The sequence below is a fragment of the Streptomyces sp. NPDC037401 genome (genome assembly GCF_055602345.1).
Genome location: NZ_JBVJWO010000018.1, coordinates 57,672 through 113,573, shown reverse-complemented (window position 1 = coordinate 113,573; position 55,902 = coordinate 57,672). Strand labels below are relative to the sequence as shown.

General features: G+C 69.4%; 53 protein-coding genes and 6 pseudogenes (1 of these 59 cut by a window edge). 34 read left to right on the top strand and 25 right to left on the bottom strand.

Annotation, left to right across the window (positions count from 1 at the left end; genetic code table 11):
- Positions 1–77 precede the first annotated feature (77 nt).
- The 3 genes and pseudogenes from ACZ7H1_RS21115 to ACZ7H1_RS21105 form a co-directional block, all read right to left on the bottom strand.
- Positions 78–618, bottom strand: a pseudogene (locus tag ACZ7H1_RS21115) (iron-containing redox enzyme family protein); the annotation flags it as partial.
- A gap of 440 nt (positions 619–1,058) precedes the next feature.
- A complete protein-coding gene (locus ACZ7H1_RS21110) occupies positions 1,059–2,105 on the bottom strand; it encodes a YihY/virulence factor BrkB family protein (protein WP_470788614.1) in 1,047 nt (348 codons plus the stop codon).
- A gap of 92 nt (positions 2,106–2,197) precedes the next feature.
- Entirely contained in the window at positions 2,198–3,214 is a 1,017-nt protein-coding gene (locus tag ACZ7H1_RS21105) for a magnesium and cobalt transport protein CorA (protein WP_470788613.1), read from the bottom strand.
- Positions 3,215–3,764: 550 nt separating this feature from the next.
- Between ACZ7H1_RS21105 and ACZ7H1_RS21100 the strand changes: the two genes are divergently transcribed.
- Entirely contained in the window at positions 3,765–4,283 is a 519-nt protein-coding gene (locus tag ACZ7H1_RS21100; RefSeq protein WP_327732548.1) for a pyridoxamine 5'-phosphate oxidase family protein, read from the top strand.
- 30 nt (positions 4,284–4,313) lie between these two features.
- Here ACZ7H1_RS21100 and ACZ7H1_RS21095 read toward each other — a convergent pair.
- The 6 genes and pseudogenes from ACZ7H1_RS21095 to ACZ7H1_RS21070 all read right to left on the bottom strand — a co-directional run.
- Positions 4,314–4,706: pseudogene (locus ACZ7H1_RS21095) on the bottom strand (ATP-binding protein); the annotation flags it as partial.
- Positions 4,707–4,711: 5 nt separating this feature from the next.
- Positions 4,712–5,218, bottom strand: coding sequence for a hypothetical protein (locus ACZ7H1_RS21090; protein WP_470788612.1), 507 nt, complete (start codon positions 5,216–5,218; stop codon positions 4,712–4,714).
- Entirely contained in the window at positions 5,197–5,526 is a 330-nt protein-coding gene (locus tag ACZ7H1_RS21085) for a Mu transposase domain-containing protein (protein WP_470788611.1), read from the bottom strand. The genes ACZ7H1_RS21090 and ACZ7H1_RS21085 overlap by 22 nt, the downstream gene beginning before the upstream one ends.
- A gap of 33 nt (positions 5,527–5,559) precedes the next feature.
- Entirely contained in the window at positions 5,560–6,234 is a 675-nt protein-coding gene (gene istA / locus ACZ7H1_RS21080) for an IS21 family transposase (protein WP_470788610.1), read from the bottom strand.
- A 169-nt stretch (positions 6,235–6,403) separates the two neighbouring features.
- On the bottom strand, positions 6,404–7,000 hold the full coding sequence (locus tag ACZ7H1_RS21075) for a DinB family protein (protein ID WP_470788608.1): 597 nt from the start codon (positions 6,998–7,000) through the stop codon (positions 6,404–6,406).
- 253 nt (positions 7,001–7,253) lie between these two features.
- The gene (locus tag ACZ7H1_RS21070) at positions 7,254–7,442 is read right to left on the bottom strand and encodes a hypothetical protein (RefSeq protein WP_470788607.1); all 189 of its coding nucleotides are present in this window, start codon (positions 7,440–7,442) and stop codon (positions 7,254–7,256) included.
- Between the two features lie 92 nt (positions 7,443–7,534).
- On the opposite strand from ACZ7H1_RS21070, the gene ACZ7H1_RS21065 reads away from it, so the two are divergent.
- Together ACZ7H1_RS21065 and ACZ7H1_RS21060 are read left to right on the top strand one after the other, a co-directional pair.
- On the top strand, positions 7,535–7,819 hold the full coding sequence (locus ACZ7H1_RS21065; protein ID WP_470788606.1) for an early set domain-containing protein: 285 nt from the start codon (positions 7,535–7,537) through the stop codon (positions 7,817–7,819).
- A gap of 126 nt (positions 7,820–7,945) precedes the next feature.
- A complete protein-coding gene (locus tag ACZ7H1_RS21060) occupies positions 7,946–8,521 on the top strand; it encodes a dihydrofolate reductase family protein (RefSeq protein WP_470788605.1) in 576 nt (191 codons plus the stop codon).
- Between the two features lie 328 nt (positions 8,522–8,849).
- Here ACZ7H1_RS21060 and ACZ7H1_RS21055 read toward each other — a convergent pair whose 3' ends face one another.
- The 3 genes from ACZ7H1_RS21055 to ACZ7H1_RS21045 form a co-directional block, all read right to left on the bottom strand.
- Complete coding sequence (locus tag ACZ7H1_RS21055; protein ID WP_470788603.1) at positions 8,850–9,293, bottom strand: DUF2267 domain-containing protein; 444 nt, start codon at positions 9,291–9,293, stop codon at positions 8,850–8,852.
- A 56-nt stretch (positions 9,294–9,349) separates the two neighbouring features.
- Positions 9,350–9,745: a DUF2267 domain-containing protein gene (locus tag ACZ7H1_RS21050; protein WP_470788602.1), complete on the bottom strand. Its 396-nt coding sequence runs from the start codon at positions 9,743–9,745 to the stop codon at positions 9,350–9,352.
- Between the two features lie 100 nt (positions 9,746–9,845).
- On the bottom strand, positions 9,846–10,280 hold the full coding sequence (locus ACZ7H1_RS21045; RefSeq protein ID WP_470788601.1) for an Hsp20/alpha crystallin family protein: 435 nt from the start codon (positions 10,278–10,280) through the stop codon (positions 9,846–9,848).
- Between the two features lie 130 nt (positions 10,281–10,410).
- On the opposite strand from ACZ7H1_RS21045, the gene ACZ7H1_RS21040 reads away from it, so the two are divergent.
- The 3 genes from ACZ7H1_RS21040 to ACZ7H1_RS21030 all read left to right on the top strand — a co-directional run bounded on the left by ACZ7H1_RS21040 (position 10,411) and on the right by ACZ7H1_RS21030 (position 12,327).
- Entirely contained in the window at positions 10,411–11,079 is a 669-nt protein-coding gene (locus ACZ7H1_RS21040; RefSeq protein ID WP_470788599.1) for an HSP18 transcriptional regulator, read from the top strand.
- A gap of 58 nt (positions 11,080–11,137) precedes the next feature.
- Positions 11,138–11,485 carry an STAS domain-containing protein gene (locus tag ACZ7H1_RS21035; RefSeq protein WP_470788597.1) on the top strand — a complete coding sequence of 116 codons (348 nt, stop codon included), beginning with the start codon at positions 11,138–11,140 and terminating at the stop codon, positions 11,483–11,485.
- 305 nt (positions 11,486–11,790) lie between these two features.
- The gene (locus tag ACZ7H1_RS21030) at positions 11,791–12,327 is read left to right on the top strand and encodes a cysteine hydrolase family protein (protein WP_470788596.1); all 537 of its coding nucleotides are present in this window, start codon (positions 11,791–11,793) and stop codon (positions 12,325–12,327) included.
- Between the two features lie 274 nt (positions 12,328–12,601).
- Here the strand turns inward: ACZ7H1_RS21030 and ACZ7H1_RS21025 are convergent, their stop codons facing one another.
- The 3 genes from ACZ7H1_RS21025 to ACZ7H1_RS21015 form a co-directional block, all read right to left on the bottom strand.
- Positions 12,602–12,772: a hypothetical protein gene (locus ACZ7H1_RS21025; RefSeq protein WP_470788595.1), complete on the bottom strand. Its 171-nt coding sequence runs from the start codon at positions 12,770–12,772 to the stop codon at positions 12,602–12,604.
- 103 nt (positions 12,773–12,875) lie between these two features.
- On the bottom strand, positions 12,876–13,268 hold the full coding sequence (locus ACZ7H1_RS21020) for a hypothetical protein (protein ID WP_470788594.1): 393 nt from the start codon (positions 13,266–13,268) through the stop codon (positions 12,876–12,878).
- Between the two features lie 1,167 nt (positions 13,269–14,435).
- The gene (locus ACZ7H1_RS21015) at positions 14,436–14,711 is read right to left on the bottom strand and encodes an isoamylase early set domain-containing protein (RefSeq protein ID WP_470788593.1); all 276 of its coding nucleotides are present in this window, start codon (positions 14,709–14,711) and stop codon (positions 14,436–14,438) included.
- A gap of 335 nt (positions 14,712–15,046) precedes the next feature.
- Here ACZ7H1_RS21015 and ACZ7H1_RS21010 point away from each other — a divergent pair, with 335 nt between their 5' ends.
- Complete coding sequence (locus ACZ7H1_RS21010) at positions 15,047–15,178, top strand: hypothetical protein (protein ID WP_470788591.1); 132 nt, start codon at positions 15,047–15,049, stop codon at positions 15,176–15,178.
- Between the two features lie 9 nt (positions 15,179–15,187).
- On the opposite strand, the gene ACZ7H1_RS21005 is transcribed toward ACZ7H1_RS21010, so the two are convergent.
- The 3 genes from ACZ7H1_RS21005 to ACZ7H1_RS20995 all read right to left on the bottom strand — a co-directional run bounded on the left by ACZ7H1_RS21005 (position 15,188) and on the right by ACZ7H1_RS20995 (position 17,850).
- Positions 15,188–15,877, bottom strand: a complete 690-nt coding sequence (locus ACZ7H1_RS21005) for a hypothetical protein (protein ID WP_470788590.1) — start codon at positions 15,875–15,877, stop codon at positions 15,188–15,190.
- Positions 15,878–16,321: 444 nt separating this feature from the next.
- Complete coding sequence (locus ACZ7H1_RS21000) at positions 16,322–16,813, bottom strand: hypothetical protein (RefSeq protein WP_470788588.1); 492 nt, start codon at positions 16,811–16,813, stop codon at positions 16,322–16,324.
- Positions 16,814–16,986: 173 nt separating this feature from the next.
- Entirely contained in the window at positions 16,987–17,850 is an 864-nt protein-coding gene (locus tag ACZ7H1_RS20995) for a hypothetical protein (protein ID WP_470788586.1), read from the bottom strand.
- Between the two features lie 405 nt (positions 17,851–18,255).
- Between ACZ7H1_RS20995 and ACZ7H1_RS20990 the strand changes: the two genes are divergently transcribed.
- Entirely contained in the window at positions 18,256–18,996 is a 741-nt protein-coding gene (locus ACZ7H1_RS20990; RefSeq protein WP_470788584.1) for a class I SAM-dependent methyltransferase, read from the top strand.
- A 190-nt stretch (positions 18,997–19,186) separates the two neighbouring features.
- Entirely contained in the window at positions 19,187–19,660 is a 474-nt protein-coding gene (locus ACZ7H1_RS20985; RefSeq protein ID WP_470788582.1) for a hypothetical protein, read from the top strand.
- On the opposite strand, the gene ACZ7H1_RS20980 is transcribed toward ACZ7H1_RS20985, so the two are convergent.
- Entirely contained in the window at positions 19,648–21,048 is a 1,401-nt protein-coding gene (locus ACZ7H1_RS20980; protein ID WP_470788580.1) for an MATE family efflux transporter, read from the bottom strand. The genes ACZ7H1_RS20985 and ACZ7H1_RS20980 overlap by 13 nt on opposite strands.
- A 114-nt stretch (positions 21,049–21,162) precedes the next feature.
- On the opposite strand from ACZ7H1_RS20980, the gene ACZ7H1_RS20975 reads away from it, so the two are divergent.
- The 7 genes and pseudogenes from ACZ7H1_RS20975 to ACZ7H1_RS20945 all read left to right on the top strand — a co-directional run.
- Complete coding sequence (locus tag ACZ7H1_RS20975; RefSeq protein WP_470788579.1) at positions 21,163–21,693, top strand: PadR family transcriptional regulator; 531 nt, start codon at positions 21,163–21,165, stop codon at positions 21,691–21,693.
- A 1,359-nt stretch (positions 21,694–23,052) separates the two neighbouring features.
- Positions 23,053–24,201, top strand: a complete 1,149-nt coding sequence (locus ACZ7H1_RS20970) for a bifunctional DNA primase/polymerase (protein WP_470788577.1) — start codon at positions 23,053–23,055, stop codon at positions 24,199–24,201.
- Positions 24,198–25,727, top strand: coding sequence for a DNA primase family protein (locus tag ACZ7H1_RS20965; protein WP_470788575.1), 1,530 nt, complete (start codon positions 24,198–24,200; stop codon positions 25,725–25,727). The genes ACZ7H1_RS20970 and ACZ7H1_RS20965 overlap by 4 nt, the downstream gene beginning before the upstream one ends.
- On the top strand, positions 25,724–26,125 hold the full coding sequence (locus ACZ7H1_RS20960) for a DUF6009 family protein (protein ID WP_470788573.1): 402 nt from the start codon (positions 25,724–25,726) through the stop codon (positions 26,123–26,125). The genes ACZ7H1_RS20965 and ACZ7H1_RS20960 overlap by 4 nt, the downstream gene beginning before the upstream one ends.
- 41 nt (positions 26,126–26,166) lie before the next feature.
- Positions 26,167–26,673 carry a DUF4265 domain-containing protein gene (locus ACZ7H1_RS20955; RefSeq protein WP_470788571.1) on the top strand — a complete coding sequence of 169 codons (507 nt, stop codon included), beginning with the start codon at positions 26,167–26,169 and terminating at the stop codon, positions 26,671–26,673.
- Positions 26,674–26,902: 229 nt separating this feature from the next.
- Entirely contained in the window at positions 26,903–28,048 is a 1,146-nt protein-coding gene (locus tag ACZ7H1_RS20950; RefSeq protein WP_470788569.1) for a serine hydrolase domain-containing protein, read from the top strand.
- Between the two features lie 42 nt (positions 28,049–28,090).
- Positions 28,091–28,418, top strand: a pseudogene (locus ACZ7H1_RS20945) (hypothetical protein); the annotation flags it as partial.
- 1,299 nt (positions 28,419–29,717) lie between these two features.
- On the opposite strand, the gene ACZ7H1_RS20940 reads toward ACZ7H1_RS20945, so the two are convergent.
- Positions 29,718–30,182: an SMI1/KNR4 family protein gene (locus tag ACZ7H1_RS20940; protein ID WP_470788568.1), complete on the bottom strand. Its 465-nt coding sequence runs from the start codon at positions 30,180–30,182 to the stop codon at positions 29,718–29,720.
- Positions 30,183–31,025: 843 nt separating this feature from the next.
- On the opposite strand from ACZ7H1_RS20940, the gene ACZ7H1_RS20935 reads away from it, so the two are divergent.
- The 3 genes from ACZ7H1_RS20935 (at position 31,026) to ACZ7H1_RS20925 (ending at position 34,022) form a co-directional block, all read left to right on the top strand.
- The gene (locus ACZ7H1_RS20935) at positions 31,026–31,196 is read left to right on the top strand and encodes a hypothetical protein (protein ID WP_470788566.1); all 171 of its coding nucleotides are present in this window, start codon (positions 31,026–31,028) and stop codon (positions 31,194–31,196) included.
- Positions 31,197–32,160: 964 nt separating this feature from the next.
- The gene (locus ACZ7H1_RS20930) at positions 32,161–32,892 is read left to right on the top strand and encodes a nucleotide-binding protein (protein WP_470788564.1); all 732 of its coding nucleotides are present in this window, start codon (positions 32,161–32,163) and stop codon (positions 32,890–32,892) included.
- Positions 32,889–34,022 (top strand): ParB/RepB/Spo0J family partition protein, encoded by a 1,134-nt coding sequence (locus tag ACZ7H1_RS20925; RefSeq protein WP_470788563.1) that lies wholly within the window; start codon positions 32,889–32,891, stop codon positions 34,020–34,022. Before ACZ7H1_RS20930 ends, ACZ7H1_RS20925 begins: the two co-directional genes overlap by 4 nt.
- A 168-nt stretch (positions 34,023–34,190) precedes the next feature.
- Here the strand turns inward: ACZ7H1_RS20925 and ACZ7H1_RS20920 are convergent, their stop codons facing one another.
- A complete protein-coding gene (locus ACZ7H1_RS20920; RefSeq protein WP_470788561.1) occupies positions 34,191–35,021 on the bottom strand; it encodes a tetratricopeptide repeat protein in 831 nt (276 codons plus the stop codon).
- 439 nt (positions 35,022–35,460) lie between these two features.
- On the opposite strand from ACZ7H1_RS20920, the gene ACZ7H1_RS20915 reads away from it, so the two are divergent.
- The 3 genes from ACZ7H1_RS20915 to ACZ7H1_RS20905 all read left to right on the top strand — a co-directional run bounded on the left by ACZ7H1_RS20915 (position 35,461) and on the right by ACZ7H1_RS20905 (position 39,238).
- Entirely contained in the window at positions 35,461–35,946 is a 486-nt protein-coding gene (locus ACZ7H1_RS20915) for a hypothetical protein (RefSeq protein ID WP_470788559.1), read from the top strand.
- Positions 35,947–36,116: 170 nt separating this feature from the next.
- Positions 36,117–38,858 (top strand): CHAT domain-containing protein, encoded by a 2,742-nt coding sequence (locus tag ACZ7H1_RS20910; protein ID WP_470788557.1) that lies wholly within the window; start codon positions 36,117–36,119, stop codon positions 38,856–38,858.
- Positions 38,859–38,875: 17 nt separating this feature from the next.
- Positions 38,876–39,238, top strand: coding sequence for a hypothetical protein (locus tag ACZ7H1_RS20905; protein WP_470788555.1), 363 nt, complete (start codon positions 38,876–38,878; stop codon positions 39,236–39,238).
- 50 nt (positions 39,239–39,288) lie between these two features.
- Here ACZ7H1_RS20905 and ACZ7H1_RS20900 read toward each other — a convergent pair.
- Positions 39,289–39,629: pseudogene (locus tag ACZ7H1_RS20900) on the bottom strand (MBL fold metallo-hydrolase); the annotation flags it as partial.
- Positions 39,630–39,734: 105 nt separating this feature from the next.
- Here ACZ7H1_RS20900 and ACZ7H1_RS20895 point away from each other — a divergent pair.
- On the top strand, positions 39,735–40,259 hold the full coding sequence (locus ACZ7H1_RS20895; protein WP_470788553.1) for a hypothetical protein: 525 nt from the start codon (positions 39,735–39,737) through the stop codon (positions 40,257–40,259).
- Positions 40,260–40,328: 69 nt separating this feature from the next.
- Here ACZ7H1_RS20895 and ACZ7H1_RS20890 read toward each other — a convergent pair whose 3' ends face one another.
- On the bottom strand, positions 40,329–40,916 hold the full coding sequence (locus ACZ7H1_RS20890) for an Imm21 family immunity protein (protein ID WP_470788551.1): 588 nt from the start codon (positions 40,914–40,916) through the stop codon (positions 40,329–40,331).
- 169 nt (positions 40,917–41,085) lie between these two features.
- Between ACZ7H1_RS20890 and ACZ7H1_RS20885 the strand changes: the two genes are divergently transcribed.
- Complete coding sequence (locus ACZ7H1_RS20885; RefSeq protein WP_470788550.1) at positions 41,086–44,688, top strand: hypothetical protein; 3,603 nt, start codon at positions 41,086–41,088, stop codon at positions 44,686–44,688.
- Between the two features lie 162 nt (positions 44,689–44,850).
- A complete protein-coding gene (locus ACZ7H1_RS20880; RefSeq protein WP_470788548.1) occupies positions 44,851–45,615 on the top strand; it encodes a class I SAM-dependent methyltransferase in 765 nt (254 codons plus the stop codon).
- 10 nt (positions 45,616–45,625) lie between these two features.
- Here ACZ7H1_RS20880 and ACZ7H1_RS20875 read toward each other — a convergent pair whose 3' ends face one another.
- Positions 45,626–46,180: an AAA family ATPase gene (locus tag ACZ7H1_RS20875; protein ID WP_470788546.1), complete on the bottom strand. Its 555-nt coding sequence runs from the start codon at positions 46,178–46,180 to the stop codon at positions 45,626–45,628.
- Between the two features lie 22 nt (positions 46,181–46,202).
- On the opposite strand from ACZ7H1_RS20875, the pseudogene ACZ7H1_RS20870 reads away from it, so the two are divergent.
- From ACZ7H1_RS20870 to ACZ7H1_RS20845, 6 genes and pseudogenes are all read left to right on the top strand, one after another.
- Positions 46,203–46,406: pseudogene (locus ACZ7H1_RS20870) on the top strand (dienelactone hydrolase family protein); the annotation flags it as partial.
- A gap of 82 nt (positions 46,407–46,488) precedes the next feature.
- Positions 46,489–46,578: pseudogene (locus ACZ7H1_RS20865) on the top strand (HAD family hydrolase); the annotation flags it as partial.
- A gap of 364 nt (positions 46,579–46,942) precedes the next feature.
- Positions 46,943–47,443, top strand: coding sequence for a hypothetical protein (locus ACZ7H1_RS20860; protein ID WP_470788544.1), 501 nt, complete (start codon positions 46,943–46,945; stop codon positions 47,441–47,443).
- Positions 47,444–47,503: 60 nt separating this feature from the next.
- Positions 47,504–49,147, top strand: coding sequence for a S1 family peptidase (locus tag ACZ7H1_RS20855; RefSeq protein ID WP_470788543.1), 1,644 nt, complete (start codon positions 47,504–47,506; stop codon positions 49,145–49,147).
- Positions 49,148–49,318: 171 nt separating this feature from the next.
- Positions 49,319–53,287: a polymorphic toxin-type HINT domain-containing protein gene (locus ACZ7H1_RS20850; RefSeq protein ID WP_470788542.1), complete on the top strand. Its 3,969-nt coding sequence runs from the start codon at positions 49,319–49,321 to the stop codon at positions 53,285–53,287.
- Positions 53,288–53,299: 12 nt separating this feature from the next.
- A complete protein-coding gene (locus tag ACZ7H1_RS20845; protein ID WP_470788540.1) occupies positions 53,300–53,614 on the top strand; it encodes a hypothetical protein in 315 nt (104 codons plus the stop codon).
- 486 nt (positions 53,615–54,100) lie between these two features.
- Here the strand turns inward: ACZ7H1_RS20845 and ACZ7H1_RS20840 are convergent, their stop codons facing one another.
- Positions 54,101–54,658 carry a Uma2 family endonuclease gene (locus tag ACZ7H1_RS20840; protein WP_470788539.1) on the bottom strand — a complete coding sequence of 186 codons (558 nt, stop codon included), beginning with the start codon at positions 54,656–54,658 and terminating at the stop codon, positions 54,101–54,103.
- A 359-nt stretch (positions 54,659–55,017) separates the two neighbouring features.
- On the opposite strand from ACZ7H1_RS20840, the gene ACZ7H1_RS20835 reads away from it, so the two are divergent.
- The 3 genes in view from ACZ7H1_RS20835 to ACZ7H1_RS20825 are tightly spaced (at most 29 nt apart) and all read left to right on the top strand, a layout consistent with a single transcriptional unit that may run on beyond the window.
- On the top strand, positions 55,018–55,221 hold the full coding sequence (locus tag ACZ7H1_RS20835; RefSeq protein WP_470788538.1) for a type II toxin-antitoxin system prevent-host-death family antitoxin: 204 nt from the start codon (positions 55,018–55,020) through the stop codon (positions 55,219–55,221).
- A gap of 29 nt (positions 55,222–55,250) precedes the next feature.
- Entirely contained in the window at positions 55,251–55,613 is a 363-nt protein-coding gene (locus ACZ7H1_RS20830) for a DUF6247 family protein (protein WP_470788537.1), read from the top strand.
- Positions 55,610–55,902, top strand: the 5' portion of a protein-coding gene (locus tag ACZ7H1_RS20825; RefSeq protein WP_470788535.1) for a hypothetical protein. It continues 31 nt past the right edge of the window; the window shows 293 of its 324 coding nt (coding positions 1–293); the start codon lies at positions 55,610–55,612; its stop codon lies beyond the right edge, outside the window. The genes ACZ7H1_RS20830 and ACZ7H1_RS20825 overlap by 4 nt, the downstream gene beginning before the upstream one ends.

The window sequence follows — 55,902 nt, the reverse complement described above, 5'->3', positions numbered from 1 at the left end:
TTCTCGATACATCTGCGGGATTCTCATCCAGCTTGCGGTACCGCAGGTCAAAGCCCTTCTGCGGGCGCGGAAACCTACATGAGGTTCACGGTCGCGAGCAGGGGCGCCGGTGCGCGGTCCAGGTACCGGCCGTACGTGAGATCCAGCCCGAGGTCGGTCATGAGGTCGGCGAAGAGCTGCGCGTGGATGCGGTCGGCGTGGCCGGCTCCGAACCCGTCGCGCTCGATGGAGACCATGGCGGCCTTGGCCCGTCCGGTGAGCCGGGGAATGACCCGGGAATGCGGGTCCGCCTCGTGGGGTGGTACAGGGAGCGAAGGGCCGCGTACTCGCGCAACTGCCGGAGAGGTCCACGGGCTCGACGAGGAGCGGGGCGAAGGCCTCCTCGACCGTTCGGGGTGCGTCGGGCAGCTCGGTGCGCAAGGCGTGCAGGAAGCAGGTCTCCAGCGACAGGCGCAGCCGCAGCAGGTCCGGGTCCCATTCCCGCTCGTCGCCCACGCCGTCGAAGCCGCGGTAGTGCAGCTCGTACATCAGGTAGAGGGCGAACTGGAGTTCCTCACCCCACGGATCGGCCTTCAGCACGGAACCGAGGGCGTACGCGGGCGCGCCGCCGGACTGCAGGGCCTCGGCCACGGCCGCGGCGGGGCGCGCGCCACCTCGGAAGCCGGGTAGGGGTCGTGGTCAGTCGGACTCGGCACGGATGATCACCGACTCTTCCCACTCCTCGGCTTCTGCCGCCAGACCGGCAGCCGGGGCAAGGACAACGCCGTAGTGGGCACCGCGTACCTCCGGGTTCGATGCGGCCCGCGGAGCGGACCGCGACAATTGACCGACACCCCGCGACTGCCCTCGGCGAAGCGGCCCATCCGAATTCTTGTCGATCTTCAGAGGAACAGACGAATATCGGACCTGGCTCCCCGATTGCAACGTGCTGCCACTTCCTTCCACCTCCGGTCCGGCAATGGTTCTCCCTGCCCTGACACCGGCAGGCAGCGATGCATGAGCAGAGCGGCCGGGATGGCCCAGCGGTTCGCTTCTGCCGGACGAGCGGGCCTACGCGATCACCGCTCCATGCGGCGGCGGTCCTGGTCGCTCCAGGCGCGGGTTTCGCGGGGACGGACATAGGGTTCCGCATCCTCGGGCATCCCTCCGGCGATCGCCCGCTGGCGGGCCAGCTCCGCATCGAACTCGAGCCCAAGGAGAATCGCGAGATTGGTGATCCACAGCCAGACCAGGAAGACGATCACACCGGCGACCGTGCCGTACGTCTTGTTGTAGGAAGCGAAGTTCGCGACGTAGAACGCGAAGCCGGCCGAGGCGACCATCCAGATCCCAAGGGCCAGGAGGCTGCCCGGTGTCACCCACCGGAACCCACGGCCCTTGGCGTTCGGTGCTGCCCAGTACAGGAGCGCGATCATGACCGTGACGAGGAGCACCAGGACCGGCCACTTCGCGATCGACCACACCGTCAGCGCGCTGTCTCCGATACCCAGGGCAGCGCCCGCCTGCCGTGCGAGGCCGCCGGTGAATACGACGATCAACGCGCCGGCGCAGGCGAGGACCATCAGCGTCACGGTGAGCGCCAACCGCAGCGGCAGCACCTTCCACACCGGACGGCCCTCGGGCATGTCATAGACGGCGTTCGCGGAGCGGATGAACGCGGCAACGTAGCCGGAGGCGGACCACATCGCCACGACGAGGCCGACGACCGCCATCAGCGACCCGACGCCGCTGTGGCCCTGTAGCTGTTCGACCGCGTCTCTGATCACGTCCCGGGCGGAGCCGGGAGTCAGCTGCTGCAGGTTGTCCAACAGCCGCGTGGTCGTCGACTCCCCGGCCAGGCCCAGCAGGGAGACGAGAACCAAGAGGGCGGGGAATAGCGCCAGCACCCCGTAGTAGGTCAAGGCCGCGGCGCGATCGGCCAGCTCGTCGTTCCGGAACTCCTTGACCGTGCCGCGCAGGACTGCTCTCCAGGAGCGTACGGGCAGCTCCGAGGGCTTATCCGGCGCCCGTTCCTCGACCAGCTCGCCCGGGCCCGCGACGGCGTCCCGCTCCGTTTCGGCACGCTCGCGGTCGCTGCCCTGGCCTCGGTCCGGTAGGGGTGTCATACCTGGCGGATTTCCACCACAGCGCCTCTCATGCCCGTACGGCACTCGGAAAGACTTCCTCGCCGCCGGGCGCAGATCCCCGCTCCGGTTTCCTAGAGCCAGCCGTTGCGGCGGAAGGCGCGGTACAGGAGACCCGACGCCATCGCCATGAGGCCGACGGCGAGGGGATAGCCGTAGCTCCAGCCGAGCTCCGGCATGTGCTCGAAGTTCATTCCGTAGATGCCGGCGACCATGGTGGGGACCGCGAAGATCGCGGCCCAGGCGGAGATGCGCCGCATGTCGTCGTTCTGCCACGTGCCGACTCGGGCCTGCTGGGCGTCGAGAACCGAGTTGAGCAGTTCGTCGAGCGTCCGCACCTCGGTGTCGGTTCGGTGCAGGTGATCGGCCACGTCACGGAAGTAGGGCAGGACCTTCGCTAGACGCTCCTCCTCGGCCAGGCCGGTGAGCAGACCGGGCAGTACCGGCGCCAGCGGCTGTACGGCGTCCCGGAATTCACGGACCTCTCGTTTCAGGGAGTAGATGTCCTCGGTGTGGTCGACACGAGAGGACGAGAAGACACGGTCCTCCAGCCGGTTGAGCGCGCCGCGCACCGTCTCGGCGGCCTCGCTGTAGGCGTCGACGACGACGTCCAGGACGGCGTGCAGAACCGCAAGCGGTCCGAAACGCAGCATGGACTGGTCGGCTTCCAGGCGACGGGCCGCCTCGGCTGCCGGATCCAGCTCGCCATGACGGACGGTCAGGACGTAGCGGGGCCCGACGAAAACCATCAACTCGCCCGTCTCCACCGCCGCTTCCTCCTCGAGGTACCAGAGGGTCTTGAGCGCGACGGCCAGTACGTCGCCGAAGCGCTCCCGCTTCGGCCGCTGGCGCGCCTGAACCGCATCCTCGACCGCCAGACGATGCAGCCCCAGTTCCTCGGCCAACTGCACGAGCTCGCCCTCCGCCGGGTCGACCAGTCGCACCCAGCCGAACTCGTCATCGTCCAGCCCGCGCAGCCGCTTCAGCACCTGTCGGCAGGTCTCCTCGTCAAGGCCGCACTCGACGGTCTCCGACCGGCCCGACCGCTCCTCGTACACCACGCATTCCATAGGCCGCGCATGCTTCGCCATCACGATTTCATGCGCGGCTGCGACCGGTCGTGGTCACGCTTCCAGCCTCCGCGCCTCCCCTCCTGACCGATCGCCCATGCAGCGGCTCCAGGCGGGTATGCGGGCAGAATGACTGCCAGGGGAACTACCGTCCGAGTCGGCGGCGCGGGAGGCGATCGAGTGGCTCGTACATGCCATCGAGTCGGCCGGCGCGCTCATCATCTTCGTGGGGGGCCGCGTGGGCGTTCGCGCGAGTCGCCACGACCGGAATCCGCAGGCGATCGCTCATCAACGAGTTCAACGAGATCCGACTCAGCCTGGGCCGCTTCCTCGTCCCGGGCCTGGAGGCCGTCACGGCCCACTGCACGGCGAACCTCCCGGACCCCGTCGGCGCGTACGGCTGTGACGCCGTTGGCTTTGTTCACTTCAAGCGACAGCGTTTGTTGATGACTTGCGGCGGCAGTTGGTGATCAACGACTGCGGAGATGTTGACGAGTTTTGACGGCACTGATGACGGCTGAGTCCGCTGCCAGACCCCGGAGAGCGAGGGGGAGGCATGAGATACTTGATCATGCCTGTGACTAATCCGTGGCTGGCCGGCCCGTCACCGAAGAAGCGCCTCGATCGAGATCGTTTGGAAGAGCGGATACTCAATCTGCTGTCGTCGCAGAACATGTGCGTGCTCGCCACGGCAGGGCCGGAAGGGCCTCTGGCGACGCCGGTGCGGTACTTCCACCTCGACTTCGCGGTGATGTTCTCCACGGCTCCCGGTTCGCCGAAGATGAGGAACCTCGCCGCTGACCCCAGGGTGTCGGTGGGGATCTTTGCGCCGCTGGTCGGGCAGGCCAGCAGCCGAGGTGCTCAGCTCTTCGGGCGGGCTCGCGTGCTGTCCGAGGACGACCCCGATTTCGAGCACTACTGGCCGGCGTTCCGCTGGCAGTCCGACCATGTCGAACGGTCGCGTTCTCTCGATGAACCAGCATCGGGACCTCTCGTGGTGATCGAGGCCGAGCGGATCGTCTATACCGAGCACTGGCTGCGGCGCGAGGGTTTCGCGCCGCGTCAGTTCTGGACCAAGCCGGGCCGGTAGTCCGGCGTCCCTGGCGGGCTGTCTGGGCGGTCAGCCCGCCTTGGCCGATTCCTCGGCGCGGGCTCGTGTGCTGGCGAGGCGGGAGGAGTCGGTGCCGGTCTCGATGATGGTGCCGTTGAAGGTGAGGCGGTCGACGATGGCCGCGCAGAGGCGGGGGTCGGTGAACGTCTTGGTCCAGCCGCCGAAGGACTCGTTGGAGGCGATGGCGACGCTGTTCTTCTCTTCGCGTTCGGTCAGGACCTGGAAGAGGAGTTCGGCGCCGCGGCGGTCGAGTGCCATGTAGCCGAGCTCATCAATGCAGAGGAGGTCGACGCGTCCGTAGCGGGCGATCGTCTTGGTCAGCTGCTTCTCGTCGGCGGCCTCGACGAGTTCGTTGACCAGCTTGGTCGCCAGCACGTACTTGACCCGGTAGCCGGCCCTCGCGGTGTTCACCGCCGCTGGCGCGACGGCGTCGGAGCAGTTGGTCGTAGTGGGTCACCGAGGGCAGCGGCCTGGTGTCCGGGGGGAAGATGCGCGAGCCGCCACTCGTGCAGAAACGTCACTGTCGCCTCACCCGCGGCGCCGGCCCGCGAAGCGTGACCGGCCGGCTCGTCCTCGGCCTGGGCGACCTTGCGGGCCTCGAGCGCGACCGCGTCCGCGGTCAGGGCCCCGGCCCGCAGAGCGGTCGCCAGACCGGCGACCAGGTGCTCGTGAGAGACGTGGCGGGCCAGCAGCAGGACCTCGATCAGGGCCCTGGTGCCGGCGGTGTCTCCGTGGGCCTTGACCGCCGCGGCCCACCAGGCGTCATGGACCGGGGTGAACTTGCCCGCCGAGCGGGCCTGTTCGAGCGCGGTGGCGCCGGGGAAGGCACCCGGTTTGCGGATCAGGGCCTCGAGGTAGTGGTCCAGATCCAGGCGGCAGCCGCCCTTCGCGATCAGCCGCTCGTGCCGTGCCACTTCCACGTTCCGTCGTAAACCACCAGGTGAGAGGCATGCAGCACCACCCGGACCCGCTTGCCGATCAGCCTGACCGGCACCGAGTACCGGTTCGTGCGGACCGCGATCTGGCTGTAGCGGTCGACCCTCGGAATGAAGAGCCGGCCCGTCTCGAAGGACTCTTCCGGCAGCGGCATCAGCAGCGGCCGCTCGGTCTCGAAGTACTCGTCGATGGTCCGCGGCCGCGAACCGATCCTGCGCCGCCCGTCATGAAGATCCCACTCGTCGACGAGTTCGTTCAGCTCGGCCAGCGTGTCGACCTCGGGCACCGGGGTGAAGTGGTTGCGGCGGAAGTAGCCGATCTACCCTTCCACTCCGCCCTTCTCGTGGGCGCCCTCGATGCCGGGCCGGCAGTAGAAGCTCTCGATCGCGAAGTGCGACCTGAACGCGATCCACCGGTCGGCCTCCACCCTGGCCCGGCTCAGCCCCAGTACCCGGGCGACGGCGGCCTTCAGGTTGTCGTAACGGACCTTGCTCCGCGGGACCCCGCCCAAGGTCCGCAGGGCGTGAACGTGCCCTTCGAAGAAGGCCTCCTGGCCGCAGGACGCGAAGACTCGGTGGACTTCTTTGCCTGAGTAGGACAGGCGGAAGGAGAACAAATAGCAGGTCACGAGCTCGCCTGCGAGCCGGATGGTCGCGTCGCCGAAGTCGACCTCGGTCTCCATGCCGGGGTGGTGGGTCTGCGGCACGAACGCTTCGACCGGCGCCTTCCCCGACTCGACGAGGATCTGCGGTTTCCGGTCGGCGACGTAGCGCCGGACCATCTGGTAGGAGACGTCCGCAGCATGTTCCTCGACCAGGCGGTGGAAGATCCGCGTGATCGTGTGCCGCTGCTTGCGCGGCGCGTCCAGATCCGCCCGGAGCATCCCGTCGATCACCGGCTTGTACGGATCCAGCCCGGTCGGCCGCGGCGGCAGCTTCTTCCGCGGCTCCGGCCAGACCGAGTCGACGGCCTTGCGGACCGTCCGCCACGACACGTTGTACTTGTGCTCGGCCTAGCTGGCGTTCCCGCTCCCATCGGCGTACCGCCGATGGGAGCGGGCTACCGCCGGAGCGTGGCGTAAACCCTGGCCACGTACGCCCATGCCGGCTGGGCGGCGCCGCATGGCCGACCCCGGAGCCGGCGGGGTCGGCAGCAGGGCAAGATCAGCCGTTGACTTCCCGGGCCACGCGCTCCAGTCGGTTCCGGTGGCCTTCCCACCAGGCCTGATCCCCTGGCGGCATGCTGTCCTTGCCTTGCAGACATCCCACGGATCCGTCGATGAGCTCTCGCAGGATGTCGGCGTGACCGGCGTGACGCTGAGTATCGGAGATCACACGCACCAGCATGTGGTGCAGCGTTACCGCTCGGCGTTCCTCCGGCCACCACGGGACGTGACCGATCGCGTCAAGCGCCAGCGTCGCGATCGTGTTGTCGGAGTGCTCCCACGCCTGCCGGTACAGCCCAACGACCTGTTCCCGTGACTCGTCAGCAGTGGCCCACATGTCCGAGTTGGATTCTGGCTCCTCGGTATACCACCAGGGCGGCGGATCCTCGTCGAAGAACGGCCGTCCGAACGTGTCGCCGAAGTACCCCAGTTCCACGCCGGCGACATGCTTGACCAGCCCCAACAGGTTCGTTCCCGTGGGGGTCAGCGGACGGCGGATGTCGTAATCCGAGAGCCCATCGAGCTTCCAGACCAGCGCATCACGCGCCTCTTGCAGGTATCGGAGAAGGTCCTCTTTCGGATTCGGTTCGATCATGCCCGACAGTCTCCCACCCGGCACTGACAGGCGGGAGGGACGCAATGGTCACTGACATTGATCTCGCCTGACGCCGTGACAAGGACCCCCTGGTCACCTCGAAACGGCTCGCCGAGGAGGCGACGTAGCCAGGAGGGGTAGGCCGACCCGCAGGTGAACGGCCGGGCCTTCGCCGTGCGTGACAGGACCCCGCCGGGTGACCACGGTCCCGGCGGGGTCCTGCGTGCGTGGGGTGGAGCTGTGGTGCTGCGGGTCAGACGTCTTCGTCCATGTCGTCCGGGCGGCGCATGCCCTCTTCCCGGCGCATGTCCTCATCTGAGCTCCTGCCGCGCTCGTGACGGCCGGTGCCGGGGTGAGCGGGGTCCTGGCCGGTTCGGTGCATGTCCTGCTGCTCTTCGCGGCCCTTGCCAGGCTGCTGACGCTTGTCCTGCTTACCGCCCATGACGGCGACTCCTCGTGAGGTGTGGGTGATGATTCCTCTCGCCACGCTGACACGAGGATGGACATTCCGCACTATTTCGATCACGGAGTGTAGTGGCCGGATGGTTCGTTCTTCCCGCCGACAACCCGCCCGGTCCGGTGAGTGTGGTGGGCGACTTCGGCGACTGGCAGCCCGGCGTGCACACCCTCGAGGCCCGTAAGGACGGCAAGCGCGCCGTCACGGTCACGCTGCCCGTCGAGAGCGTCCTCTCGTTCCGGTGTCCGGCCGCCGGCGACTACCGGCTCAAGGATCAGGAGCTGCAGCCGCCCAAAAGGGTGCCGGTAAAGGTAGCGGCCTGGAGTTGCCCAAATGTGGCTCCACGGATCGGACTTGCTTGATGGTCAAGTGCCGGCGACATAGCGTCCAGACCGGACCGGCGGCGCGTCCGGTGACCACAGCAGCTCCGGCAAGGCTGCCGAGACTGCCCTCAGACGGGCCTAAGAGCTAAGGAATGCCTGGAGACCATGGGAAGGCTCATCTACCTCGTGCACCAGTCCCTCGACGGCTACATGGAAGGGCCCAAGGGTGAATTCGACTGGCCCGCCATGGGACCGCAGCTCTCCGCATACTCGCGTGAGCTGACTCCGGAAGGAACCGTGTTCTTGTACGGCCGCAAGGTCTGGCAGCTGATGGCCGGGTTCTGGCCGAACGCCGAGCAGTATTCGAAGGATCCCCACGATCTGGCCTTCGCGCCCCTCTGGCGCGCTGCGCCCAAGGTGGTGGTCTCCCGCACACTCACGGCAGCCGACTTCAACGCCCAGATCATCTCCGAAAACGCCGCCGGGAAGATCACCGGCCTGAAGGAGTCTGGCAAGGACCTCGTGCTGTTCGGCAGTGCCGAACTGGCCGCCCACCTCACCGAGCACCGGGTCATCGACGAATACCAGGTGGTCGTGCACCCGGTGCTCCTGGGCGGTGGACGGCCCACGTTCCCGACCGCCGCGCATCGGACAGAATTGCAGCTCGTCGGTACACGATCCTTCGACGGCCGCACCACACTGCTGCGCCACCAGCTCGCACCCACCGCCGACACGGCGTAGCAGGATCCGACCGGCGCGCCACCGGCCTTCGGTAGATGACCGGCCCCCCACCACCTGGTATCGCCGATCCGCGTCCTACCGTTCGCTCTGGTGGTGCGGGTTGATGACCAGGCGCCATTCGTCACCGCGCGTCTCCACGGTGAAGCCCGCATCACGGAAGGCCGCTGCATGGGCCAGAGCGAAGCACGGCGCAGCCCCGGCCCCGGCAGGTCTGCCCCGTCGTGAGGCACCGCACGCACCGCACCGAGGAACCCGGCTTTCCGATCACCCCCGAACCGCACTGTAGATCTGCCGCCTTCTGCCTGAAGGAATCACGACCCCGTCGGGATCAGGCGGCGTGCTGGGGCTGCGGCAGTTCTGGCCGGCCGAAGAGCAGGGCGTAGCCGCCGGGGAGCTGGTGGAGGATCCGGGCGAGGAGGTCGGGGCCGGCGAGGCGTGCGACGACGGTGAGTACGGCTCCGGTGTCCCAGCGGGCGATCGCGGGGGTGGTGCCGGTGCGGGTGGCGAGGTCTTTGACGAAGCCCCAGCCCGTGAGCTGTTCGGTGGCGGGGATCTGCGCGGTCAGGGCGAGGGCGGCCTCGACGGGCAGGGATTGTGCGAGGTCGACGCGTTCGTCTCCGGTGATCTGCCGGCCGAGGGCGGCGAGGACGTTGCGGACGGCTTCCTCGGCGCGTTCGCGGGTGGGGTAGGCGCCTTCGTAGCGCACGCGTTCCAGCATCTGGTCGAACGTCATGGCCGTGGCGGGCCCTGCCGGTCGGGGCTGGTGGAACATGGCTCGATGGCCTTTCTCTGCGTGGGTTCGGGATTCGGATGCGGTGGCGCCGGTCGTCAGGCGGGCCGGAGAGGGCCGAAGAGGGCGTCGTAGCCGGGCGGGAGCTGCAGGAGGATCTCGCGGGTGAGGTCGTCGCCTGCTGCGCTGGCCGCGGTGGAGAGGACGGCGCCGATGTCCCACAGGGCTGTCTTCTCGGTGGCGCCTTCGATCCAGGCTGCCGTCGCGCGGACGAAGCGTTCCGGTGTGAGGGGTTCTGCGGCCTGCAGCGGGTTGAGGAGGATCAGGGAATAGGTCTCGGGGAGACGGGCGGCGAGTTCGGCCCGCACCGTGCCGGCCAGGTGCGCGCCCAGCAGAGCCAGGACAACACGGGCCGCCCGGTCGGCCTCCGCCCGGGTCCGGTACTCGCCGCGTTCCCGGACTTGCTCCAGGAACGCCTCGGGCAGCAGTGGCATCACGTCACCTCCATGGGAGGGTGAATCGCTCAGGGAGTGCGGAGGGCGGGGCACCGACGGGGGGAATCAGGCCCCCGCCCTCCGCGGTCGATGTGACCGCTCAGCCGGAGATCTGCTTGCGGCCGGTTTCGCCGCCGATGGTGATCTTGCGGGGCTTGGCGCGCTCGGCGATCGGGATCCGCAAGGTCAGGACACCCGCGTCGTAGTCGGCCTCGATGCGCTCGGTATCGAGCGTGTCGGCCAGCATGACCTGGCGGGAGAACACGCCGAGGGGCCGCTCGGACAGCTCCATTTGCACGCCGTCGGACTTCCCCGTGGGCCGGCGCTCGGCCTTCACCGTCAGCATGTTGCGCTCGACGTCGATGTCGATCGCCTCGGTACTCACGCCGGGGAGGTCGAAAGCGATCACGTACACGTCGCCCTCGCGGTAGGCGTCCATCGGCATCACGGACGGCTTCGACCACGTACCCGACGTGCCGGAAAGCTGCTGGACGATGCGGTCCATCTCGCGGAACGGGTCGGTGCGCATCAACATCGCGAAACACCTCCAGTTGGTTCAGGCAGGAACTGCCAATGCGCTTCAACGTGCTTCCGTTGTAACATGTCATCGAAACGATGACAAGCAAGCCGTCATCCATACGATGACTGGAGGGATGGAGAGCGTCATGAGCGAAGCCGCGCCACCGCCCGCGCAGGTCTCCTTCCTGGCCGCCGCCGCAGCACTGGAGACCATCGAGCGGGCCGTACGGGACGCACAGCGATCACCCGCAGGAACACCTCCGACCACCGGGGCCCCCGCTGCCACCTCCGGCCCCCACCCCGCCCTGGCCGCCCTCCTCATGCTCCGCGAGGTCCGCGAGGAGCTGGCCGGCTGGGAGAGCGTCCTCATCGAAACCGCCCGCGGCGGGGGCGCGAGCTGGGCGGACCTCGCCGGACCGATGGGCGTCGCGAGCCGTCAGGCCGCAGAACGCCGCTACCTGCGCCTGCGCCCCGGCGCCGCGGGCTCCACCGGCGAGCAGCGCGTCCAGGCCACCCGCAGCTCCCGCGCCGCCGACCGCAGCGTGAGTGCCTGGGCCCGTGACAACGCCGCCGATCTGCGCCGTCTCGCGGGCCAGGTCACCTCGCTCACAGGTCTCCCGGCCGGTGCCGGGACCGCTGTCGAGGACCTGAACGTGGCGCTCGCCGACAACGACGCCGCACGCCTCGTCCGCCCGCTGACCGACAGCCGCCCCCACTTGCGCGCGGAGGACGCCGAACTCGCCGACCGCATCGACGCCATGACCGCACACACCGACCAGCTCCGCCAGGACACCCACGACCAGCGCAACACGTAGCCCGCTGGGCACGCCCCGCTACGGTCGCGGCAAGAACGAGAGAAGTGGGAGGCAGAAGGTGCATGATCAGGCACGTTCGTGGGACTTCGTCGATGTGGAGACCCGTGAGCACGTGATCGTGGTGCGGCCGCACGGGGAGATGGACCTCGGCCGCGCCCCAGACTTCCGCCGCGCGCTCCTGACCGCCCTCACAGCCGAGGACGGCACCAAAGACGTCGTCGTCGACCTCTCACGACTGGAGTTCTGCGACTCTTCCGGCCTCAACACGCTCCTGCACGCCCGTGCCATCGCCGCCGACTCCGGCCGCACCCTCTACCTCGCCGCGCCCACCCGTCAAGTCAGCCGCATGCTCGAAGTCACCGGCGCCGACCAGGTCTTCACCATCGACCCCGCACCACCCGCCTGACCAACCAGGGAAGACCTGAGCCGACCGCCGGCCCGCCTCTGGCGCTTCAGCCTGCCGCCGCCGTACCCGCCGAACGACGGATTTGCCCTGTGCACGCAGTCGACCAGCGATCCGCATGGGCGCTCGCCAAACGGAAAGGCGCAACCCGTGTCGGGTCCCTGCAGTTGTCAAGGCAACGCCCGGCTTCGGCGGCTCTCGCGGCTGGAGACAACACGGCACCGACCGCCGGGGAGCACTGCCCGGATCGGCGCGGGCCCGGCGAGACAGCCGGACCTATGGACGGATCGGACGGGAGCGTGGGGACCGTGGCCAAGACCGCGCTTGTCATCATCGACATGATCAACGCCTACGAGCACGACGACGCCGACCTGCTCGTACCCTCCGTCACCCAGGCGCTCCCCGCCGTAGTGCACCTGCTGCAGCAGGCCCGGAAGCGCCGCCTGCCGGTGATCTACGTCAACGAAAACTTCGGGAAGTGGCGCTCACACCACGGCGAGATCCTCGACGCGGCACTCGCCGGCCCGCGCGCCGACCTGGTGAAACCGATCAAACCCGACGAGAGCTCGTACTTCGTCGTCAAGGCGCGCCACTCCATTTTCTACGAGACGCCGCTCGCCTACCTTCTCGGCACGCTCGACGTCGACCACCTCGTCCTGTGCGGGCAGGTCACCGAGCAATGCGTTCTCTACTCCGCCCTGGACGCCCACATCCGGCATCTGCCGGTCACCGTCGCCCGTGACGCCGTGGCCCACATCCACCAGGACTTGGCCGACGCCGCACTGCGGATGATGGAGATCAACATGGGCGCGCGCATTCTTCCCGCCACGGGCGCCCTTCCCTGAGGCCGCAAGCCGGTCTCTCGCGACGCCGCCCGGTCCCTGGCGCGCCGTACGGGGTGTGCGCAGTGCGCCGGTCGAAGTGCCGGCACAGGCCGTCGCCCGTGCCAGCCGGAGAGACTTCGAGGCCGCCCCTCGTCTGGGAGGCGGGCTACCGATGGCCCTTCCGGGGCAAGTGTCGCTCTCCCCCGCGTTCGGCGGCGGAGAAGGCCGCCCCCACCGACCCCCTCGCGATCCCCAGCGCCGACCAGTAAGGCCCCCCGAGCACCCTCAGCGTGTCCTACGCACACTCGGCACCACACTGCGCACACATCGCGTACGCGGCGGAGGCGTCCGCGATGGGTTCGCTGCAGATGCAGCAGGTGCCGCGGCGTTCCTTCACATCCGGGAACTCCGCCCCCGTAACCATCTCCGTGTCCTTCGACCCCGCCATGTCATCGCTCTCACTCATGCACAGGTTAACGACCGGCACGTGCACCAGCCACGCCCCCGATCACGAAGGCCAGGCTCACGCCTTCACACACAGTCCCTCACACAGCAGCAGTCGCCACCGGTTACGCGCGGCGACCGCTCTGGTGGCGGCCGTACCGCGATCTCCACCGTGCGAAGAGTTCGCCGGGTGTGCGGGCTGGTGGTGTGCGTTCGGCGGGCCATCGTTCCTGGCGGGTGAGGGCAGCGCGGGGCATGAGGTAGCGGTCGCCTCCCGTCTCCAGTACGCACAGCGGGACGTCCCCGGAGCCGTCGGAGTGGCCGATGCGGATGACCACCAGCCTGGGCGGATCGGTGGGGATCTCCGCCTGCAGAACTGTCGCGGCATGGCGCGGGGTGCGGTCCGCGGCGACGGTCTTCCCATCGACCCAGACCTCCGCGTGATGGCGCCGCGGGTCGTACAGGACGGTAATGGAGTGGCCGTCCTGATCCAGGTGGTAACGGTGGTGGCCCGCCATGCCGTCCTCCCTGCATTCCCACCACCAGCCTAGAACGCCGGTTCCCGCCCACAGCGAAACGCGTCCCGGGCCGCTTCTCGAATCGTGCCGACCTGCCCGGGCAGCCCCGCTCCGGTCCCCTCAGCCTGCTGCGCCGCACCCTCCGGGACGCTGCCGCATCGCGCACCGCGCCACCGGGACGGGCCCGACCCTTCCTGAGCCAGCAAGTAGTCTGCCTTGGCGCGGGTCCGGCGCGGGCCGCGCCTCCGCACGCGCAGGCGCCGGATCTCCTCGGGTGCCCAGCCGACCATGACACCGCGCGCGTGCTGGGCCACGTGCACACCCTCGGCACCGGCCGCGCTCTGCGCGAATCCCGCCTCCTGGAGAACCGCGCGGGCGCGGCAAGGAAGTCTGCTTCCCGAGCGCTCACGGGTCGCACCGCAAAGCCGTCGGCCCCCGCGCGCCTTGTCTGCGTGCTGCACGGCCGGTCGCGATTCCGGGCGGCGCCCCCACCCATGGAGTGCGACTACCCCCGGGCCCTGGCGCGTCCTCGCGGCCGGCCGGGCACGAACCGGCATCCGCTGGGCGGTGCATCCGTGCCCTTGTAACGCGCGCCTGCCCCGGCAACCCCCTCCGTGATCCCCGTACGAACCCAGGGTCGGAACGCGAGAGGGGGAACGTATGCACTCCGGCGGGTGTGCAGGAACGCCGGGTGACTGCGCCGGGTGACTGCACCGCATCCAGGCGGCCGCCGCGTTGGGTGTGCGCGAAGCGCGCCTGACCCGGCTAGGGGCACCAGGCCTTCGGTGCGCCCGCCGGCCTGTCCGCCTGGCAGTGAGTGTGAAGACGGGGCCTCGGCCGCCGTACCGGACGCAGCCGTGCAGGACTCCGACGAGCCTGCCTTGGAACGCGCACGCTCCAGCCCGGCACGTCACCCGAACGGCATGGACCAGGAGGGCCGGCACGCCGAGACGTGCGTTCCTGAGATCGCCCGGTCGGCTACCGCCCCTCCTACCGGGTGCGGTATGAACTCCCCGTCGGCAGGACCCTCACGAGCGGCCCTGGCCCGGCGGCATGTGGCGACCGGGGCTGACGGACCAGGGCCCGGCTGGCCGGCGAGGCTGCCCGGCAGCCAGGCGCAGGCAGCCCGGCGGGGAACAGCGCGCCGGTGCCGGGCGGGATTCTTTGTCAGGTGTGGAGACGGCTGTTGTGGCCGTCGTGGCCATCGGCGTGTTCGTCGTCGAACCAGTAGTCGCCGGCTCCCAGGTAGCGGAACGCGTGGCTGCTGTGCGCGGGAAGCGCGACGGTCACAGCACGGGTGCCGTCACCTCGGGACTGCAGGGGATGGACGGTGGGATTCCAGTGATTGAAGTCCCCGACCACGCTCACCGGCCCGTCGGGAGTGTCCTCGGGCAGAACGAAGGTCACCTGGGTACGGCCCTTGAGCTTCTTGCGTTCGAGCACCGGAAAACTCCCGACGGGTAAGCAGGCAGGGGCCATCAACCTCGCATGACCCCGTCACCGGCCCGCGTATACACGCCGCCGCCCACACAGTTCCTCACCCGCACGGCAGCCAGCCCGCCAGCACCAGCCTTGTCCGCACCGGCCGTACGGGCGCCGCACTCGCGTTCGTTGCCCGCCATGGTGAACCGTACGGAGCGCTGGTGAGCCGGTATCGCCGATCCCGCGTCTCACCGTTGCCTTCTGGCGCCGCCTCTGCGTGCGACACCCCGGTGACCGTGATCGTCAGGGCGAGTGAGGCACGCGTACGTCCCGACCATTTCGAGGCACTCCGCTCCATGGCCGTCTCTGCGGCAGGCGAGTTTCCCAACCGCTACCCCGGACCGGTGGACCACGAGGTACTGCCCGCGCCGGACTCCAACCGGCAGAAACCCGACCAGGACCCCGCCGAATGGCTGCAGGCAGGGTGAGTGCGCGGTTCAGGGGAGGGCCGCCCCACATGCGGTCGAACCATCACCAGCCCTGCCCGACCTCGCGGCGTGCTGCCCGCGCCTTGGTCCTGCTGACGTCAGTAGCTCTTGCGACAGGCTGTGCAGCGAGCGCCCCCGTGACTCCTCCTGCCGTGCCCCGTCCGCCGCGGCTGGCCGGTGGCGCTGAAGCCACGCGATGGCTTGGGCGCGACGATCGCGTGACACGTCCGCCCCGTCGGCCTCCCAGTCGATCAGGCGGCGTACGGGCTCCGTGTCGCCCGGGTTGGGCACGGCCAGGGAGCCGATGCCGTCCTGCCAGGTCGTTCCGACCACGGAGACGGTGCTGTCGAGCGAGAGCATCGCGAATTCCGGACGTCCGGATCGCGAGCCGAGCAGACAGTCGTCGTATCCGAGTACGGATCTTCCCCGGCGGATCGCGCACGCCGCGCCCATGACGTCCCAGGCGTCGAGTAGACGCACCCGGCGCCATACGGAGGGCTGGTCCAGGTCTACCCGTGGGTTGTGGCGGTGGGCGGGGAGGGCGAGCAGGAACTCACGGTTGGCGTCGAACAGGCCGAAGGAGGTCGCCAACTCGTACCAGCCTCGGTTGGCGTGCTCGATGAGGTGCGGGTCTTCGAAGCCGACGAAAGCATCCCGCCGGCCCGTCTCCTCGTGAGTGCAGCTGACCGTCGCACTCATGACGGACACCGGCAAGGCGGCGTCCGGCACGCCGCCTTCAAGCACCTCCAAGCCCGCCCGCTTCAGCGGGGCATACACTCTCCGGCGCATCTCCTGCCTGCCCATGTCCCCCCCTGTCGCCGCTCGATCACCAGGAGACGATACGCAGCCTGCCGATCGTCAATGACCAGGGGCACCCCACACGGGGCCGGCGACACGCGCGTCGGCCCCGTGTGGGGTGCCCCTGGGCGGGCACGAGGGACACATGACCCTGATGCTCCTGCTCCTGCTGCCCCTCGGACTGGCCCTCGTAATCCTCGCGACCACCGAACCCCACCCACTGTTCGCCACTCCCGGATGCGCCGGTCCTGAGCTTTCCTTGTACGTGATCCAGACCTCTTCGCGTTCTTGCATATCCCGGGGTACCTGGTCGGACCAGGTACCCGGCTCGACGCGTTGCGCCGGTCAGGTGCCCGGCCGGTCCGGGAGCGGGGTGCCGCAGCCCGTGCAGTAGCGGGCATCGGCTTCTATGGCGTGCCGGTGGCAGCGGCCGCACACCAGGTGCACCGCGCACGGCTGCGGGGGCGCCGCCGTAACGGCCGGTGCGATGCTCATGCCCGGGCGCCTGCCGTGGGCGGTGAGCACGACCAATCCTTCCGCGCCGGCCGACACAGCGCGGGAGGCGCCGCGGGGCAGGAAGGCCAGGCGCCCCGGTGTGAGCGGGGTGTCGGCACCGTCGAGGGTGAGGGTGCCGCTGCCGGCGACGGCCAGGAGCACGACGTCGACGTCCGTCTCGGTGAAAGGCGTCCCGCCCGTGCCGGGCAGGTGACGGACCAGGTTCGCGTCCAGCTGCCGGCGAGCACCCCGCAGGCGCCACAGCGCACCCCCGTCGTCCGGCCGTGCCGCTGCCAACAGCCCCGCCACCGTCACCGACTCCGCGTCGTCTGCCGCCTCCACGTGGTGCCCTCCATGCCCGTACCGCGCCCTGACCGCCGCATTATCCCCTCGCCTTCACGAGAGCGGGCCCGAAGGCGGCCTTCCCGGGCCGCTTCCGGCGCGACGGGGACCGTCCGCGCAACCGGCAGGCGCCGTCGGGGCGGGCCAGGACGACACGTACGGTTCGGTCGGCGTCAGCGGGTGCGTACGGCCGTGACGGTGAAGCGCTCGACTTCCGTCAGGTGGCCGCCGGTGGAGGCCACGATCGTCAGGACCGGGTCGGTGGGGCCGGTGTACGAGACAGTCGCGGTCCAGGGCTGGTCCGAGCCGCCGGCCGGGGTGCAGCAGGCGGTGCCCAGTGGCCCCGCCGACGACGGCTGGCGCACCTGCACCCTGATGCTCTCGTCCACGCCGGTGATCCGTCCGCCGACCCGGAGCGGGGAACGCGCCGTGGCGCCGTACGCGGGCTCGGTCAGCGTGAACGTCGTGTCGTCGGTGCCCACCACCTCCCAGGGGGCATCCGGTCCCGTTCCGTACCGCACCAGGTGGATGACCGCCGCGGTGCTGCGACGGGCCTCCTCGGGAGCGCCCGGGCCGACGCCTATCCGGGCGTGCCGGCCGGTGACGGAACGCGAGGAGATCCGGTCGATCTCGCCGAAGCCCAGGTAGCCCTGGACGAAGGCCAGCGCCGTCCGGTCGGCGTCCAGGTGCCAGGGCTGGTGGCCGCCTTCACGGTAGGACCGCTGCCAGTCCTGCACCTGCGCGGGCGTGGTGAACGGCCACAGCGGCTGCAGGCCCGCTCCGAGGGCCGGTTCGGCCGCTCCGGGCGCCGAGGTGGCAGGGGCGGGAGCAGGGCTGGTCGAGGTGGGCGGGGTGGGCGGGGTGGGCTCGGAAACCGCCGAGGGAGAGCCAGAGGGCGTGCGGAACGTGCCGGTCGGCAGGCCGGTGGGCGCCGGGCGCTCCGGGGCGCCGTCGTCGCAGCCTGCCAGCAGCAGCCCGGCGATCGCCGCCGCGGTGAGGAACCGGTGGGGCCGGGTGGGCCGGAGCCTGATGTTCATGGGGACTCCAGGACGGTGACGCCGGACGAGCACACCCCCCACGCTGGCGGGTACCGCCGGTGGCGTCATGGTCCCATCGGACCGCCCTGCTGGGAAGCCGTGGCGCCGGTCCGACGCCCGCCGTCAGCCTCCGGTGACTCACCGGCGCTCTCGCCCGGCCCGAAGCGGAACAGCCGCGCGGCGGCGTTCATCGCGCCGGGCAAGGGCCCGGAAGGGAAACGGAACACGGTGGCCCGGTGAATTCCCCTGCGTGCGGGGCGGATTGGAGGGATCTCCACACATCGACGGGGGTCGCTTTTTGGATCTTTCACCAGTACGAGGTCGGTCCGCCGTCGGATGAAACTTCCTCCACGGGCCGCGGCTCATTTCGGGAGCCGACGCCACGAATCGAGGGGAACCGCCACGATGAGTGGTCAGCTGTACGACGGTATCGGGGAAGCCTTCGAGGGCTTCAAGACCCTGCCCATCATCCGCTACGCCGAGGTACCGGGCTTCCTCGCCCTGGTGGGCGACGTGACCGGGAAGTCCGTGCTGGACATCGCCTGCGGGACCGGGTTCTACAGCCGCGAGCTCCGCCGCCGCGGTGCGTCCCGGGTCTTCGGGTTCGACATCTCCGGCGCGATGGTCGACGCCGCCGAAGCCATCGAGCAGGCGGAACCCCTCGGCATCGCGTACGAGGTCGGGGACACCGCCACCCTGCGGACCTTCGAGGAGCCCTTCGACATCGCGGTGGCCGTGCAGGCGTTCAACTACGCCCAGGACGTCGCCGAGATCGAGCAGATGATGCGCAACATCCACCGCAGCGTCAAGCCCGGCGGCTCGTTCCTCCTCTTCGTGCAGAGCCCGGACTTCGACTTCGACGGCCCGTCGCTGGCCAAGTACGGCTTCCTGTGCGAGTCGACCGGCAAGGACAACGAGATCGGCCGGGGGATCCGCCTCACGGCCCTGCTGGAGCCGCCGGTCTCGTTCGAGGCCACCGTGCCGTCCCAGGAGACGTACGAGAAGACGCTGACGGCGGCCGGGTTCTCCGCGATCGAGTGGGTCCGCCTGGACGTCTCGGAGGCCGGCGTGCAGGAGTTCGGCGAGGAGTACTGGCAGGACTACGCCGGGAACCGCCCGCTGACCATGATCCGCTGTACCGCCTGACCGGTCCGCTCCCGCACTCACCCGGCCGACCATCGCCTCCGGTTCGGCCGGGTGGGGCCGGTGGGGGCACGCCCGTAGGGGACGAGAGGACGGCCGTACGGGCGTGCGGGCGTGCGGGCGTACGGGGTGGCTCGGGGGAAGTGGTCGGGGTGGGGCGGGATCGGCCCGGCAGGCTGCAGCCATCCCCCGTGTGGTCGACGGCGAACTCGTCCCGTGGACACTGCCGCTGGCTGACGGTGATCTCTTCTTCGTGGCCGACCATGCGGTGACAGCCTGTCCGGTAGTGGCCTGCGCCCTCAGCGGGATGCGGACCGGCGAACTGCTGGAGATCGAAGCGGGTACCCGGCTCCCCGCCGTGACGACGCCCGGGGGCGGCCGCCGGTTCCGGCTCGCCAGCCGACTGATCAAGGGGCAGAACTTCGGAGGAGTCGCCGACGAGTGCGTGGTCATCGAGCAGGTGGACCGGGCGGGCGTGGCCATCGCCGAACGGCTGGTGGCTCAACCGGCCGGTGAGGTGCTGTTCGGCACCATCGACCTGGCCGGCCGGTTGAAGCACCTGCGCAGTTGGCTGGAGCGGACCGGCGATCGGGAGCGCCGGGGCCGGGCGGCCGCCTTCGACGCCACCGCTTCCTCTCACCACCTCACCGTTCATCAGGCAGGTTGACTGTCGGGTGAAGGACTGTCCGGCTCTTTCACGGAGATCTTCAGCCGACTGTCGTCGAAGCCAGTGGCCGTCGGCTGCTCCGTGCGCCGGTACAGCCTGGCGATGGCTGCGCACTGAAGTGCCATGGACAGCGCCATGGCCAGGCAGATGCCGGGCAGCCCCGAACCCGACAGGCCGTATGAAAGCGCGAGTTGGAGGACCACGCCGCACGCGGTGATCCGCGCGAGGGCAGCGCTCGCACCGCTGCCCTCGAACACCCCGCCCAGCGCGATGAAGCACGCGAGAAGCATCAAGTACGGCCCCAGGCAGCGCAGATAGAGTGCCCCCGCCTCGGCCACCTCCCCCTCACTGCCGAAGGCCCGCATGATCCACGGCCCGGCGGCGAGCAGTGTCAGGAGAGCCGTGAAACCCAGCGATCCGGCGAGGAGCAACACCTGTCGTCCGATGGCCCGCCGTTCGTCGCGTCCGGCACCGAGCAGATGGGCGGTGTGGATGGCGGCGGCCTGCCGTATCGCGTAGAAGCCCATGGTCGCGACGTACATCGCCTTGGTCGCGATGCCGTACGCGGCGACCTCGCTGACGCCGATCCGGGCGACGACGGCGACGAGTGCAAGCGCCCCCGCCATCCGTACGACGAAGTCGGCCGACATGGGGAGCCCGGTCGCAGCCGTCCTGCGCGCATCTGAACCGAGCGAACCGGCCCGCTTCGGGGCCGCCGGGGCGGCCCGGGCCGCCCGTCGCAGGACTCCGTTGCGGTGCAGGGCCACGAAACCGCAGATGAGCGCGGCCGTCCGGCCCAGCACTGTGGCGATCGCCGCCCCGCGCACCCCGAGGTCGAGACCCAGGATGAACAGGGGATCCAGCCCGAGGATCAGTCCGTTCGCGAGGATCGCGAGCTTCATCGGGGTGCGGGTATCGCCCGCACCTTTGAGGATGCCGTCCACGACGTTCGTGGCGAAGAACACCGCGATTCCCGGCAGTGCGATCGAGAAGTAGCCAGTGGTGAGGGCCAGCGAGTCGCCGCCGCTGCCGCCGCCGAGTACGAGGTGGGCGAGCGGTTCGCGGCACAGGTATCCGCCGACGGCAACGATGGGTGTGACCAGCGCCCACAGGACCCATCCGCCGCGCACGGCGGAGCGCATCGCTAGCGGATCCTCCGCCCCCCTGGCTCGTGCGACGAGCACGGTCGTACCCGAGCCGGCGACGAGGATGACGCCGAGCAGCAGGTTCTCGACGTTCGTGGCGACGGCCACCGCGGCGACGGCGCCACCACCGAGCCGCGCCACCCAGACCATGTTGATGATCCCGGCCGTGACCCCCGCGAGAAGCTCGAAGTAGACCGGATACGCGAGCGACACCAGCCGGTGCCGGTGTTCTGCTGCCCCCATGACCGCACCCCTCTTTTCGCTGTACCTCGATTAGAGGTACAGCGAAAAGAGATAGCATGGGCGGGAGAGGACGGGCAAGCGCGCCGACAGGCGCAGGCAGGCAGGAGCTTGGGCATGCTGGAGCTGTCGATTCTGGGTTTCCTCTTCGAGGAGTCCCTGCACGGCTACGAGGTGAAAGCCCGTATCCAGGGGCTCAGCGGCCACATCCGTCCGGTAAGTGACGGGGCTCTCTACCCGGCCATCTCGCGGCTCGTGAAAGCGGGTCTGGTCGAGCAGCACACCGAACCCGGAAGCGGGGCCGCGCCCCGCCGGATCCTGTCCCTCACCGAGGCGGGCCGCACCGAACTGCTCTCCCGATTGCGGCACCCCAAGGAGGCCGAAATCACCGATGGGCAGCGCTTCTTCACTCTGCTCGCCTTCCTGCACCACCTCCCGGACCCTGCCGAGCAGGCTGCGGTGCTGCGGCGTCGACAGACCTTCCTCGACGTCCCGGCGAGCTTCTTCTACCGCGATGGCGAGCCCGTACGGGCCGAGGAGGCTCCCGGCCTCTTCCGGCGGGGCATGCTGCGCATCGCTCGCGCCACCAGCACCGAAGAGAAGAAGTGGCTGGCCGAAGCCATCGCCAGCCTGGAGGGAAAGGGCTGAGCGCGGATCGGCGGTGGCGGCGCCCGTCCCGCTGGGCGAGAGGCAGTACGGTGACGACGCCCGAGCGTTCCCCTGCCCCGCGGACATGACCATCGTCGTCACGGTCTGTACGTTGCCAGCCAAGTGGTCTTGCCCGAGCTGGTCGTTCCACGCCGGCACTGCACTCCTCGCGGAGGACCCTTGACCTGTCGACCGACTCGGGCGGCAACGGCCTTCACCTCGTCGCGGACGGTCTTCGGGTAGCCGGCCTCGTCCTCGGCGTGAAAGGCGTACTCCCACACCCAGCGCTCGTCGGTCACCGAGCGTCCCCGCCTGCCGTACGGATGCCCGCCTCGCCAGCGGCAGTATTGCGGATGCGGCTGCTCTCCAGAGCAGCACGGATTGCCTCGGGCTGGGTCGGCGGCTGCGGGACGGCGGACGGCCGGGGCGCTGTGGTAATGCGACTTCGGCCCTTTTCGTCCTGGTCTTGTCCGCCGACACGGTAGGCATTGGTGAGAGTGGTGACGTGCTGACGGGACCAGCAGCGACTGTCCTGCGCCCCTGCACATTTTCGAGCGAACCCTCCAAGCCATCCTGCGGGCGGCGGAAGGGCCGGGGCGCTGCTTGTCGGGCGGCAGCGGGCCGGTTCGTGAACCCGTACCCGACCTTGGGTCGCTTCGGTCGCTTCAGTCGCTCCCCCGCCAGAGCGGTTCGGTCGCTGCCGGATTGACCCTTCGGTCGCTGCCGGAGGCTTCAGTCGCTTCGGTCGCTGCACCTCAGAAGGCCAGCGACCGAAGGAGCAGCGACCGAAATCGTTCAGTCGCTGCTTCAGTCGCTCGGTATTTCCGCAGGTCAGAGGCATGATCAGGGGCGAGTAGCGACCGAAGCGACTCAAGTTCCCGCATATGAAGACATTCGCGCGTGCGTGTGCGTGTCATAGATAGGACCCTTCAGTCGCTTCAGTCGCTGTTTTGGGGTAGGCACCTGGTCTGACCTGCGATGATTGTCAGCGACTGAAGCAGCGACTGAAATCCTTCAGTCGCTGGTGTCTACGCGTTCAGTCGCTGCCCGCCAGGAGCCCCTCCATCAGCCCGTCCGTCAGCCGTCCGACCGGCGAACCGTCACCCGTTCGCCACGCCGACACGCTCCCGTCCCCCTGCCTGATCGTCCGCTAGTGTGTGCTTGCCCCATTGTTGAGTTTGAGTCGCTTCGGTCGCTGTTGGAGTCGCACATGCCCCCTGAGCTGCAGTTTTTGTGCAGCGACCAAAGGGCTGGCTCAGTCGCTGACGGACGGGAAGCCCCGTGATCCGCCGCGCCGCAGGATTCGACACACCCGAAAGCCGCGCGGTCGCTCGCTGGTGCGCCGAGAAGGGGTGGCCGGTGCACCCACTGGCCCAGGGACAGAAGACTCCCCCGAAGAACTGCATGCTCTGCCAGGGACACAGCCACCAGCCCGCGGACTGCGCGTGCCTGCCCGTCGGTCGCTGGTGCCACGGGTTCCACGCCGCGACCACCGACCCCGTACGCATCGACAGCTGGTGGGGTGCGAACCCGGGTCTCGGTGTCGGCGTCGCCACCGGAGCAGCCGGACTCGTCGTGATCGACATCGACGCGCACGGAGGTGAGGTGCCCTCCCGTGACCGGATCTTGCCCGGAATCCCGATCGCCGACGACGTCGACCTCACGGGCCTCGCCAACGGCTTCCACACCCTCGCCGTACTCGCCGCCCTGCGCGGCGCGCCCGACCCGGCCTGGGACGAGGACACCATGCGCGTGCGCACGCCGTCCGGAGGCCTCCACCTCTGGTACCGGGCGGGCGAAGGGCGGCAGTGGCAGTGCTCCTCCGGAGCCAGCCGCTCCAGGGCACTCGCCTGGCAGGTCGACGTACGGTCCACGGGCGGGTACGTCGTCGCGCCCGGCACCGTCACCCAGGCCGGCGCCTACGAACTCCTCGGGCCCTGCCGCACCCCCGGAGAACTCCCCCAGTGGCTCGCCGCCGAACTCGTGCGCACCGGACACCTGGTGGAGCCTGCCGCGCCCGCGGCGGAGCCGCGTACGGCCGCAGCACGCACCGGGGAAGTGTCCGTACGCAACAGCGTGCGCTCCGTCCCCACGTCACCCATGGCACCCACGTCGCCCTCTGCGGCCACGGGACGCTCCCGGCAGTCCTCCAAGTCCCCTGGCGCTTCCGGAGGCCGTCCAGGAGCCCCTGGAGGCCGCGGAGGCCATGGAGCCCCAGGAGGCGCCCACAAGGCGGCCGTTGCCACCCTGTCGACCGTTCTCGCCGAAGTCGCCGCCTGCGGCCGCCAGAGCCAGGGAACGGGCTTCTCCGAGAAGCTCAACCGGGCTGCCTACACCGTCGGAGGACTCGTCGCTGCGGGACACATCGAGGAAGCAGCCGGCGAGCAGGCCCTGCGCGCAGCCGCCGAACACGCACGCCCCGGCCAGGACGCCAGAGTTGGTCAGATCATCGCCAGCGGCATGAACGCAGGGCGGCAGAAGCCCTTGTACGCGGGAGGCCGCTCATGACGCACCCCAGCGGCGACTTCGACCCGGTGGCCGTCGCCCGCCAGATCCTCCAGGCCGCCGCCGCCACCCAGCTCGAACTGCCCACCCAGCACGCCCCCGTGACTCCCCCGGCCGCGGCCCCCGCAGGGGCAGCAGCCGGGAACGGCCTGATGCCCGACAGCCTCACGGACCGCGGCAACGCCAAGCTGTTCGTACGCCTCTACGGCCGCGAGTACCGGCACGTGCCGGGCCTGGGCTGGTACAAGTGGAGCGGCCACCGCTGGGAACTGGACGAGGACGACACCGTCGTGTGGGCGGCCGGCGAGATGGCCGAACAGCTCACCGAGCACGACCCCGAGGGCATCTACACCACCACCAACCTGCGCCAGCACCGCCGCCGGGCCCTGTCCACCTCCGGGATGAAGGCCATGCTCATGCAGGCCAAGTCCGCCCCCGGGATGGTCCTCAGCGCCACCCAGCTCGACGCCGACCCGTACGCACTGTGCACTCCCGGCGGCGTCGTCGACCTGCGCACCGGAGCGATCAGCACGCCCGACCCCGGCAAGCACTACCACTCCAGGGCGACTTCCGTGGCGCCCGAGGCGATCCCGACGCCCCGCTGGCAGGTCTTCCTGGAAGACACCTTCGGCGACGACGCCGAAGGCAAGGAAGTCATCAGCTTCCTGCACCTGCTGCTCGGCTACTCCATCACCGGAGACGTCGGCGCCCAGGTCATGCCCTTCCTCTACGGCATGGGAAAGAACGGCAAGTCCGTCCTCCTGGACGTGATGGTCAAACTGCTGGGCGACTACGCCGACGCCGCCCCGCCCGGCTTCCTGATGGCCAAGCCCTTCGAGGGCCACCCCACCGACCTCGCCGAGCTCCACGGCCGCCGCGTCATCGTCTGCTCCGAACTCAAGCCCGGCGACCGCTTCGACGAGGCCCGCGTCAAGCTGCTCACCGGCGGCGACCGCATCAAGGCCCGCCGCATGCGTCAGGACTTCTTCAGCTTCGACCCCACCCACAAGCTGTGGCTGCTCGGCAACCACCGCCCCGAAGTGGGCACCGGCGGCTTCGCGTTCTGGCGCCGCATGCGCCTGATCCCCTTCGAACGCGTCGTCCCCGACCACCGCAAGGTCGACAACCTCGCCGACGCACTCGTCAACGAGGAAGGCCCCGGCATCCTGGCCTGGCTGATCGACGGCGCCCGCAGGTACCTTGCCGGGGAGAAGGACCTCACCGGACCCGACCGGGTCCGCATCGCCACCACCGCCTACGCCGAGACCGAGGACCACATGGGCCGCTTCATCACCGAGGCGTGCATCCTGGAATCCGGCCTGCGCGCCGAACAGTCCCGGATGTACCAGGCCTACCGCCAGTGGTGCGCCGATGAAGGCGCCAACCCGGTGACATCGAGGGCGTTCGCCGCCCGCGTACGGGAAACCCTTGGAATGAGCAGCCCGAAGGGCATGCTCACCTCGAACCAGCGCAAGTACTACCCGGGAATCGGCCTGCTCGCCGACCCGTCCGAGGAGGAGGGCACGTGAGCGCGCTCATCGAACCCCAGCAGATCGCTCACGAATCCGAGATCGTCTGGCTCGAGCCGATCGACGGTCTCGACTACGTACGCCAGTCCCTGGACCGGCTCCAGAACCGCCGCGGGCGCCCCCCGTACCACCGCGACGGCCGGATGGTCGGCTACGCGACCCTCGCGTCCTCCGCCCGTGCCTCCCGCGCCTCGGGAACCTTCCTGCGCCGCGTCTTCTGGCTCCTCCCCCACGACCGCGACCAGCAGCCCCAGGGCAGCTACGCCTCCAGCTCCCCCTCCGAGGCCATCGACCCGCGCACCATCTCCCCCAAGGTCACCGGCCACAAGACGCAGCGCTCCGCCGGCCCGCCGTCGGCAGCCATGCGCGAGCTGGGGATAACGCTTCCGGAGAGCTGAGCCTCATCCCCCGGCCCGAGCCGGCGCGCGATGATGGGTGCATGACGTCCACCCCTGCTCCCGAACGCCTGCCCGCAGCAGCATCCGGCCTGATCAAGATCTGGTTCCGGTTCGTCCCGCGCGAGGGCTGGCTCCCGTACGACACCGAGGGGCTGTGGGCCACGCAGCTGACCGCCGACACCGCCCGCATCGCCAACGTCCCCTTCCTGCAGGACGGCGTGGCCGAAGGCGAGACGGTCCGTTTCACCACGGACGCCGAGGGCCTCCACTGGGCCACGGGCCGGGTGGAGGCGTCCGGCAACTGCACCATCCGGATCCTGCCCGTCCCCGACGGCCCGCTGGGCCCCGACCCGCAGGCCGTGCACGCGCAGTTCGCCCCGTTCGGCCTGGGCGGCGAAGTCTTCAGTGCCGACGTTCCCCTGGTGGCCCTGACCGTACCCGCAGAAGCGGACCTCCCGCGGATCAAGGCCCTGCTCAACCACGGGACGGACGCCGGCTGGTGGCAGTTCGAAACCGGCTGCGAAACCGAAGCCTGGCGCGACGCCTGACCGGCCATCGGCCATCCCGGCCGGGCGTGGGCGGGGCGGGCCGGAATCACGAGAATCCCCGGCCGGTAAAGGGTTGGGCACGGGCCCGACGATCATGCCAGGATCGGCGGAGCAGCACCTCCCGGCTGTCTCCGCGGCATGTCTGCCTCCTCTGTGGCCCTGCCGCCCGCCGTACCTTGCCGAGTGGCTCCGCCCAGAGCCGCGCCCCTCCCCAGACGAAGGACACGCCATGTCCACAGCCCTCCGCGTCGAACACTTCAGCCAGGGCGACTGGGAGCCGGTCATCGCGTCCTTCCAGGAGCTCGTCGACACGCGACGCGAGCCCGGCGGATCATTGGCGGTCTGGCGCCACGGGTCCCCCGCCCTCGTCGTGCACGGCGGCAGCGCCGATCTCGCGCAAGAGAGTCCCTGGAGCGCGGACACCCTCGTCCAGGTCTTCTCCACGGGGAAGCCGCTGGTCGCGCTCGCCGCCCTTCAGGCCGTCGCCGACGGCCACATCGCTCTCGACGACCCCGTCACCGCTCACTGGCCGGCCTACCGCGACGCACCGGAACATCCCACGACGCTGCGGATGATCCTCAGCCACCGTTCCGGCAAGCACGCGTTCTCACCTGCGGCGGCCGGACTCGACCCCCGCGACCACGCCGCCCTCGTGCACGACCTCGAAACCATGGAACCGCAGTCCGTGCCGGGCCGGGACATCGTCGAACACGCCTCCACCTACGGTCACCTCGTCGACGGACTCCTCGCCGCAGCCGGCGCCCCCTCGGTCCGCGATTACACAGAGGCCCTGTCCCGCACGCTCGGTGCACGCTTCAGGTTCGGCGTCCACCCGCACGAACTCCCCCTCGTCGCCGAACCCGAACCCATGGGCACCGAGTGGACCGACCCGTACCTCGCACACGAACTCGGCCGCGCTGCCCTCCTGCGCCCCGCTGCCCTCCTCGCCACGGAGACCCTGCGCAGCCCGTCGTGGCACATGACTCCCTTCGGTGCGTCCGGTCTCATCACCGATGCCACATCACTCGCCGGCCTCTACGACGACCTCGGCCGGCCCGACGGCCACATCGCACGACTCCTCGGCACGCAACTCCGGTCCGAACTGTTCAACACCGCCGCCGCCGGCACCGACGGCTTCCTGCGCGAGCACACCCGCTGGTCCCTCGGATTCCAGGTCGACGACAACGGCGAGATAGGCATGGGAGGCATCGGGGGCAGCTGTGCCTGGCACTCCCCCACTCACGGCTACTCACTCGCCTACGTCACACGCGGCCTGCACAACCACGACCGCGTCACCTGCCTGGCTGACGCAGTCGAAAGCACGCTCCACACGGTGCCGGGTGACCCTGCCTTCCAGGGGCGCGCAGAGGGCTGAGTCCAGACTCCTCCACGCAGAGAGGGCTCTGATGTTGACGCGATACTCAGCCCCGAACGGGCCGACCGGCACCACTCCTTCGACACGCGCTGGTCGGCCGACGAAGAGATGGCCTCGATGCGCAACGGGTCCGGCGACGAGTTCTCCATCGTCTTCTCAACGGTCGGCGCGCACGTCCGAGGCTTCGCGCACGAGTCGCCCATGAGTCCGTACGCCGACGACGGGCCGTGGCCCGGGGTGCTTGGACGACGTCCCGGACGTCTTCCGCCCCTGCGTGGAAGAGGCCGCTTTCGCCGACGAGGACGGCATGCCCGTCGTGACTGCCTGCACTTGGCGAAAGACGGACGACAGTGCCTGGCAGGCCGGGGCCGCCGCTGCGGCGCCGGAGGAGCCCGCGGTTTCAAAACCGGGTTTTGAAAGCTTGCCCCAAGGAGGTCCAGCGGCAGGGCCGACCCCGCGCCCCCACGCGACCTGGTCGCCGGCGCCGGGACGAGGACGACCTCTCGCCGTGGACAACCGGTCCGCTGATCTGATTCCCCTGCACTGGAGCATGACGGTGGAGGCATCTGCGATGCGGCGAGCATCGCTTCGTCGACGGCTCTCAGCTGCCTCGCCCCGCAGGCTCGCCGGCTGCGTATTTGGTGGCGGAGCTGCACGCACCTCAAGATCTTCAAAACCCGGTTTTGAAAAGTGAGGGGGAGCGACCCATGGCATACGCGCTGACGGCAGTGGTCGCGGACGGGGAACTGCTCCGATCCGCCTGCCATGAGTTCAGGGACGAGATCCAGTGCGTGCCACTCGCCCGGGCGGGACTGGCATTGCTCCCTCTGACCGACGAAGTCGTCGGAGCCGTGGCTCCTGCCGTGGACGGTGGCCTTGGTAGCGCAGGTTCGGACGGCGGCGACGGTGAACGGACGGCCGCGGTCTGGGAGGCAGGCGACCGGGTAACGGGTCCCCTGCACACGCCATAGGGAGTAGCGCTTCCCGCAGAGGGGAGTCCGATCGACCAAGCCCTCAGGGTCCTCCACGCCGATCTCCGGCCCGGGCTGGACGACTGCGACCTGTTCGACGCGGTCGGCCTCAACCAGCACCGCTTCACTGAGGACTGGCTGATGTCCGCGTAAGCACCGCTCTCCAGCTCTTCCGGGCCACGGTTTCAAAACCGGGTTTTGAAAGGACGACCTCTCGCCGTCGTCAACCCGTCTGCTGATCGGCGAGGCCTGCGGCCCGCTGATCTGATTCCCCCCTGCGCTGGAGCATGGCGGCGGCGGTATCTGCCCATGCGGCGAGCATCGCTTCGTCGATGGGTCTCAACTGCTTCTACCCGCAGGCTCGCCGGCTGCGCATGGTGGCGGAGCTGCACGCACCTCAAGATCTTCAAAACCGGGTTTGAAGGGTGAGGGGAGCGACCCATTTGGCGTTGCTCCGTCTGACCGACGAAGTCCGCGAAGCCGTGGCCCGCTGTGGCCCCGCCGTGGATGGCGGCGTTGGCAGCGGAGGTTCGGACAGAGCCCTCGGGGCCGGTGGCCTGCGTACAGGTCTCCGGGCCACCGTTTCAAAACCGGGTTTTGAAAGCACGCCCGTCAGCGGGCCGGGGACTCGGCCCTGGGGCGTGCGTTCACCGTGATCGCTGCGGCGGAAGCGGGGAAGACGCGCACGGCGATGCCGATTACGACGGCGAGGAAGGCCCGTCGGAGAGCTCGGCATCCAGGGCCGCCGCGGAGGTGAGGCCCTCGATGAACGTCCTGAAGTCCACAGCCAGGGTGAGTTCGGTGTTCCCGTCCGCGTCGAACCACGCCACCGACGGCTCACCCTGTCGGCCGCAGGGCCGGTAGTCGAGGGCGACCCAGCGGTGCCCGTCGCCGGAGAGCAGAACGACCGGGGACGGCAGGCCCCACTCCCCCACCAGGTAAGGCGTGTCCAGCAGCGACAAGTGGTTCTCGTCGCGGCCGATGCCCATCATCGAGTCCAACGGCACGTGGCTCTCGCTCCGCGAAGTGCGCACCTCGGTCGGGAAGGCGTCCCAGTCGGACGCCACCACGCCGCCGTTCTGCAACCGCAAGATCTCCAGCAACGCGGACGGCAGGCGCACCCCGAGCAGACGCTCGGCATCCTCGACGGCAACGTCGGTCAACGGCGCCTGAGCGCCGTACAACCCCTCGCCCCAGAACGCTGCCTTGACCTCATCGAACTCGTCACGCGAGCGTCTACGGACGCTCCCCGCCATCAACAGTTCCGCCTGACGCAGGCCGCGGGCGACGGCAAGTGCATCGACACCTACAGGAACTCTGCAGCCGGGATGGACTTTCAAAACCCGGTTTTGAGATCGGGGTGGGCGGGAGGCACCCATCAGCGCGGCTTCACTCGCCCACGCCCGGAGAGGTCGCGGCACAGATCGCGCCCAGCCTCGCACGAGCCGTCGTCCTGCGCCCGTCGGCAGCGACCAACCGTACGAACTTCAAAACCGGGTTTTGAAGCCGGGCGTGAGGACAGCCGCAAGCGGTTACCAGTCGCTGCCGGGCCGGGTCCCGCTGCGCACGAGGGCGGATCTTCAAAACCCGGTTTTGAAACCAGGCCGATCCTCGAAGACAAGCAGCCCGGTGACGGACTCCGGACGGCACGGATGCCCCTTCCGCGTTGCAGACCTGCATCGGGACAACCGTCGCGAGACCTCAACGCTTGGGGCAGGATCGGGCAGATCGACACCGCAGGGAGAGAGACCAATGATCGCCGTAGCCCAGGGAGTGAAGGTCACCTCGCCGTGCGCGGCCTGCGGTGGCGGGCTGGTCCGCGACGTCGGTCAGTTCATCGACCGGGGGCAGCTGCGCTGGGGTGTCGAAGGGCGCTGCCAAGCATCTCGGACGCGTGGTGCGAGACGGGTACCGGCCCCGCTCCCGAAGAGGTCAGGCAGGCACTGCTGACCGAGCACGGGGCGGCTCGGCTGCGTCTGGAGACGAAGGAGCGCAGTCTCGTCCCCGTGCTGCGAGTCCTTCGCGAGATGCGCGACCTGTCGCTGACCGAAGCCCGGCTGACGGCCGCCGACTTGAGTGGAGTCGGTCTGGTCGGCACGTCCGTGGAGATGGCGCACCTGGCGGAAGGGCTTCGCGAACGGTCGGTCGCCACGAACCTTGCTCCGGAGACCGCCTGACCGCCTGACCGCCTGATCGCCGACCAGGACAGGGAGGCGGCATCCGGACGCGGCGCCGGAGCACCGGCACGGGCGGCCTTTCAAAACCGGGTTTTGAAAAGCAGGGGCATGTGGGCTCGGACGGCGTTCATTTGTCGCAGCGTTCGGCCGGCTCGCGCCGAGCCGTCGCCTCAGGCAGATCGTCGCCTTCCAGGTTCCACCGGTCGTGCCCGGTCGTGCGGAGTCCCTCCGGGGCGCGTACCCATGGCCTGCCGTCGCTGTCCACGAACTGGATCGCCCGGATCGGCGCCCCGCCCTGCTCGATGCCGTAGCCGAGCAGAAAGGCGTCGATGGGGGTTCGGTGAGATGATCAGCCGGGTGCAGGGCGGGCTGCTCCAAGGACCCACCCCCAGCGTTCGAACTGCCGACGTGTCGCCTCTACGCTCGACGACGCCACCAGCGCGCTGAAGAACAGGCCGATCGCCGCCGCGATGGCCGACAACGCCGTCGCCCAGGGCACCAGCACATCGCCGAGTCCACGTGACCGCCGCGCCGCCCTCGGCGGTGCGCTGCCCGACGGCTGTCTCCGGCGGGCGTACAGACGGCGTGCCCTGACGGTGAGGGAGGTCCTTCGAGGCGCCACACGACCAGCATCTGCCAGAGGGCTCGGCTCGGCCACCGGGTGTCCGCCGCCCGGCGGCTCGACCGGTGCCGGGGGAGGAGGGGAGGAGGTGGGGGTGTGTCGTGTGCGTGAGAGGAGAGGGAGGTTGTCGCCGTGAAGCCAGCTTTTCAAAACCGGGTTTTGAAAAGCTGAGCAGGCAACGTCCGCTTCTCCGCCCGATGTGCCCTATTTCTCGCGAACAAGTGGTGTTGCGACGCGGTGCGAGATTCCGGCGAACGCCCTTGACGTGCAATGCTGTCCAAGTCCGCAGTACCGGCCCCTTCAGTGGCCGGGAAGCACACGGAACCCAATGGAGCACCATCCATGGCACGCATCACTGCCGTCATCAACCGCAAGGGCGGGGTCGGCAAGTCGACCCTCACCGTCAACATCGCCGCCGTCGCGGCCGAGGTCCTCGGGGAAGCCCCCGCAGGGGAACCCGATTACGTGGTCGCCGTCTCGAGCGACCCGCAGGGCTCGGCGACCTGGTGGTCGGAGCGGGTCGGAGACGACCTTCCCTTCTCCTTCATCCAGACCAAGTCCCGCAAGGACCTCACCTACTTCCCCGAACTGAAGAAGACCCGCAAGGTCAAGCACGCCTTCATCGACACCCCCGGCTGGATGGACCTGCCGGACGACGAGGTGCAGCAGGCTGGCGACCCGTTCGGCGACAGCGCGGCGGCAGACGCCATGCGCGCCGTCCTCTCCAACGCCGACGACCTGATCATCCCCGTCGAGCCCGAGCCGCTCGGCTTCATCCCGACGCAGACCACCATCGAAGAAGTGGTCAAGCCGCTCGGCCTGCCGTACTGGGTCGTCATCAACAACTGGGACCCGCGCGACGGACTGGCGGACCTCGAGGACACCCGCGCCTTCATCGAGGGCAGCGGCTGGAACCTCGCCAACACCGTCATCCGCCACTACAAGGTCCACGCGCGCGCCGCCGTTGAAGGCACCGTCGTCACGCGGTACAAGAAGAACCGCGTGGCCATGGAGGCCCGTGAGGACTTCTACAAGCTCGCCCTGGAGATCGGAGCGGGGGCCAAGCGTCGATGAGCAAGCGCACCAACTTCGCCAGCCTGATCGGAGAGAAGGCCGCAGCGACGGCGGCCGGCGGGGGAGAGCCCGAGAAGAAGGCGCCCCCGACGACGGCGCTCATGCACACCCTCGTCGGCAACCCCGACAACCCGCGTGGTGAAGGCGAGTACAGCACCAACGAGCCCGGCTTCGAAGAGCTGATGAACACCCTCAAGGAGGTCGGCCAGCTCCAGCCCGTGGCCGTCGTCTCCCGCGAGGTGTTCCTCCGGCTCAAGCCCCAGCACGCGAAGGCGGTCGGCACCGCGGACTGGGTCGTCGTCAACGGCAACCGCCGGCACGCGGCCGCCCGCCAGCTCGGCTGGACCCGGCTCGACATCAAGGTGCAGGACCACCTCGGTGACGGCAAGGGCCTCCTCGACGAGGCCGTCATCATCGAGAACATCCACCGCAAGGCCATCGAGCCCTGCAAGGAGGCCGCCTTCCTCCAGGGCCTGGTCGACAAGTACGGCTCCCAGGAGAAGGTCGCGCAGCGCATCGGCAAGTCGCAGATGTACGTCTCCCACCGGCTCTCGCTGCTGCGCCTGGCGCCGGAGCTCCAGCACCGGGTCGACGCGGGTACGTTCAAGCTGAAGGCGGCACGCGAGCTCGCAGCGCGTACGGCCGACCACGCTGAGCAGCGGGTCCAGTTCGCGGAGCACCTGCGTCAGTCGCAGCTCCCGAAGCCGGCGCCTCAGCCTGCTCCGGCGCCTCAGCCTGCCCCGGCTCCGGCTCCGGTCGTGGAACGGCCCCCGGCTGCGGCACCGGTTCCTGTTGCGGAACCCGAGCCCCTGCCGGCGGTCGAGGATCCGGTGGCCGAGGCCGTACCGGTGCCGGCCCCTTCGCCCGCACCCGCTCCGCAGACGGTCCCTGTCGTCAAGCCCCGGTCGTCCGAGAACGCGGAGGACACCACGCCTGCGCATGCGGCGTCGGCCGTGGTCGAGTTCACGGACGGGGCGCCGGGCGGGGGAGTGGCGCCCGATGTCCTCCCTCTGCTGAGTGCCGTGCTTGCTGCGGTGCACACTCCGGAGGATCTGGTCCAAGGGCTGCGCCGGCTGACGGACGACGCGTACCGCCAGCGGGTGGCCGAACTGCTGCTGGAGCAGCTGTAGCCCTCACCGGTTTCAAAACCCGGTTTTGAAACCGGGCGGCCCGCGGCCCCTTCACGAAGGGGTCGCGGGCCGCTTTCTCGTCTGGCTGAGCGCCGTAGTTGGTCCGACCGGCCGGCCGGCGTGCGCAGCCACAGGTGAGCGTTCCGACCGTCGGCGCGGCGAGCCTGCTCAAGCGCTGTCGATGCGGTCGAGCAGCGCCTGGGCCTCGGCGGTGCGGCGGTGGTCCGGGCCGAAGGCGGCCAGGCAGGCGTCTTGGGCGGCTGTGACCAGCAGGCGGGCTTCGGCGCCACGGCCCAGGCCGAGGAGGGCGGTGGCCACGGCCAGCTCGACGGCGCCGGTTTCCGGGCGACGCTGCTCCTGGGGCAGACGACGGCGCAGCTCGTCGGCGCGCTCCGCCTCGGCGAGAGCCTCCTCGTGGCGGTCCTGGCCGTTGAGGCTGCGGGCCAGACCGAGACGCAGGACCAAAGTGAAGCGGTCCAGTACGCGGTGAGCGGCAAGTGCCTCGCGCGCCAGCGCCTCCGCCTCCGGGTGGCGGCCCAGCGCGGTTAGGGCGTAAATCTGCCCATTGCGAGCGGCCGTTGCTATGAGCGGCATGTCCGGCCCTGTGCCGCGGGCTGCGACCCGGGCGACGGCCGCGCACTCTGCCTCGCATTCGGCGTGCCGGGCGAGTGAGCTCAGCGCCTGGGCGCGGTCCGAGCGCAGTTTCAGGGTCTGCGGGTGTTCGGCGCCGAAGATCCTTCCGAAGACCGGCAGCAGTGCATCGTATGTGGTGACGGCATCGGCATGGCGGCCTTGAGCGCCCGCAGCGAGCGCGGCGATACCCAGGGCCAACGGCGCGTACGTGTCGTCGCGCGGCCGGGACCGGGCCGCAGCCACGGAGCGTGCCTCGGCCTCGGCCTCGGCATAGCGCCCCGCCTGGTACAGGGCCATGGCCTGGGCCAAAGGGGTACTCGCCGTCTGACCGGCTTCGCCTCGGCCACGCCATCGAAAGAGTTTCATACCCAGAGCATACGAATGCTGCGAACACCCATTCGGCAAGGGCTGGTGTGCGGTTCGAGCCACGGGGGCCAACTCGGACGCTCACCCGGGCCAATCCGGGGTACTGCGGAAGGCTGGAAGCGCCGTACGGCCCTGTACGGCTCTGTGCGGGCCTTTGGGGTGACGCAAGGTCAAATCCCCCCAGGGGACTTGCGATCGGGGCTCTGTGGCCCCATTCTGCGAGTCGCTTTTCTGGTGATTTGGTCGAAAATTTCGATTGGTGACATCGGTGTCCTGTCTCACCGAACCTTGACCGATCTCATCGAACTTTGGCCGACTCCTTCGCGGATCCCGGATCAGCGGACTACCAGAGGGGCACAAGGGGCAGTGGTCGGGGGCGCGGGCGGTGGCCGATTCGCGCTCTATCCGGTGCGCGCTGCCAGATGATGGGCTGGTCGTTGTGTCAGGGATCATCGCGGCCGCCATCGCCGTCATCGGAACACTGCTGGGTGCTGTCGTCGCACACCGTTACCAAGAGAAGATTGCATCCCGGTCCGCAGCCCGTGTTGACCGCGAGCGAAGCCACCAGCGTCTCCTCGATGCCTGTGCCGACTTCATTGCTTTGGCGGAGGACTATCGGCAGGCACAGTACGGCCGGTGGACAAGCCTGCATGCAGCACCCGACTCCGAGGCGATGCTCGCAACCCGGGCCGAGTCGTACCGGCTCTACGCCGAGGTCCGAAGCAGCGTTCACCGGCTCCGCCTCGTCGCGCTTGGCCCGCAGGCGCAGCAGCTTGCCGAGCAGGCCGCTGAGATACAGGTGAAGACACGAGAGATCTTCTTCGCTGCCGATAAGCCCGACATGCTCGCCCGAGGTGAGGCTGCGGAGCATGCCTGCGAAGCCTTCGCGGTCCACGCCAAAGAGGTGCTTGCCGCAGAAGAGTGATGAACCTGCTCGGTGGTCAATCTTCGCTGAGAACGGCCAAAGTTCGTTGAGACAGGACAATCGGATGCCCCCTGCGTGCACCCGCGAGATGGGGACTACCGCTTGTGAGGAGGGCGTCGCGGACAGTACCGTACGGTCTGGGTCGGCTCACCGCGGCGGGGGAGGCAGCGATGTCCGTCACCAGGCAGGCTCTGGACGAACTCCACACCTGGGAGCTTCCCGACGCGTATCTCGAGCGCGCGCCGGCGATCTCGTACGACGGGCAGGTCCATCAACGCTGCTCGGTGTGCGGGCGCGAGACCCGTACCCATCCCGGATTTTCCGACGCCGACACCCTCCACACGCGGTGTTCCCAGTGCGGCCCCGCACGCCATGAGCTGATCGTCCATCAGGCGAGGTGTGCGTTTTCGTGCGCCGACTGCGGGACCGAGTTCCAGATGTCCACCTCGGGTTTCGACCCGCTCGACTGCCCCCACTGTGGCGGCCGCCGACTCGAGCTCCACGCCGCCGAGATAGTCCCTCCCTTCCCCACCGAGTGCCGCCAGGGTCGCGGCTGGGACGAAGCGCTGGCACCCCCGGAGATGCAGGAGGAGATACGGCAGCGGCCGCCGCACATCTGGGGAGTGTCGGCCAGGACGGACATCGGGGAGCTGGAGCGGGAGATGCAGGTGCCCGCCCTGAGGCCCGACTTCTACGAGGAGCTGCAACTCCTGGCCCGCTTCGTCTGGCGGCTGTGGACCTACGGGGGTTACGAGGTCGACACGGACATCGCGCTCCTGATCGACTACGAAGCCCATCTGCATCATCAGGTGTTCCGGCTGCTGCGCACCCCGCACGAGGGCATGGAAGCCGTGGAACTCTCCCACAGTGCGCTGCTCGCCCTGCCGGTGCGGGGCCGGCGGTCACGCCTCGAACGCGCCTACCTCGAGCACAACTTCGCCCTGTACGTGTTCAGCCTGCTGCGTGAGTACGGGGACGGCTTGCTGGCCCTCATGTACAGGCCTGGCCTCCGGGCCGTCGCGATCAGCCTCGCGGAGGAAGCCCTGGAGTTCTTCACCGTCGGACCGGGCGGTGAGCTCGACGAGGCCCCCGAACAGGCAGCGCTCATCCAATGCGTGCTCGGAGACCTCCTCGGACTCCCCGTGGGTGCTGTCGAAGACCTTCCGCCGGCCGCGCGGCCGTACGCGGCCACTGCCATGGAAGCCGTGGGGGAGCGGGACAGCCGGGTCCTGGAAGGGCTCTCGGGGCACGACGTCGGGCGCGCCGTCCACTACCTGTCCCGGGCACTGGACAGCGGCCGGCTTCCGGAGACGATGCAGTTCTCGGCCCGCAATTCCCGGGCGGCCGCCATCCTCGGAGGCAAAGAGACGACGGACGGCCTCCGTCGCCTGGCGATCGAGGACCTCGAACTCAACGCCGAGGTCATCGGCTCCGGCGAAGGCTGGCCGGCCGCCTGGATCGTCTGGGGAAACCTGGCGCAGCTCTACCTGGCAGACGAACGCTTCGACGAGGCCCTCCCTTACCTGGAGCAGGCGTGTGCGAGCGGTGGCGTCGAACGCCGTCGGGCCTCCGATCTGCGGGCCGTGCACGCCTGTACCGAGGAGTTCGTGTCGTACTTCGACACGCTCGCCCTCGCGTACGCCCGTCTCGGCCGCCCTCTCGACGCGCTGTGTGCCGTGGAATGGGCGCGCGCCGCGACGATCCGCTTCCACACGATGAGGGAAGAGGAGAGGTCGGAGGCCGAGGGCGAGGCGCTGGAGCAGCGTGTACGGGATGCCGTGCTCGTGCTGGGGAGCATGTTCGGTGTGGTGGCGGACGAGCAACCCGACGTCCCTGACGTCCCTTCCTTCACCGAGGACCTTGGCGCCCTGCGCGCACGTGTGGAGGCGGCACACCGGCAGTGGCGCAACGGGCCGCCGGGAACCGGATTCGTGAGCTTCTCCCTGTGGCGCGACCAGGTGCTGGCCGTAGTCGTGGGGGAGAGGGTGCAGACGCGCATCTGGAAGGCAGATCTCGTGGATCTCGCCGCGGCAATTGCCCTCACCCCGACGGGACAGAGCGCCTGGCGGGAGAAGCGACTGCGGAAGCTCTTCACGAGGGCGTACCGGGCCCTGTGGCTCCCGCTGGCCGACATCCTGCAGGAACAGGCGTTCAACCGCCTGGTCATCAGCGCGCCGGGGAACATGAGCCCCATCTCCTTCGAAGCGGTCACCGCGCTGGCCGAGGCCGATGGCGTCTCGCGGCCGACGGACATCACCTACCTGCCGTCCTTCAGCGTCGCGCAGGACCTGCGGGGCGAAGGAGGCCCGGCGCCCTCCCGGTCCACGAAGGTCCTCATGGTCACGTACCAGGGAGCGGACCTGGAGTCCGCGGTCGAGGAAGCCGAGATGCTGAAGCGGACCTGGGACAGCAGCCTCACCGTCCTCAACACCAGTTTCGCGGCCAAGAGAGAAGTACTCGGGCAGCTGGCCGGCCGCTGGGACCTGATCCACTTCGCGGGGCACGGGTCGTTCGACGCGCAGGACCCGTGGAACTCCGCGCTGCACCTTTCCGAGAACCCCGAGGTGGACAGCCGCCGAGTCACGGCGACCGACCTGCTGGGGGTGCGGCTGCCATGCGCACCGGTGGTCGTACTCTCCGCCTGCTCGTCCGCGCTGACCGGAGGCGGAGCGGTCAACGACGCGTCGGGGCTGACCGGCGCGTTCCTGCGCGCGGGTGCCAGGGGCGTCGTGGCCTCTCGCTGGCCCGTCTACGACTCGACCGCGCTGGCCTTCATGCAGTCGTTCCACGCGGCTCTGCGCGGGGGAGAGGCGGCGCAGACCGCGGTACGTGAAGCACAGAACGCCCTGCGACGGGAGCACGGCGTGGAGGACTGGGCCGCCTTCAGCTACGTGGGCGTCCCCTCGGAATGACAGGGAAGGGAAGTCTGTTGGACGACCACAGCACAGTCGAGTTGGTCATCTACACCTCCGACGACGCCGAGGTCACCTCGGTCGTCGAGCAGCTGAAGGGCCTCGAGCCGCGTCGGCTCGGACGGGCGCGAGTCGTCGACCCGATGAGCGTCGTGGTCGTGGCGGGCGGGGTGCTCACCCTGGTGAACAGCCTCCTGGACCTGAAGGCCCACCTGGCCCGCCGACGTGCGGACAACGGCCCGGCGGCTGCCGCCGGACCCAGGCTCGTCGTCATCGTCCGCAACGAGAACGGCGAGCAGCTGCCGCTGGCGGACGCCGACAGGGCGCTCCTCCGGCGGTTGGTGGAGGAGGAGGGCGAGGCTGGCGCCCCGGACTCCTGACGGGAGGCGGGCGGAGGGCCCTCAGGACCTTTTCGCGGCTCAGCCGACCTGAAGGTGGCACCGGGTGCGGCGTAGTCGACGGGACCGTCGAAGCGGGTCGAGGCACGGGCGACTGCCTGCTGCGGGGTGAGGAAGCGCCCGACGTGCGTGACGACCAACCGGCCCGGCTGCGCCGCACGTGCGGTGTCACCGGTGTCCTCCGGCGTATGGTGGACCCCTCCCCCCCCCCCCGCACTCGGCGCCTGCGCGCTCTCGGCCTCGCACAGCAGCACGTCGCACCCCTCCGCCAGACTCGCCAGGGCGGTGCTGGGATTCCATGCGCCACCGCCCGGCTGGTCAGCGTAAGCGCGCCGACCTGTACCCGATGCCCGTCGTGCAGTTCCTCGATGGCATCGACGACGCCAACGGCTCTATTTCGCAGGCGTCCTGCCCACTGTCCGCTCTACTGTGTCGCCTGCCGTCCGCGTCGGGACGGGCCTGACAGGAGGGCGGCGGAGTGCCGGACGTTTACGGGATCATGTTGGATGCCGAGCTGAGCAGGGCGTTCGACGTGTGGTCCGCCTACCTGAACGCCCGCACGGGCGAGGACCCTCAGGTCCGCGCACGGCTGCGGTCCACGTTGCAGGCGGCCGGCGCGGCAGTGGTCGAGGGCGATCCCGCACATGCACGCGCCTTGGTGACGGAGATGTACCACGACGCACGAGAGTCCGGCCTCCCCTGGGCTCCCACTGCGTCTGGCCCGAGCGCGGCAGACCGGCAGACGCGCGACTACGCGAAGGACGGACTGCGGCAGGTCCTTCCTGTACCCATGCGCGAAGAACTCGACAGCATTGCGATCTACCTCAGCGTCACGGAACGCCGCCTCCAGGCCGCCCCTGACCTCGACGACGTCACACGCAAGGACATCCTGTACATCACGGCCCGCGCCGGTATGGCCCTCGACCTCGCGCACGCGACAGCAGCGCGACGCGAACTCGAACGCCTCAAGGTGATCGCACGACGCTGGGCCGTGGAGCCTTGAGCACCGAAAGTACGGCCGGGAAGACGTCGTCGCAGCCCTGCCACCGTCGGGGACCGAGTGATTGCAGTACTACGCGGAGGCCGGGAGGAGCCGGACCAGGCCCACGGACGTGTGCTCGCTCACCGAGGTGTGGACCGCGCACACGGTCCAGCGGCCGGGCGGAATCGGGACGGGGGCCTGTTCCGGCATCCCGCCGCAGGGGTACTCGACGTTCAGTTCGGCTCCGTCGGTAACGGAGTCCATCAGCACTGCCGGCCCGTCCGTCTCCCAGACACCGCACTCCTCCCACTCGACAGCAGGGTCGGCGAGAACAGCCTTGGCCGCGGCGATCAGATCGGCTTCGGAATCGGCTGCAAGCCACCGGACGAAGGCCTGATGTTCCGGCAGGTAGCAGGTGTTCGCGGGTTCGTCGGCCAGGACGAGCGCCCGGCCGCCATGTCTGCCCGCGCCGAGCACTCCGGCCAGGCCCTCGACCGCGCAGGCGCGGTCGTAATCGTCCGCGGTATCCCCGTCGCTGATGACCATCCCCGACCTCGTGCAGCCGCCCCATCCGTCCAGAGCGGACAAAGGGACGGCTATCAGCGGGCCGCCCAGCGACTCGACCCACGCGGGGGCGGTTTCGGCTGGGCCGGAAGAGGTGATCGAGGAGGGCTCCATGGGGCCAGTGTCCCCCCGGCCACCGACAACGGTCGACGGGCGGTCGAACGTCTTCGCCGCCCCCGTGAAGGCAGGCACGGCTGGGGTTCGTTCTCCCGCGCGACGACCGTCCGGTGCCGCCCGTATTGTGTGACGCGCATATGACAAACACCGCTCCGGGGGGAACGAGATGCTCAACCCCGCGCGTTCGCGCGCACGGTCCAGATCTGCGAAAAGGCTGCTGGTCCCCGCTCTGCTGACGGCGCTGCTGGCGCCCGTCATCCCGGCCGGGAACGCGTTCGCCGCGACGCCGCCGACCACCACGCCCACGAGCGCCGCACCCGCACAGGTGAGCAGGACAGGATCCGCGCCGTCGGCCGAACCGGGGCAGCACCAGGCGAGCCCTGGCCGCGCGGACACCGCCGCCGAGCCGGGACCGGTCCCGGCCGGGTCGGGCGGCGAGGCTTGCAAGCCGCTCGCGCTCGCGCCGCTCGGCGACCCGGGAGACGCGGTCGGCAGCGCCACGATCGAGCCCGAGGGCACCGCATGCTTCACGGTCACCGTGACGAAGCCGGGCCTGCACCGTCTCCTCGTCTCCGACCAGTACACCTACCCTTCGCTCAGCTCCGGTGAGAGCCGGGTCGAATGCGAGGACCAGAACTACCGTGACTCCTGGTGCGAGCTTGCGACCGGGACGTACACGCTCTCGGTCCACAACAGCCACTGGGAGCCGGTCGAGAACCGGGTCTCCCTCGTCCCGCTGACGGCCGCCCCCGCTTGTCCGGCCGTCGCCGGCACCGGCTACGACTCCGCCCCGACCACGGCGCGCGCCGCGGACCGCGTGGGCATCGTCTGCCACGCGTTCACCGCTGCCCCGGGCGAGCGGATCACCGCCGACTTCCGGCTGACCGCGTACGGAGACTCCTCACACTGGATCACCGACGACACCGGCAGGCGCATCTGTCCCTCCCGGAACGAGGACGGCAGCGAAGGCTGCGTCCTGCCCGCGGGCGTGGGCGGATACCGCGTCCTGGCCGAGGTCCGGCATCACGAAGGCGGCTTCCCCGCTGCGTACGGCCTGAAGGTCCGGCGCCTGTCGAACCCGGCCGGCTGCGTGGCCGTTGCCATGACCGCGTACGGCTCCGCGCCCGCCCAGGCCGCCCCGCAGACCGGGTGCAGGACGTTCACCCCGGCCGCGACCGGCCGCTACGACGTCCGGGGCATCAGCGCCCAGGGCGAGAGCTCCGGCACCGGGGTGTACGCAGCGGACGGCTCCACCGTCTGCGCGGAGGGGCAGAACTGCGCGCTCGCCGCCGGCACCCCGTACACCCTGCTCACCGATCTCGCCGTACGGATCCTGGACCGCACCTCCACGGCGGGATGCGAGAACGGCGTCACGCTCGCCCGCGACCACAAGGGCACGCTCACCGCCCCCGGTGAAGTCGACTGCCTGAACCTGCCGGTACCGCAAGGCGCCCACATCGCCGTCCTGTCCGACCTCACCGCCGGCATCACCGTCGTCGACGCCAAGGGCACCGCCTTCTGCGGCGACGGGATGAGGGACGGCACCTGCGTCCTCGGCGGCACCGCCCCGTACCGCGCCCTCGTCTCCAAGGACGACCCGCACGAGGAGAGCGACGACTACCGACTCGTCGTCCACCGCACGGACGTGCCGAGCGCCTGCCGCACCTTCCTGCCCGGCGACTTCTCGGGGAAGCCGGTCCGGATGAGCGTGAAGAACGGCGCGGGCGCGTTCGCCGACTGCCTGTCCGTCCCGGCGAACGACCACTCCGAGCGGGAACTCGTCCAGATCCAGCGGGTATCGGGCGACTCGAGCGCGGAAGTCAGCGTCCTCGATGCGAACGGCAAGCAGGTCTGCTCGATCACCTCGTACTACGGCACCTTCAACACCTGTGCCCTGACGCCCAAGGCCGCACACACCGTCCTCGTCCAGGGCCGTAAGGTACCCGCCGAGTTCGCCCTGACCCGCCTGGACGTCACCGCCACCGCGCGCGGCTGCGTCCCGACCGCGGCCACGGCCGTCGGCGGCCCGTCCACCGGCGGCGTACCGGCTGCACCCGGTACGTTCCTGTGCCACCAGATCACCACGGCCGGCGCGGGGGACACCCTGCACCTGAACGTCCGTGACGCGCAGGGCTCCGCCCGCCTCCTCGCGTACGACGCGAACGGCGACGTCGTCTGCGACTACTTCAGCGCGGGCTGCGCCGCCACCGGCTCCACCCGCTACCAGGCCCTCGTCCAGGTTCCCGAGGGCAAGACCGCAGCGCCCGCCTACCGGCTGGACGCGCTGCGCATCGGCACGGCGGCCGGGCCCGCGCCCGAGTGCGTCAAGGTCCCGAACGTCAGCTACGGCTTCGGCCCGCTGACCGGCACCCTGAACGAGAAGAAGACGGCGATCTGCGCCGCGCTCCCGACGGCGACGGGCGACCGCTTCGGCCTGAAGTTCACGCCCGCGGGCACCTTCGAGCAGTCCCCGACACCCTGGCTGTACGACCGGTCCGGTCTGAAGAACGGCTGCCACGGGTCGTGGTCCAGCGAGGGGCAGAACTACGAGTGCTACCTGGAGGGCGGCTTCCCGAAGGCCTCCCGGCCGAGCACGCTCGTCATCGGGCTGCCGGAGAAGCCTGCACAGGCTTCCACTGCTGTACGGGTCGACGTGGCGTGCGCCCAGCACCTGTGCGGCCCCGACGAGCGGAACGTCGGTACGGTGGGCCCGTCCACGGTCGGACGGGGCAAGGTCACCATGACCGTCACCGGCAGCGCACTGCGCGAAGACCATGCGGTCGAGTTGTCCGACGGCAGCTTCCGCGCCCGCTCGACGACCGTTTCCGTTGCTCCCGACCGGCGCAGCATGACGGTCGCCCTGGACCTCACGAAGGCCCCGCTCGGCCCGCTGTCCGTGAGCGTGTATGCGCACGGGATGTCGTACCTGAAGGGCTCGGTCACCGTCGTCGCCCCGATCCGCTCCACCGCCGCGCCCACCATCAACGGCACCGCGGTAGTCGGTGGCAAGGTGACGGCGACGACCGGCTCCTGGTCGCCGGCGGCCGACTCCCACACCTACCAGTGGCAGGCGAACGGGGCCGCGATCGCGGGCGCCACGGCTTCGTCGTACGCCCTGCCGTCGGCGCTCCTGGGCAAGCAGCTCACCGTGGTGGTGACCGCCCGCAAGGCGGGGCACCCGGCAGTGACGGCCGGCAGCGCCGCCGTGCTCGTCAAGGGACTCGCACCCAAGGCGACGAAGCCCGCATCCGTCTCCGGGGCGGTGCGCGTGGGCGGAAAGGTCACTGCGGTCGTCGGCACGTGGGCGCCCGCACCGACCTCGTACACCTACCAGTGGCGGATCAACGGAGCAGCGATCGCGGGCGCCACCGCGTCCAGTTACGTCCTGCCCGCCTCGGCCCTGGGCAAGAAGCTCACCGTGACCATGACTGCTCACCGCACCGGCCACCTGAGCGGGACGTCCACGTCGGGCTGGTACACCGTCGCCAAGGGCCTCGCGCCGAAGGGGACGAAAGCCCCGTCCATCACGGGAACGGCCAAGGTCGGGCGCGTGCTGACGGCGAACCGGGGCACGTGGACGCCGGCGCCGACCTCGTACGCGTACCAGTGGTACGCGAACGGGCGGGCGATCGCCGGGGCGACCCGGGCGACGCTCAAACTGACCACGGCGCAGCGCGGGAAGCGGATCACCGTGAAGGTGACGGCCCACCGGACCGGCCACACGGCAGGCACCGCCTCGAGCCGTGCAACCGGGACGGTCGCCCGCTGATCCCTCCTGCCCAACACAACAGCCCCCGGGCCGGCGGCCACACCGCCGCCCCGGGGGTTCCTCGTACGGTCCGCCGGCGTCCCCCCGTACCGGCTGCGACACGCTGATCGCCTGACCCGCCAGTCGTGGCCGTACCGGCGCCGGCTCTGCTTGACTGCCGGTGTGGACGCGCAGCGCCGGCCCACCGTCTGGGACACCGACGAGATCGCCGGGGACTTCGTCACGTGGGACGACACCGTCGGCTGGCTCTTGGGATACCCGGCCGTGTTCGAACAGCTGCGCCTGGCCGAGGCCGACGTGAACGTCCTGCTGGACCTGGGCTGCGGCCCCGGGAAGGTCGCGCGCCGTGCCGCCGAGGACCACGGCGTCCAGGTGCACGCGGTGGACCTCTCCGATGCGATGCTCGCCATCGCCACCGCACGGTACGGCCATCCCCGGGTGACCTGCCACCGGGCCGACGGCACGGACCTGTCGTTCCTCGGCGACCGTTCGGTGGACGCGGCGATGTGCTGTTTCGTCTTCGTCTGCGTGCCGCACTGGGACCAGGCGACGGCCATGGCGGCCGAGGTGCACCGGGTACTGAAGCCGGGAGGCAGGTTCGCCGTCCTCAACGCCCACCCCGGCCACACCGGAGTGACGTTCGACAGCTTCCGCATCGGCCGCCCCGGCACCGCCTACCAGACGGGCGACCCGATGCCCGTACGCCTGCGCCAGACAAACGGCGAGTGGGTGGACATCATCGACACGTACTGGTCCGCCGAGAACTACCACGCGATGCTGCGCGAAGCCGGCTTCGCCCGAACGTGGGAGGCCGACCCCCTGCCGGCCGACCCCCAGCGCTCTCCCGCGCCGGGGCCGACGCCGGGGGAGCGCTGGGCCACGGAACGAACCACTGCTCCGTTCCTCCTGATCGCGGGGGAGAAGTGAACCGGGAGCATCAGCAGCGGGCGGTTCGTGGGTGTCCGGTCCAGCCGGTGGCGGTCACCACCTCGCGTGCGATGTCCGCGACCGGCCGTTGGTCCGTCACCACCCGCACGGTCCCTGCGCAGGCCCGCTGGTCCAGGAGCCGTGCCGAGCGCATGCTGCCTGCCAGCTCCCGTTCCAGCTCCGAGCCGATCTCCCGCCCGGCCAGCCGCTCGCGGGCAGTGGTGTCGGAGGCGGTGAGCAGGACCCGGGTGATCCGGACCCCCGCCCCCATGGCACGCTCGAACATGCCCGTCGCCTCGGGCAGCACACTGGCCGTGTTCGTGTAGATCAGCCGGTGGTGGCCGAGCCGGGTGAAGTTCTCCCACACGGCCGTCAGATTCCTCTCGGTGATCCCCGAACGGTGGGGGTCCCCTTCGGGCGCCGGATGGACCTGACCCATGAAGTCGCCCTCGATGACCGCATGGGAGACGGCCGAGGCGCGCAGCGACGCCGAGACCTCCCACCCCACGGTCGTCTTGCCGACACCGGCCCGCCCCCCGATGAGCAGTACGTGCGCGCGATCCATGCATGCAGCCTGTCAGGTGACAGCCGGTTCAGACGATCCACCTGAGGCCATCAGCGAGCTCGACAAGGCCTTCGAAGCCGCGGATGTCGGCTACACCACCGAGATCTACCCCGGCACCGTCCACGGCTTCACCATGTCCGACACCGACGCCTTCAACCCCTCCGCACTGCAACACCACTGGGACCGCCTGCTCCCCCTCCTCGACCGCACCCTGACCAACAACTGACGCTCCGGCCCGCAAGACCAACCCGAAGTGCGCCGCCCCTCAGCCCGTAGCTCGCGCCCGGCCGCCAAAGCAGCGGCCGGGCGCGGCTGGCCGCGGCGAGCGGCTCGATGAGACGGATCTGTGCGAAGACGTACGCCCCGCGCTGGCGGCCGTACGTGTGGCAGGCGTGCGTGGTGATCGTTTGGTTGGGACGGTAGTACCTTAACGGCATCCTTATCAACTGGCGATGAGCAATTTTCAACGCCTGTTGACGCGGGGATGGTTCCCGCATACGGTCCTGGTGCCAGGCGGATCTATCGCGGTCGGCCTGTCGAAGGTCATCAACTCTTCATGCCCATCAGGCATTTCGGTCACTGTCGGAACGCCGGCTATGGCACGGGCAGCTGCCGTAGACCCAGCTGTGCCGTGGCCGCGGGGCCATCGCCGTGTCCGGTATGCGGCTGTCGCTATCCGTGTGGCATGCGCTGTCGATGCGCTTGTGGCGGGGCTCAGGTCCCTGTCGTGTTGTCCCACTTCATCCATCGGAAGGACTGCTGGTGCTTTCTCGCGCCCGCCGATTCGTCGTTGCCGCTGTGGCATTCACCTCGCTCGGTGCTTTCGGCGCTTATGCGTCGGCTGCTGATACTCCTCCTGTTCCGGAGGGGGAGATGCCGTACGCCGTCGAGGACGGTGCGTACCCCAATGCCGACAAGATCCTGGCGGAAAAGGGCATCAAGCTCGTCCGTGGTGACGGGAACATCACTCTGGCCGACTGTGACGACACCAAGAAGCAGATCCGGGTGATTGCGGTCGCGGACCCGACGGTGAACCGGCAGCGGTTCTACTGCTTCACCGCTCACGCCGACACCGGTCACCTGGCACTGCAGCTCGACCGTGTCTACGCGATCGATGCTGCGGATCACCCGATTCAGGCGGAGCTGACGGCCAACGGGGTGACGGAGACGGTGAAGATCGCCAAGGACGGCTACGCCAGTGTCGGCGAGGGTGTTGCCGGCGGGGCCCGCAGTGTGCTGGTCGAGATCCGGGTCACGGGCTGATTCCTGCCCCGACGCTGCTGTGACAACGACACATTTCGCGCCTCCCCTTGAAGGATCATCATGTCTGACATACGTCCGCTTTCCGTGCGGATGAACGCCGGTCTTGCCGCCGCGACTGCCGTATCCGTGGCCACCGTCGTCCTGCTCGCGGGCAGCTCCCACGCGGTGGGGGGTTCTCCGGCCGCGGACAACTCGCATGCCTATGCCGTCAAGCTCACCATCGGGGAGCTGGAATCCAGCAAGGCCTGCTCAGGGTCCCTGGTCGACGCTTCCTGGGTCCTGACCGCGGCGTCCTGTTTCGCGGCCACGCCCGGCGCGGCGGTTGCGGCGGGGAAGCCGGCCGTGAAGACGACCGTCATCCTGAGTGACAAGAAGTCCGTCGAGGTTGCCGAGATCGTTCCGCGTACGGACCGCGACGTGGTGCTGGCCCGTCTGGCTGCGCCGGTGGCCGGTATCGCCGGAGTCAAGCGTGCCGGTGCCGTGCCTGTAGTGGGTGCGGATCTGACGGCGGCCGGTTTCGGGCGGACGAAGACCGAGTGGGCGCCGGGCACGCTCCACACCGGCACCTTTACCGCCACTGCTTCTGACGCCACCACGGTGAGCGTCACGGGCAAGGGTACGGACGTCATCTGCAAGGGCGACACCGGTGGTCCGCTGCTGAACGCGGCCGGTGAACTGGTTGCTGTCAACAGCCGGTCCTGGCAGGGCGGTTGTCTCGGCAACGACCCGGCCGAGACCCGGACGGGTGCGATTGCCGCCCGTGTGGACGATCTGCGTGAGTGGATCGACGGGGTGCGGGCCCAGATGCCGGGCTGGATGACGCAGGCCATGGTGCAGTCGGGCAGCAGCCTCTACCAGGGCACCCGCCTGGCCGACGGTTCCTGGACCGGGTTCAGCGACGTGCAGACCAAGGCGGACAGCCTGGGCGGCATCCGCAACTCCGCGGCCGTCGGCATGAACGGCGACACCCACCTCCTGGCGGTGAGCAACGATGGCGGGCTGTTCCACACGATCCGCAAGCAGGACGGCACCTGGGGCAAGTTCGGTGACGTCTTCGGCGTGGCCGGCACGCTGGGCAACCTGACCAGCGTCACCGCGATGAACATCGGCTGGGACCTGCACGTCGTCGCCGTCGCCGACGGCAAGGCCCTGCACACCGTCCGCAACGCCACCGGCCACTGGACGCCCTTCAAGGACGTCACCTCCGGCAAGGTCGCCAACGTGAGTGCCGCCGCCACCGCGGTCGTCCGCGGCGAACTGCACGTCACCACCGTCAGCGGCGGCAAGGCGTATCACTCGATCCGGCAGGGCAGCGGCAACTGGCTCGCCTGGGGCGACGTCGCCGGAGCTGCCGGTGCCACCGGTCCGATCACCTCGATCAGCACGATCGGCGCCGGCGACGAAACGCACATCGTCATCGCCACCGACAACGGCACCCGCCAGTACCACGCGGTGCGCAACTTCAACGGCACCTGGACCCCGCTGACCGAGTTGAAGGACATCCTCGGGACGGTGACGGCCAAGTCCGTGGCCACCGCGAACGTCGCCGGCGAGGTCCAGGTGGCTGTCACCACCGCGGACGGCAAGCTCCTGCACACCACCCGGCACGCCGACCGGACCTGGTCCACGACCGCCACAGTCCCGGTCCAGGGCCTGCCGGCCGCCCCCGGCCACCTCGCGATCACCAGCACCTGGAACGGCTGACCCGGAAACGGCCCACCGCCACGGTGCCCGACAGGGCACCGTGGCACCCCGGCCAGGACACCCCACAAGCCCACCCACGAGACCACTTCACGATGGGTTGAGATGACTTCCAAACGAAGATTGCTGAGTTCTAGGCCGCCAGGCCTGGTCCATGGCGCGGTACGGGTGCTTGTGAGCACTGCGTTGCCTCTTGCGCTGGTGTCCGGGTTGCTGGCGATGCCGGCGTATGCCACGGACACCCCGCCGGTTGCGGATCCGGCTCCGACGGCTGGTTACGTCATTCCGCCCACCGACCGCGGCCGCGTGGTGCAGCTGTGGAAGGACGGCGGACCGGGCATCAAGGCCGCCGCAGAGGTGGCCCTGACCGGCAGTGATGCCGAGGTCACGAAGTTCCTCGAGCAGGCAGCCCAGATCGCGGTCGAGGACGACCGCGTCGCCTCCTCCCAGATGGGCAGCGTCGGCGGCCCCAACCTTCAGGAAGCCGCGTACAAGGCGTTCACGGGTACGCCCGCGGATGCGAAGGCGTTCCTGGCCGAGGGCTGGAAGGCGCCTTTCGACGAGGATCAGCGGCTGAAGGTCGCTCAGATCATCGACACGGCCGGTCCGATGGAGCAGGCGAAGGGCCGGGCGGCCCTTCAGGGTTCTCAGTACCAGATCGAGGCCTTCCTCCGGGAGGGCCGTCACACGTGGCGCGAGGAAGACCAGCGTGTGCAGGTCGCCCAGATCCTGAGTGTCGGCGGAGAGAACGTCCGCACGGCCGGACGCATCGCCCTCCGTGGCTCGGCCGAGGAGATCCGCGACTTCCTGGAGGTCGAGCAGCACACGGCCAGGGCCGCGGACGAAGAGCACGCCACGGTCGCCCAGCTCGCCCAGCAGGTCCGTGAAGCGGGCCGGCAGGCGAAGGAAGAGTTCACCGCTGCCAAGGCCGAATCGGACCGCGCGGTCAAGGCGGCGGAGCAGGCCAAGCTGGCGGCGCTGACGGCTGCGCAGGAGACCAGGGATGCCAAGGCCGATGCGGTGAAGGCCGCTGCGGCCGCATCGCGGGCCGCCGAGTTCGCCCGCCAGGCCGCTGCCGCTTCCCAGCAGGCCATTTCCGCGGCGCGTGCTGCCACCAACGCCGCCCGCGTCGCGTCCAACGCGGCAGCCCAGGCAGCCAGTGCCGCGGCCTCGGCTGCGAAGGCCGCCACTCGTGCCAACAACGCGGCGGCGGACGCGGCGACCAACGCGTTCGGGGCGAAGAAGGCCCGCGAGGCAGCCCAGGACGCACGCGACATCGTCAAGGCCGTGCGGGGCATCGCGGAGGCATCGGCTCAGGCCGAGGCGTCCGCCAACGGTGCTGCGGATGCGGCACTGGCCGCAGTGGGCGCTGCGTTGAACTCGCTGGCCGCCGCGGGTGCAGCCACCGACGCAGGGGATGCCTCCGATGCCGCCGGAGCCAGCTCCGCTCAGGCCCGGGCGGCTGCCGACAGTGCCCGCCGCTATGCGAACGAGGCCAAGCGAGCCGCTACGCAGGCCGCGGCTCTCGCGAGGAAGGCCGCGGCCGCTGCCCGCGATTCCCGGGTTGCCGCCGAATCCGCGGCCAACCATGCCGAGAAGGCCGCGAAGGCAGCCGATGATGCTGCCGAACATGCCGGTGAGGCCGCCGATGCTGCGGCGAAATCCACGGCGCACGCCGCAGCGGCTGCCGCGGCCGCGATCGATGCCACCAACGCAGTCGAGCAGGCGAGGGGCGTCTACAAGCTCGCCCGCGAGATCGAGGCCGAAGCCCTTCTGGGCCGGACCAACGCCGGCCTCGAGCGCGCTGGCGACCTGCGGGCGGAAGAAGAGCAGCGCCGCAAGGACAATGCCCAGGCCGCGCAGCAGACCAAGGATCTGACGGCCCGGGCGAAGGCCCTCGCCGTCGAAGCGTCCCAGCCCGGTGCGGACGTCAAGGCCATCGCGGCCAAGGCACGCGAGGTGGCACTGAAGACCGCGCAGACGCAGGGCGGCTGGAGCGAGATCTCCGCCCAGGTCGCCCTCGCCGGCTCGGACACCGACATCAACGCCTACGCCCGCACCGGATGGATGGAAGCCGCCCAGGAAGACGAGCGCGCCCTCGTCGCGCGCATGGCCGAGGATGCCGGGGCTACCAGTGTCCGCGCCGCCGCCGAGCAGGCCCTGAAGGGCAACGCGCAGGCCGTCACCGCCTTCCTCGCCACCGGCCAGTACCAGGTCGGAGCCGACGAGTTCGGCGTCCACATCGCGCAGATCATCGACGGGGCCGGCCCGATCCTGCAGGAGGCAGGGCGTAAGGCCCTGAACTCCGGCGACCCCGTAAAGTACCGCCAGTTCATCGAGACCGGGCAGCACACGGCACGGGTCGAAGACGAACGCGTACGCGCCGCGGAACTCGCCTCCATCGGAGGTCCGGAGCTGAAGGCCGCCGCGCGGATCGCCGTGCACAGCTCCGACGCAGAGGTACACAAGTTCATTCAGAACGGCCAGTACCGGGCCCAGCGCAAGGACCTGCTGGCGGCCAACCATCAAGAGCGTGTCCAGGCACTGATCGCGGAATCGGCCGAGATCGCCGCGACCGCTCACCAGGACGCAGCCGAGGCCGCCAGGGTCGCAGCCCTGGCCCGCGACAAGTCGGACGAGGCCAACGGCTACGCGCTGCAAGCCGCTGCGTCGGCCAAGGAGGCCAAGTCCTTCGCCGATCAGGCGGCAGCTTCCGCGGCGAAGGCCAGGGAAGCCGCCAACCGGGCAGCGCAGTCCGCGAAGGCCGCCCGCGACGCCGCCGCCCGCGCCGAAAAGGCTGCGGACGAAGCCGGCAAGTCGGCCGCCGACGCAGAGATATCGGCGCAGTCCGCCCGCACCTCTGCGTCGCTGGCGTGGGCGGCAGCCGCCCGTGCCAAGGACTCCGCCCTCGCTGCCGGCAAGGACTTCGGTGCCGCCCTCCAGGCCTCCAAGGAAGCCTACGACGCCTACACACAAAAGTACTGGGAAGCCGAGGAACGGCGCCGTAACGACCCCGGGGAACAGGCCCGACGCCAGTACCGGTGCGGATTCGCCGGCACCGACTGCATGACCGACAAACAGTACGCATACTGGTGCATCAAAAAGCCCGTATGCATGCTCGCGACCGAGTTCGGCGAAGCACTCGAGCCCTACGACGACGACATAAAGTTCATCGGCAACGAACTCCTCGGGCTCAGCAACCTCTACAACTGCTTCAACGGGCAGGGCCTCGACGGCCTCTGGTCATGCGCCGAGCTCACCCAAGACGTCGCCATCAACTCCAAAATGCGGGCACTTCGCGCCGGGTTCGCTCTTCTCTTCCGTTCCCTGAAGGGATGCAAGTGCTTCCCGGCAGGCACTAGAGTCCTGATGGGTGACGGAAGCAGCCGCAACATCGAAGACATCGAGGTCGGCGACAGGGTTCTCGCCACGGACCCCGCGAGCGGCTATTCGGTGGAGAAAACGGTAACCAGGAGTATCACCACCGAGGATGACAAGTACTTCAATGAACTGACCATCGAAACCCGGCAAGGGCCGCGAAAGCTCACCGCAACGTTCGAGCACCCGTTCTGGAATCCGACGGTCAAGAGGTGGCTCGAAGCGCGCGAGTTCGCGAAGGGCGACGAACTGCTCACCAGCAGCGGTGACAGGGTCCGGGTCGCGGCCAATCGTTCCTACGCACGGCATGCGCGTACGTACAACCTGACTGTGGCCGACCTCCACACGTACTATGTGCTGGCCGGCACGACCCCTGTCCTGGTCCACAATGCCGACTGCGGACCCGACCTCGGCGACTCGTGGCGGTCCAGAGACCCGAAGGACCTGCCCGGAGACATGGGCGGTTGCGAGCGGTGCGCGGTCCAGATCATGGATACTCTCGGTGGTGGTCAGGTCATGCGTATCGCGATGAAGCCCCAGTACCAGAACTGGTCGATGTATAAGTATCGAGACCAGGACGTTGGCTGGAAGCAGCATTTCGTGGTCGTCAAGGACGATCGAGTGTTCGATGCATGGACAGGTCGCCTGGGTGAAAGCATGGACGAGTACATGGCTCACTGGGAGGACGCCGGCGAGTTGTACGACCGCACCATGGGAAAGCTCGTCCGTTCGCCGGGCGGCGGGTACGACTTCAAGGCCGACTAGGCAGGAGAGAGAATGGACCCTGTACTCTCGAATGCTCGACGCAGGCCGCGGATGTGCGGTTTGGACGGCTCGTTTTCGGACTACGTCGCATTCTTGGTGGGGTATGACACGGGGCTCGCGGGATCACTTCTCGCTGGTTTCAGCGAGTGGGTCGCCCGTGAGTCCGACGGAGTGGGGGCGAATCTCTTCTGGCCGTACCTGGTACTCCGGGAATCCGGCGTTGATGACTGGGCCGGATTTGACTGGCACCAACTGAACCCGGACGACGATGCCCGTGCGGTAGAGAAGCTGTTCCAGCTGCTGGAAGAGTTTGAGCAGCGCAAGTAAGAGTGGAAACCTAGTGGTGGGCCCCAGTCGAAAGGGGGCCCACCACTTGTGTGAGGCGACGGTTGCCCGGCAACCCGGCACGTCGGACCAGTGCCGGACGGCACGGGCCTCCGGTCGCGATGGCGCTGGACATGCCGCTATCGGATGCTCCGATCGGCAACCCGGTTCGCTCGCCTCGACGGCACCGGTCAGGTCATGGACCCGGCCACGAGCGGACAACACCTGGCAGACGCGCAAACCACGGCACGGCCGAGAAGGACCACATGCTCGTGCTCGTCGGTTTCCGTGCCTTCGGTCGCTTGCGTCGCTTCGGTCGCTGTCGGACCGTCCGCCAGGGCGCAGCGGCCCGTAGCGGGCCTGCATGGTGTGCCGGGAGGGGGCGGGGAGAATTGCCCGAAGGGGCGGATTGATTCACCCTCAGGGGCTTTGTCGAAGGCACTGTGGGCGCTGCCCTGCCTCGCCTCGACGGCTCGCCCGGTCGGCCCGTCAGAGGCTGCTGGTGTCGAGGTCCAGGTCGAACGGCTCGGGCAGGTGGATGGCCCTGCCGAAGGGGTGGGGGCCCTCGACCCGGGTGTACCCCAGGTGCCCCGGCGCGGCGAAAAGCGTCACCGTGCGTTCGATCCGGTCGACGAGGAGATAGAGGGGGGCGCCGTACTCGGCGTAGCGGCGGCGCTTGACGACCCGATCGGTATCCGCGTTCGACTCGCTGGTCACCTCGACGACCAGGAGGGTCTGGTCGGGGACGAGTGCTGCGGCGCCCTTGGTGAGTTCCTCGGGTACGACGGCGATGTCGGGGACGTACCAGTTGGAAGAGCCGGGCAGGTCGAGGTTGCCCGATCCCTCTACGCAGCCGAGCTCGTCGACCCGGGCCTCGATTTGCCGGCGGATGAGCTTTGCCGCCCGCTCGTGGTCCCAGGTCGGCGTCACGGGCTCGATGATCCCCTCGATGATCTGGGCGCGGTCGCCCCGGATGTGCTGGACTGCGTACTTCAAGGCACGCTCCGGATCGATCCCGCCGCTGTAGTCGGCGGCCGCAGTGCTCATGCCGTGCGGTTCCCTTCTCCGGTCTCGGCCCACAGCCGGTCGCAGTCGCGGCGAGCGACAACGGCCGGCTCGTACCCACTGCTCCCCGCGCACGCGGGGATGGTCCCAGGGTAGGGGCAAGCACAATGACGTAGAGGCGGAGGCGCGGATGTCCCGTGGGCGAACGACGCGCGGCGGCGGGCGGTGGCTTCCCCTGAGCTTGCCCGTTACGCGCGTCTCTGGGAAACGCATCAGCGGGTCGAGCACGTGCGTGCACACAGCTGTTCCCGGGCTGCCGACGGAGGCCGGGCGCGGTGGCGACCGAGTGGCCTGCGGTCTCTATGTATGACAACTATCATAGTTGCTGTAGTGTGGTGACCATGGAGACGAGGACATACACGACGATCGACCTCCGCAAGCAGATGGGCGAGATCCTCGACCGCACCCGGATTGCCGGCGAGCCCGCCGCGATCACCCGCAAGGGCAAGACGCTCGCCTACTTGGTGCCCGCCGAATGGTTCGAGCACTACCGGCAGCTCACCGAACAGCAGCCGGCCCCCGGCGCCGGCAAGGCAGCGGCCTGACCGCCCCGGCAAGACCAGGAGCCCACACCGTGACCGCGCAACCCGTGTACTTCAACGGACCCGGCGGCGGCGACCCCGTCCCGCCGATGCCCGAACGCACCCCCCAGGCGCTGCGTCTGGCCATCCAGGAGCACGCCCCGCACCTGTTGCCCGACTTCGAAGCCCACTGGCGCCGGGCGATCGGGGACGCCTTCAACCTCACTCCGGTGCCTGCGTTCATGCGTCTGTGGTGGACTCAGTACGCCATCGCCCGCGACCCACGCCTCGAAGCTCACATGAACGACCTCGAAGCCCGCGCCGCGAAGTCCGAGGACCCCGAGGAATCCACCAGGCTCCTGGCCGAGTACAGCCGCCTGCGCCACCAGGCAGCCACCATGGAGCCCGGTCAGTGACGGACGCCCTCCCGCGCCCGCCCTGGCAAATGGACTGGACTGCCGAAGCTCGCCGCGAGTTCGACGCCATGCCCGCAGACGGTCGCCAGCTCTTCCTGGCCGCCCGCGCAGAACTGATCACCGCCGAGGACCCCTACTACCGTGGCATCGATGCCGACGCCCTTTTGCCGCACTGGATCACCGTCCGCCCCCTGGCTTCCACCAGTCCCGGCGGTCCGCACATCGCCGACGTCGCCGGCGGCCGCGGATGGCTCGTCTACACCTTCATCCGCCGCCACGCCGAGCCTCA

Bases quoted from the DNA above. Each gene is read 5' to 3' on its own strand.
- ACZ7H1_RS20855 (WP_470788543.1), top strand. From the start codon at position 47,504: ATGTCTGACATACGTCCGCTTTCCGTGCGGATGAACGCCGGTCTTGCC.
- ACZ7H1_RS21100 (WP_327732548.1), top strand. From the start codon at position 3,765: ATGCCTGTGACTAATCCGTGGCTGGCCGGCCCGTCACCGAAGAAGCGC.
- ACZ7H1_RS21025 (WP_470788595.1), bottom strand. From the start codon at position 12,772: ATGAGTGAGAGCGATGACATGGCGGGGTCGAAGGACACGGAGATGGTT.
- ACZ7H1_RS20930 (WP_470788564.1), top strand. From the start codon at position 32,161: ATGGCACGCATCACTGCCGTCATCAACCGCAAGGGCGGGGTCGGCAAG.
- ACZ7H1_RS21060 (WP_470788605.1), top strand. From the start codon at position 7,946: ATGGGAAGGCTCATCTACCTCGTGCACCAGTCCCTCGACGGCTACATG.
- ACZ7H1_RS21105 (WP_470788613.1), bottom strand. From the start codon at position 3,214: ATGGCGAAGCATGCGCGGCCTATGGAATGCGTGGTGTACGAGGAGCGG.
- ACZ7H1_RS20995 (WP_470788586.1), bottom strand. From the start codon at position 17,850: ATGAACATCAGGCTCCGGCCCACCCGGCCCCACCGGTTCCTCACCGCG.
- ACZ7H1_RS20980 (WP_470788580.1), bottom strand. From the start codon at position 21,048: ATGGGGGCAGCAGAACACCGGCACCGGCTGGTGTCGCTCGCGTATCCG.
- ACZ7H1_RS21050 (WP_470788602.1), bottom strand. From the start codon at position 9,745: ATGCCACTGCTGCCCGAGGCGTTCCTGGAGCAAGTCCGGGAACGCGGC.
- ACZ7H1_RS20975 (WP_470788579.1), top strand. From the start codon at position 21,163: ATGCTGGAGCTGTCGATTCTGGGTTTCCTCTTCGAGGAGTCCCTGCAC.
- ACZ7H1_RS20925 (WP_470788563.1), top strand. From the start codon at position 32,889: ATGAGCAAGCGCACCAACTTCGCCAGCCTGATCGGAGAGAAGGCCGCA.
- ACZ7H1_RS20840 (WP_470788539.1), bottom strand. From the start codon at position 54,658: ATGAGCACTGCGGCCGCCGACTACAGCGGCGGGATCGATCCGGAGCGT.
- ACZ7H1_RS21020 (WP_470788594.1), bottom strand. From the start codon at position 13,268: ATGGCGGGCCACCACCGTTACCACCTGGATCAGGACGGCCACTCCATT.
- ACZ7H1_RS20875 (WP_470788546.1), bottom strand. From the start codon at position 46,180: ATGGATCGCGCGCACGTACTGCTCATCGGGGGGCGGGCCGGTGTCGGC.
- ACZ7H1_RS20890 (WP_470788551.1), bottom strand. From the start codon at position 40,916: ATGGAGCCCTCCTCGATCACCTCTTCCGGCCCAGCCGAAACCGCCCCC.
- ACZ7H1_RS21005 (WP_470788590.1), bottom strand. From the start codon at position 15,877: ATGAGTGCGACGGTCAGCTGCACTCACGAGGAGACGGGCCGGCGGGAT.
- ACZ7H1_RS20965 (WP_470788575.1), top strand. From the start codon at position 24,198: ATGACGCACCCCAGCGGCGACTTCGACCCGGTGGCCGTCGCCCGCCAG.
- ACZ7H1_RS21040 (WP_470788599.1), top strand. From the start codon at position 10,411: ATGAGCGAAGCCGCGCCACCGCCCGCGCAGGTCTCCTTCCTGGCCGCC.
- ACZ7H1_RS20845 (WP_470788540.1), top strand. From the start codon at position 53,300: ATGGACCCTGTACTCTCGAATGCTCGACGCAGGCCGCGGATGTGCGGT.
- ACZ7H1_RS21010 (WP_470788591.1), top strand. From the start codon at position 15,047: ATGGCCGTCTCTGCGGCAGGCGAGTTTCCCAACCGCTACCCCGGACCG.
- ACZ7H1_RS20885 (WP_470788550.1), top strand. From the start codon at position 41,086: ATGCTCAACCCCGCGCGTTCGCGCGCACGGTCCAGATCTGCGAAAAGG.
- ACZ7H1_RS20910 (WP_470788557.1), top strand. From the start codon at position 36,117: ATGTCCGTCACCAGGCAGGCTCTGGACGAACTCCACACCTGGGAGCTT.
- ACZ7H1_RS20835 (WP_470788538.1), top strand. From the start codon at position 55,018: ATGGAGACGAGGACATACACGACGATCGACCTCCGCAAGCAGATGGGC.
- ACZ7H1_RS21055 (WP_470788603.1), bottom strand. From the start codon at position 9,293: ATGTTCCACCAGCCCCGACCGGCAGGGCCCGCCACGGCCATGACGTTC.
- ACZ7H1_RS21110 (WP_470788614.1), bottom strand. From the start codon at position 2,105: ATGACACCCCTACCGGACCGAGGCCAGGGCAGCGACCGCGAGCGTGCC.
- ACZ7H1_RS20920 (WP_470788561.1), bottom strand. From the start codon at position 35,021: ATGAAACTCTTTCGATGGCGTGGCCGAGGCGAAGCCGGTCAGACGGCG.
- ACZ7H1_RS20990 (WP_470788584.1), top strand. From the start codon at position 18,256: ATGAGTGGTCAGCTGTACGACGGTATCGGGGAAGCCTTCGAGGGCTTC.
- ACZ7H1_RS21045 (WP_470788601.1), bottom strand. From the start codon at position 10,280: ATGTTGATGCGCACCGACCCGTTCCGCGAGATGGACCGCATCGTCCAG.
- ACZ7H1_RS21070 (WP_470788607.1), bottom strand. From the start codon at position 7,442: ATGGGCGGTAAGCAGGACAAGCGTCAGCAGCCTGGCAAGGGCCGCGAA.
- ACZ7H1_RS20950 (WP_470788569.1), top strand. From the start codon at position 26,903: ATGTCCACAGCCCTCCGCGTCGAACACTTCAGCCAGGGCGACTGGGAG.
- ACZ7H1_RS20955 (WP_470788571.1), top strand. From the start codon at position 26,167: ATGACGTCCACCCCTGCTCCCGAACGCCTGCCCGCAGCAGCATCCGGC.
- ACZ7H1_RS21075 (WP_470788608.1), bottom strand. From the start codon at position 7,000: ATGATCGAACCGAATCCGAAAGAGGACCTTCTCCGATACCTGCAAGAG.